Origin of the sequence: Aminobacter sp. MDW-2 (genome assembly GCF_014250155.1) — a bacterium.
GTDB classification, from domain to species: domain Bacteria; phylum Pseudomonadota; class Alphaproteobacteria; order Rhizobiales; family Rhizobiaceae; genus Aminobacter; species Aminobacter ciceronei.
The window spans coordinates 4866719-4923000 of record NZ_CP060197.1 but is presented as its reverse complement, the minus strand read 5'-3'; the positions used below and the strand labels follow the sequence as shown (position 1 = coordinate 4923000).

The window sequence follows — 56282 nt, the reverse complement described above, 5'->3', positions numbered from 1 at the left end:
TCCTGGCTGCCGTGAGCCACGAACTGCGGACGCCGCTGAATGCCATCATCGGTTTTTCCGACATGTTGCTGCACGAGATGTTCGGTGGCTTCAAGGAGCCGCGCCAAAAGGAATATGTCGGCATCGTCCGCGATTCCGGCCAGCACCTGCTCGACGTGGTGAATTCGATCCTCGACGTCACCAAGATCGAATCTGGCTGCTATGCGATCACGCCTGAGCCGTTCAGGTTCCGCGATGCTGTCGACATGTGCGCTTCGATGCTGGCGCTGCAGGCGCAGGCCAAGTCGCTTGACCTTGTGGTAGAGGTGGCCGCCGGCACCGGCGAGGTCAAGGCTGACCGGCGCGCCGTGCAGCAGATGCTGATCAACCTCGTCTCCAATGCGGTCAAGTTCACGCCCGATGGCGGCAGGGTCGAGATCGGCGCCAAGCGTCTCGGTTCGCGCCTGCACTTCTGGGTTTCCGACACGGGCATCGGCATTGCGCAGGACGACCTGTCGCGGCTGGGCACGCCGTTCACGCAGATCCAGAACGACTATACCCGCCGCTTCGAAGGCACCGGCCTCGGACTGTCGCTGGTCAAGGGACTGGTTGCCCTGCACGACGGCACGATGTCGATCGAGAGCGCGCCGGACGAAGGAACGACCGTTACCATCAGCCTGCCCATCGAGGGCCCCGCCTACCGGCCCGAGCCTGCGCGGGGCGAGTTGATGAAGCTTCCTGCCGGCAGGAACAAGGAGATGCGCAGTGGCCCGCTCCGCAAAGCAAGCTAAACGGCAGGTCATTGAGGAACGTAGCCCGCTGCAGGACGGCGTCCTGGCGCTCGGCGGGCTGATTGCCCGCAACCCGGTCCTGGTGGGCGGATCGACGGCGTTCATGGTGGCGCTGTTTTATGTCTCGGCGAATGCGCTCTGGTATCAGCCCTATGCGCACAAGGGCGCCTTCTTCTCGACCCGCGAAGCGGTCGAGTTTCCCGACATGAACCAGAACGCGCCCGAGACGACGATCAAGATCGAACGTCCCGAGGAGGCTGCGGAGGCCGTGCGCCCGCAGGGCGATCCGCGCATCGAACGGGTGCAGGGTATTCTCAAGGACCTTGCGTTCTACGACGGCAACGTCGACGGGTTGAACGGTCCGGCAACGCGCGGCGCCATCCAGGCCTACCAGAAGAAGGTCGGCATGGCGGCATCAGGCGAAATCGACGCGCAGCTGCTCGAGCAACTGGGCGCGGCCGACACCACCGCAGGCATAGCCCCGCGACCGACACCACGTGAACAGGTGATGCCTGCAGCGGCACAAAGGGCAACACAGGCTGCGACGCCGGCACGTGCCGAGCCTGCCGCAGATACCAGCGCGCGGATCATGAAGATCCAGGCCGGGCTGAAGGCTTTCGGCAATGACGGCATCGAGATCGACGGCGTCCCCGGGGCACGGACGAAGTCCGCAATCCGTGAATTCCAGGCTCTGTTCGGGCTACCGGAAACGGGCGAGCCCGACCCTGGCGTCTATGCCAAGATGCGCGAGATTGGCCTGACCAACTGAAGCAGGGCAGCATTGGCTCGGATTGGCCTGTGCGCGCCGAGCCGCTATAGAGGCTTCGTCGAAACTGCGATCGGGCCGGTCCTATGCGTCTCACCACTGACTTCTGGGTGTCGGCCCTTTTGCGTCGCGTCTTCGGCGAAGGCGGGTTTGGCGCGATCCTCAACCGTGGCGCGCTGGAAGCCGGTGCCGTCTTCATCCTCACCCGCGATCGTTTCGGCCGCTCGAACCTCTACGGCCCGGCACCGCAGACCAGCTACGACATGGCCCGACCCGGCGAACGCCAGTTCAGCCTGCTTGAAAGCGATGATGACGGCACGGCGATCGAAAAGCGGCTCGAACGCGAGCGGCGTTTCGACCCCGACATTTGGGTGGTCGAGATCGAGCCCGGCAAGACCGGGATCGTCGACCTCGTTGCGATTACGACGCCTTGAGCCGGTCGCCCATGGGCGTAGAGGACTTGACCCTCGTCTGCAGGCGCTCGGCATTGCTGCGGATGCGGGCACCGACCGACGCGGCCTTCCAGTCGCGAACACGGTCGAGTGCCACGTCGCGATGCAGGGCGCGATAGCGCTCCAGGAACAGCCTGACCGATTCCGCATGGGCGAACTGGCCGGGCAGGATGGCGGCGGCGAGCAGGAATGCCTGCTCTTCGGCGAGGTCGAGCGCCTTGAGCGCGTCGATGAGCTGGGAATAGCCAGACTTCTCGGTGATCGAGCGAGCGGCGAGAAGGTCGATTTCCAGCGCGTCGGCAAGCGCTGTCTGGAAGAAGCTGTCGTTGCCCGTCAGCGCCGTCGTCTTGAGCCTGTCGTAGGCCGGCGCGCGCTCTTCATCCGGCATTGCCTGGCGGGGCGTGGCCGGCGTCATCATCGCGCGCAGCTTGCGGCGGACATTCTCGGCAAGCTCACCGGGGACGGGGCCATTGGACATGACGGGTGCAGCGATCGCTTCGGCGGCTTGCAACGCGTTGGCGGCCGTCTCCTGCTGCCTGCCCACTTCGGGATACACCAGGCGTGGGCGCTCGAGCACCCGGATCAGGTCGGCAATGGTCTTGTGCAGGTTCGGGCGGCGGGCGATCGCGCGCGCATGCGGCAGGCCGTGACGGCCGATCAGCGCGATCAGCGTGACGTCGGACAGAACAGGTGACCGCACGAGCAGCGGTGCTGCGATGTCGACGGGTTCGTCGCAGAGTTTGCGGACCAGGCCGAACGGCGCGTATTCGCTTTCCGAAAGGGCTGCGGCGACAAACCGGCGGGCTTCCACCGACACCTTGTCGAACAGCGGCAGGGTCAGGTCTTCCAGTTGGGCGATCTCGCGGCGCGAAGGCCGGGGCAGGGCGCAGAAGGCTGAGACTGCTGCTCGGAACAGCCGCTCTGGCTTACCGGTTTCGCGTCCGATGGCAATCTGCCTGAAGTCCGATGCTGACACGAACGGGTACGCCTGACAAAAACTCGACACTGCCCTGGATCGTCTGACGCCCACGCGCCATGGCTTCCTAAGGTGAACATAAACTTAGCGAGGATTTGTTAGCGCACTGTTAACTCTGGCGTTAAGGAATCCGTTTGTTACCAATTGGTTACGCGGATTTTCCAGCGAAACCGGGCAAAGCGGGCCGCACCAGGCCCGTGTCATCGGCAATGCTGCTGCTTTCACGCGCGTCTAACGGCGATCGGATATCAAGGGGGTGCCAAGGGCGCAGGCGAGAACCAGGAATTGAATCAAATCCTTGGCAGTAACGGTCTGTTAACCTCTCTGCTGGCCTTATCGAAGCGGAGGCGTTGCGTGCTTACTCCGGTCGAACCGAGAGGGAAATCGCGAACCATGGGCAGTGTTGTGTCATTCATGCCGCGTCAGGCGGCCATCCGCCGGTCTCCCCGGACAGCGGAAACTTCGGCATCCATCATCATCTTTCCAGGCGTGCGCTACGAGCGGACCAAGGGCCCGGCTTCGGGTGCCGGTGAGTTGCGCAACGATGCGCCCCGCCGCAACGATCCGGTGCCGCGTCACTGAAGGCAACGGAGCGGAGCATCCGCAAGGCTGGGCATTGCACGCCCGGCTTGCTGCGCACCCTTACTGGATGTCGCAGTTGATGCCGTCGAGGAAGCGCGACACCGTCGGCTTCCAGCTGTCGTCGGGAACGAAGACGCGAACGACGACGATGCCTTCATCGATGGGCGTTTCGACGAAAATCGATTTCTCGAACTCGGTTGGCAGCTCCTTGCGCAGGTCGATCATCTGTGCCGGTGTCAGCACAACGAAATCGAGGGTGCCATCGGTCGCGGTGCGGTCGTTGAAGCTGTAGATGTTCTGCCCGCTGCGGTCGTAGACCGAGACCGACCAGTAGGGGACCTTGCCGGCATTGTCGATGCGGACGACACCTTCGTCGAGATCGAAGCGGCAGGCGGCCTCGAAGAAGGACGGATCGAGCGCCTTCACCACCGGCGTGCCGCCGATCTCCTGGTCGAGACGGACGACCTTGTTGGGGCCGGCGACCATGGCAAGGCGCGACCAGGCATCGCGCTCGGAGAAGCTCGGCACCAGAAGCAGGATGACGATGTGGGCGATGCCGGCGCCGATCAGGCCGATCGCCAGGGCATGAAGCAGCCTACGCATTGCACTGGACCCTGACGATGCGCGGCATCTCGATGCCGGAGAGGCCGGTGCTGCTGGCAATGGGCGTGTCGTAGAAGGTCAGCACCAGGTTCATCGCGCCGACACCTGTGACCGAGAGCCAGTTGCCTGGTTCGGGCCGCGTGCCGACCGCGACGCTGATCGAGTTGTCGGGCTGGCGCAGCACTTCCAGCGAATGCAGCGTGGCATCGCGGCGTATCCCCGATTTGAGCGCGATATGCGCCCTGTCGGTCGCATAGAGCGTCCAGAATCGGGCGACCGGCAGCGACCCTTCGATGCGGTAGTTGCATTCGCTCTTCAGGGTAACGCCTGCGGAGTCGCGGTCGGCGACAAAGCTGAGGCCTTCGGCGCGGCCCAGCGCCAGAACGCCGTCGCGGGCGACACGCGCTTTCGAATAGGGGTCGGCTTCCGGGGTGCCGATGTCGGGAAAGGCGGTCCAGGGGCCGACTGACACGGCGCCGATGCCCTCCTGCGAGTTCAGCACCATGCCGACACTGGCAGCGCCGCCGCCGACAGCGATGGCGATGGCGAGGGCGATCAGGATCGATTGTTTCAGCATGAGCCGCCGCAGGATGGAGTTGGCGGAGGAATATCCTGCCCTTTGACAGGAAGGCAAGCGGGCAGCGGCTGCAACCGGTGGGCGAACATGTGCTGGCTGGATCCTTGCCCCGATGTCACAGTGCCGACAGCGTCTCGGGTTCGGGCGGTGCAACGATCGCGGGCGCCTTGTGGAAGACGTCGGCGATGTCGCGCAGCGCACGGGTGGTCGTGCTGGACAGGACGGGAGGACGGTCGGAGGTATCGACGGCCTGCTGCGGCCCGTTCTTGGCGGCGTCCTCGGCCTTGGCGATGGCCGCCGGATCGACATAGGGATCCTTGATGCCGGGGATCGGCTTGAGGTCGATGTTCTGGTGGGCGTAGGCCATGAAGCGCTGCCAGACCATGGCAGGAAGCGAGCCGCCGGTCATGTTGTTGGTGGTCGAGAAGTCGTCATTGCCCAGCCAGACGGCGGCTGTGTAGTTGCCGGTGTAGCCGATGTACCAGGCGTCGCGATAGGATTGGGTGGTTCCCGTCTTGCCGGCGGAGCGGATGTTGGACAGCGCCGCCTTGCGCGCCGTGCCGACCTCGGGGATCTGCACCATGATCGAGTTCATCGAGGCGACCGCCTGCTCGGACAGCACGCGGTGCGGCGGCGGCGCATCCTTGCTGTAGTCGTAGATGAGCTGGCCGGAATGGGTGACGAGCTGGGTGATGCCGTGGCGGGTGCCGACGATGCCGTTCTGCGCCAACACGCTGTAGCCGGTCGCCTGATCCATGACGGTCAGGCCCGAGGTGCCGAGCACCATCGTCTTGTGCGAGCTGACAGGAGATTCGACGCCCATCGCCTCGGCCATCGCCTTGATCGGCGGGATCGACAGATGGTCCTTGGCAAGGCGTACCGGCACGGTGTTGATCGACTTGATCAGCGCGGTCGACAGCGTCATGCGCCCGGAATAGCCGCGGGTGTAGTTCTTCGGCGACCAGGCACCCCAGCTGATCGGGCCATCCGAAATGACCGATTCCGGCGTGAAGCCGTTTTCCATGGCGGTGGCATAGACATAGGGCTTGAACGACGAGCCGGTCTGGCGCTGCGCCCTGGTGGCGCGGTTGAACTGGCTGGCGCCATAGTCACGCCCACCGACGATGGCGCGCACCGCACCATTGGTCTCGATGACGACGACCGCACCTTCGGTGACGTGATACTCCTTGCCGAACTGGCGAAGGTGAAATTCGACCGACTCTTCCGCCGCCTTCTGGATGTTCATGTCGATGGTGGTGCGGGCGACCAGCGAGTGGATGCCTGATTTCGCCGCGATCTTCTTGACCTCGTCGAAGGCCCAGTCGAGGAAATAGTCGGGGCTCTTGCGGTCGCCGCGGTCGACGATGTCGGCCGGATGCAGCCGTGCCGACAGCACCTGGCCTTCGGTCATGAAGCCTGCCTGCACCAGGTTGCTGAGCACGACATTGGCGCGGGCGCGGGCGGCGGGAAGGTTGATGTGGGGCGCGTATTTGGTCGGCGCCTTGAACAGGCCGGCAAGCATCGCCGCCTCGGCGAGGTTGAGGTCCTTGACCTGCTTGCCGAAGTAGAAGTCGGCCGCAGCTGCAATGCCGAAGGTGCCGCCGCCCATATAGGCGCGGTCGAGATAGAGCTGCAGGATCTCTTTCTTGGACAGGTTCGATTCGAGCCAGATCGACAGGAAGGCTTCCTTGACCTTGCGCTCGACGGTGCGTTCGTTGGTCAGGAACAGGTTCTTGGCCAGCTGCTGGGTCAGGCTCGAACCGCCCTGGACCACCGAATTGGCGCGGACGTTTTCCGACATGGCCCTGACAAGGCCGAGAAAGTCGATGCCGTAATGCTCGAAGAAGCGCCGGTCCTCGGTCGCCAGCACCGCCTTGATGACATGGTCCGGCATCTCGTCGACCGGCACCGAGTCGCGTTGGATGATGCCGCGCTGGCCGATCTCGTTGCCGTAGCGGTCGAGGAAGGTGACGGCGAAGTCGTCCTGGTTGCGCCAGTTGCCGGTGGTTTCCTGGAAGGCCGGCATGGCCAGCGCCAGCATCACCACCGAGCCGCCTGCGGCCATGGTGAAGGATTCGCTCAGGACCTCGATGACGCCGCGGCGCCAGCCTTTGACGCGGAAGCGGCGGAAGAAGATGGTGGCATTTTCCCAGAACTGCTGCGCCCGGAAGCGGAGTTCATAGAGCGACGAGTCGAGCCAGGCGTCGAATGCCAGCAGACCCGCCGAGATGCGGCCTCGTTTCTTGCGCGGTGGGATGGGATTTTCCATTCGAGACGAGCCCGGCACGTGACTGCAGCTTACACCAAAACGCTTTTGCTGGCGAATTCAGGGCGCGCGTCCCTCGGCCCAGCTTCGACTTGTCCCCGATTTTTGTTGCCGCGACAAGAGCAAGTTGAACACAGTCCAGCGATTAGCAGGCAAGCTGCTTTACCCCTGAGATCATGAACATATTGAACCCGAACCCCCGAAATCTGCGATCCGGGCCGCCGCCATGACCATGCCGATCGGGGCAGGCTTTTTGGCGGTGTCGACGATGCGGCGATGACCGATACCCTGATGCGGGTGATCCCTGGGCATCCGGCGCCGGTTGCGATCTTCGCCCGGATGTCGGCAAAGAGCGGATCGGCGAGAATGAGCAGACTTGCATATGCGCGTGTTTGCATGAATTCATTGTTCATTCCACGTTCAGCACTGGCGTATTAGAAATCCTGCCATGAAAACGCTTCGCTCCATATTCCGGCCTGCCATGACTGCGGTCTGCGCGCTTGGCCTGTTTGCCACCTCGGCGGCAGCGGCGCCGATGCCGTCGGCGGAAGGTGGCGAATATCTCGTGGCTGCCGCGGATTGCTACTCGATCGGCCAGCAAGTGGCCGACGAGCATGGCGGCACCCTGGCGCGGGCGTCCGAATCCAACCAGGGCGGCCAGTCGGTCTGCGTCATCGTGGTGCTGGTTCCGGCCAAGGACGGCCAGCGTCCGCGTCGCGTCGAGGTCGTGGTGCCGGCCAACTAGTCTGGATTTCCCGCAACTCCGGAATCGCCTATATCTCCATCATCTTTTCACTGGTCGCAAAACCGCATGCGCATACTCGTTGTCGAAGATGACAAGGACCTGAACCGCCAGATCTCCGAGGCGCTGACCGATGCCGGCTACGTCGTCGACAAGGCCTTTGACGGCGAGGAGGGGCATTTCCTCGGCGACACCGAACCTTATGACGCCATCGTGCTCGATATCGGCCTGCCGCAGATGGACGGCATCAGCGTCGTCGAGCGCTGGCGCCGCGAGGGCCGCAAGATGCCGGTGCTGATGCTGACGGCGCGCGACCGCTGGAGCGACAAGGTTGCCGGCATCGACGCTGGCGCCGACGATTACGTCACCAAGCCGTTCCATATCGAGGAAGTGTTGGCGCGGGTGAGGGCGCTGATCCGCCGCGCCGCCGGCCATGCCTCGTCCGAACTGTCCTGCGGGCCGCTCCGGCTCGACACCAAGGCCTCCAAGGCCGACGTCAACGGCGTGCCGCTCAAGCTGACCTCGCATGAGTTCCGGCTGCTTGCCTATCTGATGCACCATATGGGCGAAGTCGTCTCGCGCACCGAGCTTGTCGAGCATCTCTACGACCAGGATTTCGACAGGGATTCCAACACGATCGAGGTGTTTGTCGGGCGTCTTCGCAAGAAGATGGGCATCGACATGATCGAAACCGTCCGCGGTATGGGCTACCGCATGCGCGAGCCGGAGGCGTAAGGCGGAACAGCTGGCCAAACGACTGGGGCGCTGGAAGCGTTACGCACTCGGGCTCGGACCGCGTTCCCTCGCGTTTCGCGTCATCGCGTTCTCGACCGTCTGGGCGATCCTCGCCTTTGCCCTGATCTTCACCGTCATCAGCTCGCTCTACCGCCAGACCAGCGAGCGTGGTTTCGACAGCCTGTTGTCGGCGCATCTGTTCAATCTCATTGGCTCTGTCGGCGTTTCGGACAGCGGCACGCTGACCGGCGGCCCCGATCTCGGCGATCTCAGGTTCTCCGAGCCTGAATCGGGCTGGTACTGGTCTGTCGAGCCGGTGTCCAAGGGCCTCGTCGGCCAGCTCAGGTCGTCGTCGATGACCGAGCCGGTCACATCGCCTGACGTCGCCGACGTGCCGTTCAACGCCGAGTTCCAGCGCCATTATCGCGTCGCCGGCATCGTCGGCGAGGAACTCGAGGTCTTCGAGACCGAGTTCGTGCTCGATGCGCAGAACCGCATCGCGCGGTTCCGTGTCATGGGCAACCGCTCCGAGCTCGAAGCCGAGATCAGCGGCTTCGAATGGCGCCTGTTCACCTATCTCTCGCTGTTCGGCCTCGGCATGATCGCGATCAACGCCATCGCCATCCTGCTCGGCCTGCAGCCGCTGGCGCGCGTGCGCAACGCGCTGGCCATGGTGCGAGAAGGCACGGCGCAGCGCCTGACCGGGCGGTTTCCCGCCGAGATCCAGCCGCTCGCCAACGAAACCAATGCGCTGATCGAAAACAACCGCCGCATCGTCGAGCGCTCACGGACCCAGGTCGGCAACCTGGCGCATTCGCTGAAGACACCTCTGGCGGTGATGCTGAACGAGGGCCGCGCCTTGGGCGGGCCCAAGGGGCAGCTTTTCGCCGACCATGCCACCGCCATGCAGAAGCAGATCGACCATTATCTCCAGCGCGCCCGGGTGGCCGCACAGCGCGAAAGCGTGGTCTACCGCACGCCGGTGGCGCCTTTGCTCCAGCGCATGGTGCGGGTGATGGAGAAGCTCTCGCGGGGGACGGCGTTTTCGCTGAACTTGCCGGCGACCGAGGTGGTGTTCGCCGGCGAACGCGAAGATCTCGAGGAGGTCGTCGGCAATCTGCTCGAAAACGCGATGAAATGGGCGCACAGTGCGGTCAGGATTTCAGTCGAAGCGGCCGAGCCGGCGAATGAGGAGCCGCCACGGTTTTCGATCCTCATCGAGGACGACGGTCCGGGCATTCCGGAGGACAAGGCGCGCGAGGCGTTGCAGCGGGGCAAGCGTCTCGACGAGACCAAGCCGGGTACCGGCCTCGGGCTGGCGATCGTCGCCGATCTGGTCAAGGAATATGGCGGCACGCTTCGGCTCGAGCGCTCGACGATGGGCGGATTGAAGGCCGTCGTCGAGTTGCGCGGCGTCCAGTAGGGAATAGCAGGAGAAATGGCTGGCCGAATCGGCCCCATTTCGGCCAAAGATGCAATCTAACGCGGCGCCAAGCCCTTGTAAGCGGACGCAAATTCGGGACCGGTGATGAGCATGAGATTTCGGGTGGCACTGGTTACAGCATTGCTTGCCGGCTCAGGCTGCACGACCACCAGCTTGAGCAGCGGTGGCGGCGTGGTGCCGGCGCTTGGCGGCGGTGACGATGGCTCGAGCGGCAAGGTTGCCACGCGCATCATCAATGCCATGGATGGCGGCCTCATCGGCGGCACGATCGGCAATGGCCTGAACGGCGACGACCGGCGCAAGGCGCTGGAAGCCGAATACCGCGCGCTGGAATATGGCCAGGGTGGACAGGCGGTCGCCTGGAAGGGCGGCGATCGTTCCGGCGAAGTCGTGGCCGCGCAGCCCTATCGCGTCGGCTCTCAGGACTGCCGCCAGTATTCGCAGACCGTGTTCACCACCGGCACGCCGTTGATCGCGCGCGGCACGGCCTGCCGCAATGCTGATGGAAGCTGGACGCCGCTGACCTAAGTCTTCACGTGTTGTTGCTTTGGCAGGGGCGTTCGAACCGTCAATAAGCCGCAGCACGGAGATGTTGGCAGCTTGGAGGCTGCTGGCTATTTAGGTGACATGCTGTTCTGGATCATAGCCGCTGTTCTGACGCTTGGTGCAAGCCTTGCGGTCTTGTTGCCGCTGACGCGGCAGACCAGGGCCAGGGACGATGCCAGCCATGACCTCGAAGTCTATCGCGACCAGCTTGGCGAGGTCGACAGGGATGCGGCGCGCGGGCTGATTGCCGCCGCGGATGCCGAACAGGCCCGCGCCGAGATCGCGCGCCGGATCATCAGGCTGGATGCCGAAAATGCGCGCGAGCCAAAGAAGGCATCGCAGCTTGGGCCTCGTCTCGTCGGCATGATCGCCGTGCTGGCCGTGCCGCTGCTGAGCTGGGGCGTCTACACCGCGATCGGCTCGCCCACCGTTCCTTCCCAGCCATTGAGTGCGCGCCTGTCGCAGAAACCGGCGGACAGCTCGGTCGACGAGCTGATTGCCCGCGCCGAGGCGCATCTGGTGGCCAATCCGTCCGACGGCCGCGGCTGGGACGTGCTCGCCCCTGTCTATCTCAGGATCGGGCGCGCCAACGACGCCGTCACCGCCTATCGCAACGCCATCCGCATCCTCGGCTCGACCACTGCGCGCCAGGCCGGCCTCGGCGAGGCGATTGCCGCCTCCGCGGGCGGCATCGTCACGTCGGACGCGCGTATCGCCTTCGAGGCCGCGCTCAAGCTCGAGCCCACCGATGCCAAGGCCCGCTATTTCCTGGCGCTGGCGCTCGCCCAGGAGGGCAAGATTTCAGACGCCGCCGCTGCCTGGCGGCTGCTGGCCGCAAGCCTGCCTGCCGACTCGCCGTGGCGTGCGGCAACCGAGCAGGCGATAGCCCAGGCGGAGGTGCGTACCGCACCGGTCAAGGAGGCCGCCGGCGCGCCTGCACCGAGCCAGGACGACATCGACGCCGCCGCATCCATGTCGTCGGGCGATCGCACGGCGATGATCGAGGGCATGGTGGCGACGCTGGACGAAAAGCTGCGCCAGAACCCGCGCGATCCGGAAGGCTGGGTCCGGCTGGTGCGTTCATACCAGGTGCTCGGCAAGACCGATCTGGCGCAGGATGCGCTCGGCCGCGCCTATGCGGCGCTGGGCCGCGACAGCGAGGACGGCCGCAAGCTGACCGAACTTGCAGGCTCGCTTGGCCTTGATGTCACGGAGTAGACGATGACGCGCAAGCAAAAACGGCTTTCGGTGATCGCGGGCGCGCTGGCCTTCCTGGGCGCCGCCACCGCGCTGACCTTCTACGCGCTTGGCCAGAAGGCGTCCTATTTCTACATGCCCGCCGACCTGCAGACGGCGACCCTGCAGCCCGGCCAGCGCATTCGCCTCGGCGGCCTTGTCGAGAACGGCAGCATCCTGCGCGGGCAGGGCACCCAGGTCGAGTTCGGCGTCACCGATTCCGAAAAGACGGTGAAGGTGCGCTACACAGGCATCCTGCCCGACCTCTTCCGCGAGGGGCAGGGCGTGATCACCGAAGGCAGCTTTGGCCCCGACGGCGAGTTCATCGCCGACAGCGTGCTGGCCAAGCACGACGAGAACTACATGCCCAAGGAAGTCGCCGACAGCCTGAAGGCAAAGGGTGTATGGCAGGAAACGACGCAATGAATGGCGGGCAGCGCTGATGGTCGAGACGGGTCACTTCGCGCTTATCCTGGCGTTCGCCCTGTCGCTGGTGCAGTCGCTGGTCCCGCTCTATGGGGCCTATAAGGGCGACACCAGGCTGATGGCGGTCGGTGGTCCGGTGACCGTCACCGGTTTTGCCCTGATCGCCCTGTCTTTCGCCGCCTTGACCATGGCCTATGTCCAGTCCGACTTCTCGGTTGCCAATGTCTGGGAGAATTCGCACTCGCTGCAGCCGCTGATCTACAAGTTCACCGGCACCTGGGGTAACCACGAAGGCTCGATGCTGTTGTGGGTGCTGATCCTCAGCTTCTTCGGCGCCCTGGTCGCGGCCTTCGGCAGCAACCTTCCGGCCACGCTGCGCGCCAATGTGCTCGCCGTCCAGGGCTGGATCGGCATGGCCTTCCTGCTGTTCATCCTGATCACCTCCAACCCGTTCGCCCGCCTCGTGCCGGCGCCGATCGAGGGCAAGGACCTCAACCCGATCCTACAGGACATCGGCCTCGCCGTTCATCCGCCGCTGCTTTATCTCGGTTATGTCGGCTTTTCCGTCTGCTTCTCCTTTGCGGTCGCAGCCCTGATCGAAGGCCGCATCGACGCGGCCTGGGCCCGCTGGGTGCGGCCGTGGACGCTTGCCGCCTGGGTGTTTTTGACCGGCGGCATCGCCATGGGATCCTACTGGGCCTATTACGAGCTCGGCTGGGGCGGCTTCTGGTTCTGGGATCCGGTCGAAAACGCGTCCTTCATGCCCTGGCTGGCCGGCACCGCGCTGCTGCACTCGGCCATCGTCATGGAAAAGCGCTCGGCGCTGAAGATCTGGACGCTGCTGCTCGCCATCCTGACGTTTTCGCTGTCCTTGCTCGGTACCTTCCTGGTGCGTTCGGGCGTGCTGACCTCGGTCCACTCCTTCGCCAGCGACCCGAGCCGCGGCGTGTTCATCCTGTGCATCCTGACGCTGTTCATCGGCGGTTCGCTGGCGCTGTTCGCCTTCAGGGCGTCGCAGCTTGCGGCCGGCGGCATCTTCCATCCGATCTCGCGCGAAGGCGCGCTGGTGCTGAACAATCTGTTCCTGACCACGGCGACTGCGACCGTGCTGATCGGCACGCTCTATCCGCTGGTCGTCGAAGCCTTGTTCGGCGACAAGATTTCCGTCGGCGAGCCGTTCTTCAACCTCACCTTCGGCCCGCTGATGATCCCGCTGCTGGTCGTCGTGCCATTTGGTCCGTTGCTGGCCTGGAAACGCGGCGATGTCTTTGCCGTGGCGCAGCGGCTGATGTTTGCCTTTGGTGCTGCCTTGCTGGCGGTGCTGGTGACCTACCTGTTCATCGACGGCGCCTCCGTCTTCGCCGCCCTCGGCGCCGGTCTCTCGGCCTGGCTGGTGCTCGGCGCGCTCACCGACCTCGCCTTGAAGGCCGGCATCGGCAATGTCGCGCCCAGGATGGCGCTGCGCCGTTTCGTCGGCCTGCCGCGCTCGGTGTTCGGCACGGCGATCGCCCATCTCGGCCTTGGCCTGACGCTGCTCGGCATCGTCGGCGTGCTCTCCTTCGAAAAGGAAGCGATCCTTGTCATGAAGCCGGGGCAGGTGGTTGAGATCTCCGACTACCGCCTGCGCTTCGACGGGCTGACGCCGGTGCGTGGCCCCAACTTCACCGAGGATCAGGGCCATTACTCCCTGCTCGGCACCAATGGCCAGCCGAGCGATGTCATCATGTCGTCCAAGCGCTTCTATCCGGTGCGGCAGATGCCGACGACGGAGGCCGGCATCAAGACGATGTGGCTCAGCCAGCTCTACATCTCGCTCGGCGATGAAGCGGGAGACGGCTCGGTGGTCGTGCGTGTCTGGTGGAAGCCGCTGGTGACGCTGATCTGGGGCGGATCGCTTGTCATGATGCTGGGCGGCTTCGTCTCGCTGCTCGACCGCCGCCTGCGGGTGGGCGCGCCGGCGCGGCGCAAGTCCGCCGCCAAACCAGCTGCGGTGACGCCATGAAGACCCGGCTGGCGGCGCTTGCCGGATTTGTCGCCGCACTGCTGTTTGCGGGAACCGCGCTTGCGGTGAAGCCCAGCGAAATGCTCGCCGATCCGAAGCTCGAGGCGCGCGCGCGGCTGCTTTCGGAAGAGCTGCGCTGCATGGTCTGCCAGAACCAGTCCATCGACGAATCCGATGCCGAACTGGCCGGCGACCTGCGCGTGCTGCTGCGTGAGCGGTTGCTGGCCGGCGACAGCGACGAGCAGGTGATGGCCTATATCGTTTCGCGTTATGGCGAGTTCGTGCTGCTCAAGCCGCAGTTCAATCTGCGCAATGCCTTGTTGTGGGGCACGCCGGTGCTGTTGCTGCTCGGCGGCGGCGCCTTCGTCGTCCTGCAGGCCCGCTCGCGGCGCAGGCAGGAGCCGGCCGGCCTGACAAAGGACGAGCAGGCAGCACTCGACGCGATCCTGAACAAGGACGCCTGAGCCACGTCAACATTACCAAAGTTTCATGCTTCGGAAATGATCGCGTAATGTGAGCTCCTCTATCTCTTGAACCAACGGATGCGCACCCCGGCATCCTGTTCAAGAGGATCAGAGACAATGAGCACCACCCCCCTTTCGCGTTCTCGCAAGCGTCTCATGGCTGCCGCCGCATCCGTCGCCCTGGCGGGCGCGATCGGCCTCGGCGCCGTCACCAGCGGAACCGCGCCCGTCTATGCCGAGGCCGTGCGCGTCGAAGCGCCCCAGGCGCCCGGTTTTGCCGACGTCGTCCAGCAGGTCTCGCCGGCCGTGGTCAGCGTGCAGGTCAAGGCCCGGATCGATCCGGCTTCCGACCGTGGCATGTCGCCTTTCTCCGACCAGCAGGGTTTTGACAATCTCCCCGACAACCACCCGCTGAAGCGTTTCTTCCGTCAGTTCGGCCAGGATGGTTATGGCGACCAGAACCGTCCGCGCTTCAACCGTCGCGACGGCAGCCAGAAGCCGCGGCCGGTGGCGCAGGGTTCGGGCTTCTTCATCTCCGAGGACGGCTATCTCGTCACCAACAACCATGTCGTCTCGGACGGCACCGCCTATACCGTCGTCGCCAATGACGGCAAGGAATATGACGCCAAGCTGATCGGCACCGATCCGCGCACCGACCTCGCCGTGCTCAAGGTCGATGCCAGCACCAAGTTCACCTATGTCGCCTTTGCCGACGACGCCAAGGTTCGTGTCGGCGACTGGGTCGTCGCCGTCGGCAATCCGTTCGGTCTCGGCGGCACCGTCACTGCCGGCATCGTTTCGGCCCGTGGCCGCGACATCGGTGCCGGCCCCTATGACGACTTCCTGCAGATCGACGCTGCGGTGAATCGCGGCAATTCGGGCGGTCCCGCCTTCAACCTGAACGGCGAAGTCGTCGGCATCAACACCGCCATCTTCTCGCCCTCGGGCGGCAATGTCGGCATCGCCTTCGCCATTCCCGCCTCGACCGCCAAGCAGGTGGTGCAGGATCTGATGAAGAACGGCAGCGTGCAGCGCGGCTGGCTCGGCGTGGAAATCCAGCCGGTCACCGCCGATGTCGCGGAGTCCCTCGGTCTCAACGACGAGAAGGGCGCGCTCGTTGCAAGCGCCCAGGACGCCGGCCCGGCCAAGAAGGCGGGCATTGCTGCCGGTGACATCATCACCGGGGTCAACGGCCAGGACGTCGCCTCGCCGAAGGAACTGTCGCGCCTCATCGCCGGCATCACGCCAGGAAAGTCGGTCGACATCACTGTCTGGCGCAACGGCAAGGCCGAGACGCTGAAGGTCGACCTCGGCGAAATCCCGGGCGGCGACAAGAAGGCCTCCGCCGACCAGCCGGCATCGCCATCCGAGCCGAGCACGCTGGCCGATCTCGGCATGACCGTGACCCGCTCGGAGGATGGCAAAGGCCTTGTCATCACCGACGTCGATCCCTCCAGCGACGCCGCCGATCGCGGCATCCAGGCCGGCGACGTCATCACCGCGGTGAACGCTGTCGAGGTCCAGTCGGCGGCCGACGTCACCAAGGCGCTCGACCAGGCGGAGAAGGCGGGCCGCAAGGCGGTGCTGTTCCAGATCAGCCGCGAGGACTCCAACCGCTTCGTCGCCCTGCCGCTGAACCAGGGCTGATCGGTCGCTCCCGTCGCGTGGTTTCATCACCCCCGACCGCATGACGGGAGATGACGGCCGGATAGTCTGTCAGTCTTCTATTCCGGCCCGGCGGCAGCGGACTCCCATCAGCCCGCTGCCGCTTTCACGTTGAGAGGAAACGACATGTCGCCTCTGACATCCCGCAAAATCGCGTATAACGACGGCATGAAGATTCTTGTCATCGAAGATGACCGTGAGGCCGCCGACTACATGCAGAAGGCCTTCGCGGAAGCCGGCCACACCGCCCATGTCGCGGGCGATGGCGATTCAGGTTTCGCCCTTGCCGATGCTGCCGAATACGATGTGCTTGTCGTCGATCGCATGTTGCCGCGGCGCGATGGTCTTTCGGTGATTGCCGGCCTGCGTTCGCGCGGCAACACGACACCTGTGCTGATCTTGTCGGCGCTCGGCGAGGTCGACGACCGGGTCACCGGCCTGCGCGCCGGCGGCGACGACTATCTCACCAAGCCATATGCGTTTTCGGAGCTTTTGGCCCGTGTCGAAGTACTCAACCGGCGCGCGCCGACGCGTGAATCCGAGACGCTCTACCGGGTCGGCGATCTCGAGATCGACCGGCTGTCGCATACGGTGCGGCGCGCTGCGCAGGAGATCGTGCTGCAGCCGCGCGAATATCGCCTGCTCGAATATCTGATGCGCCATGCCGGCCAGGTGGTGACGCGCACGATGCTGCTCGAAAACGTCTGGGACTATCATTTCGACCCCCAGACCAACGTCATCGACGTCCACATTTCGCGCCTGCGCGGCAAGATCGAAAAGGGCTTCGAGAAGCCGATCCTGCACACTATCCGCGGCGCCGGCTACATGCTCAAGGCGGGCTGATGGCATTCAGGCTGCCGGCCATCATGAAGACGACCGCAGCGCGCCTTTCGGCGCTCTACCTCCTGCTTTTCGCCCTCTGCGCGGTGCTGCTTGTCTTCTACATGACGTCGCTGTCTGCACGCATGCTGATGGTCCAGACCCAGGAAACCATCAACGAAGAGGTCCAGGGCCTTGCCCGCGGCTACCAGCGCGGCGGCATCCCGGTGCTGGTACGCGTGGTCGAGCAGCGTTCGCGCCAGCCCGGCGCCAACCTCTATCTGCTTGCCGACCCCAATGGCCAGATCCTGTCGGGCAACGTCCAGAGCATCCAGCCGGGCGTGCTGCAGCGCGAAGGCTGGACCGAACTGCCCTTTTCCTATGAGCGCTACGGCGAAGCTGCCGGCAGGCGCCAGTCTGCCGAGACGGAAACACCGACCGAGGTCGGCCACAACGCCATCGCGGTGGTGCTGCGCCTGCCCAACCAGATGATCCTGATGGTCGGCCGCGACCTCGGCGAACCCGAACGATTCCGCGACGTGATCCAGCGCTCGCTGATGCTGGCGCTGGCCATGATGGGTTTCGGCGCGCTGCTGATCTGGTATTTCGTCGGCCGCCGCGCCCTCAAGCACATCGACGGCGTCTCGGAGGCCAGCCGCCGCATCATGGCCGGCGACCTCAGCGGCCGCCTGCCGGTGACAGGCGCCGGCGACGAATTCGACCGGCTCTCGGAAAACCTCAATGCCATGCTGGCCCGCATCGCCCATCTCAATGATGGGCTGAAGCAGGTCTCCGACAACATCGCCCATGATTTGAAGACCCCGCTGACGCGCCTGCGCAACCGCGCCGAGGCGGCGCTGTCGGGCAAGAAGACCGGCGCCGATTATCGCGAGGCGCTCGAAGGCACCATTGCCGAGTCCGACCAGCTTATCCGCACCTTCAACGCCATCCTGATGATCTCGCGCCTCGAGGCCGGCTACTCCGCCGAATCCACCGACAAGGTCGATCTCGCCGCCGTGGTTCACGACGTCGTCGAACTGTACGAGCCGGTCGCCGAGGAACTGGGCGTTGGCTTAGAGTCGTCCGTCGCCGGTCCGGTCGTCGTCAACGGCAATCGCGAGCTGATCGCTCAGGCGCTGTCCAACATCATCGACAACGCCATCAAATACTCGGCTGGCGCGGTCGAAAAGCCGCATGTCGGCGTCACCCTGCAGCGCGACGGCGACGAAGTCAGGCTGCAGGTGTCGGACAACGGCCTCGGCATTCCAGACGAAGGCGATCGGGCGCGCGCCATCGAACGCTTCGTGCGGCTGGAAAAGAGCCGCTCGCAGCCGGGCTCGGGCCTCGGGCTCAGCCTCGCCAAGGCGGTGATGAAGTTTCACAATGGGCGGCTTGATCTTCTGCCCGGCAATCCCGGATTATCGGTCCTGATGGGCTTTCCCGGATCGAAGGACGCATAGATGAAGATCGAGGCCGCCAAGAAGACAGCGATCGAGTGGCGCCTGGAGCCGGTAAGCACCGTCGCCCCGCTCGATCCGGCACGCGCGCAAGGCGAGCTGGCGGAGTTTGCCGGCACGGCCAAGGAGGAGGGGCTCGACCGTCTGGCCACGTTCCTCAAGGCGAAAGGCCCGGCCCAGTCCTTTCTCGCTGCCGTCTTCGATCTTTCCGAATTCATGCGCGACAGCGCCCGACGCCAGCCGGAGATGCTGGACAGGCTGTTCGACCAGACTATCGAACAGCGGCTTTCAGACATCGGCATCGCGATTGCCGCTATCCCGTTCGAGGACCGCATCGCCGAAAACGCCCTGATGATGCGCTTGCGCCGGCTCAAGGGCGAGGCGCATTTCCTGATTGCGCTTGCCGACCTGTCGGGCGAGGCGAGTGCAGCGGATAGCGTGCGCCGGCTGAGCGACCTGGCCGACCTGTGCACCGGTGCGGCGGTCAATTTCCTGCTCCGCGACGCCCATGGCCAGGGCAAGCTCAAGCTGCCCGATCCCGAAAACCCGACTGTCGGCTCCGGCTGGATCCTGCTCGGCATGGGCAAGCTCGGCGCCCATGAGCTGAATTTCTCTTCCGACATCGACCTTGTGGTGTTCTTCGACCCCGAGGCGCCGGCGATTGCCGACCCGTATGAAGCAACGGAGCTGTTCGCGCGGCTCACCCGGCGGCTTGTCCGCATCCTGCAGGACCGCACCGAGCACGGTTATGTCTTCCGCACCGATTTGCGCCTGCGTCCCGATCCCGGCTCGACGCCGCTCGCCATTCCGGTCCTGGCCGCGCTGCATTACTACGAGAGCCGTGGCCAGAACTGGGAACGCGCCGCGATGATCAAGGCGCGTCCGGTGGCGGGCGACATCGCAGCCGGCGAGGCCTTCCTCAAGGAGCTCCAGCCTTATGTCTGGCGCAAATACATGGATTACGCGGCGATCGCCGACGTCCATTCGATCAAGCGCCAGATCCACGCCCACAAGGGCCATGGCGAGGTCGCGGTCAAGGGCCACAACGTCAAGCTCGGCCGCGGCGGCATCCGCGAGATCGAGTTCTTCGTCCAGACCCAGCAGCTGATCGCCGGCGGCCGCTTCCCTGAATTGCGCGGCAAGGCGACGGTGCCGATGCTGACGCAGCTTGCCTTGCGCGGCTGGATTACGCCCGAGGCGCGCGACGCGCTCGAACGGCAATACTGGTTCCTGCGCAGCGTCGAGCACGCCATCCAGATGGTCGCCGACGAGCAGACCCACATGCTGCCGGAGGACGACGAAGGCCTCCAGCGCATCGCCCATATGCTCGGCTTTGCCGATGCGGATGCCTTCTCCAAGGCGTTTCGCGCTTCGCTGCAGGAGGTCGAGCGCCATTATGCAGCGCTGTTCGAGGCGGCACCCGAACTCTCTTCCGGCGTCGGCAATCTGGTCTTCACCGGCGACGTCGACGATCCCGACACGTTGCACACGTTGCGCCAGCTGGGTTTCCAGCGCCCCTCCGACATCTGCCGCGTCATCCGCAGCTGGCACTTCGGCCGCTACCGCGCCACCCAGTCAGCCGAGGCGCGCGAACGCCTGACCGAACTGACGCCGGCACTGCTCGAAGCCTTCGGCAAGACCCGCCGCGCCGACGAGGCGCTGATGCGTTTCGACGAGTTCCTCGCCGGCCTGCCGGCGGGCATCCAGCTGTTTTCACTGCTCCAGTCCAATCCGGCCCTGCTCAAACTGCTAGCCACAATCATGGGCGCAGCCCCCCGGCTGGCCGGCATCATCACCCGCCGGCCGCATGTCTTCGATGGCCTGCTCGACCCGGCATTGCTGTCCGAACTGCCCGACCGCGCCTATCTTGCCGCGCGTCTGGCGGCCTTCCTCGAAAGCACCCGGCTCTATGAGGAGGTGCTCGATCGCCTGCGCATCTTCGCCGCCGAGCAGAAATTCCTGATCGGCGTGCGCCTGCTCGCCGGCGCGATCGACTCCGCCCGTGCCGGCAAGGCTTTTTCCGATCTCGCCGACCTGACGGTCGGAGCGGCGCTCGAGGCCGTCGAGGCCGAATTCGCCCGCCGCCACGGCAAGGTTGCCGGCGGCAGGGTGGCGATCCTCGGCATGGGCAAGCTCGGCAGCCGCGAACTGACCGCCGGCTCCGACGTCGACCTGATCCTGCTTTACGACCACAGCGAGACCGCGGAGGAGTCCGACGGCGACAAGCCGATGGCGCCGTCGCATTATTTCTCGCGTATGACCCAGCGCCTGATCGCTGCGGTGTCCGCGCCGACGGCCGAAGGCGTGCTTTATGAGCTCGACCTCCGGCTGCGCCCCTCTGGCAACAAGGGGCCGGTGGCCACCCATATCGACTCATTCCGCAAATATCAGCGCGGCGAAGCCTGGACCTGGGAGCATATGGCGCTGACCCGCGCCCGCCCGATCGCCGGCGACGCCTCGCTCTGCACCGAGGTCGAAGCCGAGGTCGCGGCCATCATCGCCTTGCCGCGTGATGCCGCCAAGGTGACGACCGAGGCCCGCGAGATGCGTGAGATGATCGAGGCCGAAAAGCCGCCGCACGATCTCTGGGACATCAAGCTTGTGCCCGGCGGGCTGATCGACCTGGAATTCATCGCTCAGGTCGCGGTCCTGACCGGCCGGATCGAGGGCCAAGGCCACGCCACCGGAACGGCCGAGACGCTGCACCGGCTTGCGCCTGGCTTTGCCGATGCGCAGGTACGGCAGGATCTCATCGATGCCTACGGGCTCTATCAGGCGATCACACAGATGACGAGGCTGTGCCTCACCGGTGCGTTCGAGCGGAACGACGTTCCGCCGGGGTTGTCGGACCTGCTGCTTGCGGCAACCGACCTTCCCGATTTCAGCGTGCTGGAGGCACATCTCAAGGAGACGTCGCAAAAGGTCAGGGGCCACTTTGACCTTTTGCTCCGTGCGAAGGGCAAATGAGGCGATGGGACGCCGCATGAGCTTTTCGATCAGCATCGGGGGTGTCGATGCAACAGGAGAAACCCCATGAACACGTCAACCAGGATCGCGATCGCCTTTCTCGCCCTCGCGGGCACGGCCGGAACCTCAGCCTTTGCCGCCAGCGGGCCAGGGCCGCGCGGCCAGAACATGAAGCCTGAGATGCGCTTCGAAAAGGCCGATGCCGACAAGAGCGGCGACGTCACCTTCGAGGAGTTCGCGGCCGCCATGAACAACCGGCTGCTGGACGCCGATGAAAATGCAGACGGCAAGATCACCGTTGCCGAGGTGGCGGACCAGATCCAGCGCATGCGCGCCGAGCGCATGGCCCAGCGCCTGATCAAGCGCTTCGATGCCAATGGCGACGGCGAATTGACCAAGGCCGAGATCGAGGGGCGCCAGAAGAAGATGTTCGCGCTGCTCGACCGCAATGACGACGGCAAGATCGTCAAGGACGAGATGCCGGTTCGCGGCATGCATGGCCGCGGCGGCAAGCGCTGACGCCACATTGGGACCTAAGCTGAGCAACCTCCCGGAGATTGCCTCTCCGGGAGGTTTTGTTTTGTCCGGACACAACCCAGCGCAAACTTGGGGCTCGATCAACGGCCGGAGAGCATGGCCTCCCTAAGAAGCTCGTTGAGTTTGCCGTGAGGCTCAGGCGGCTTTGGCCAGGCGCTCGACCTTCTTCACCGGGATGCGCACCGACACGATGGTGCCGACGCCCTCGGTCGAGCGGATCTTCAGCGCGCCGCCATGCAGTTCGGCCAGCGAACGCGAAATGGCGAGGCCGAGGCCCGAGCCGGCATGGTTCTTCGAGAACTGGTTCTGCACCTGCTCGAACGGCCGGCCGAGCTTGCCCAATGCGTCCTTGGGAATACCGCAGCCATTGTCTTCGATCGACAGCGTCAGCGCCCCCGAGGCGTTGCGCGCCCGCACCGAAATGCGTCCGCCTTCGCCGGTGAACTTCACCGCGTTGGACAACAGGTTGATGACGATCTGCTTGACCGCGCGCCGGTCGGCGAACAGCGTCATGGAATCGGCGATCTGCGTCTCCACGGTGATCGACTTCTGTGCCGCCTGCAGCGACACCACCCGGACCGTTTCGCGGATCAGCGGGCAGAGATCGATCTCCTCGCGGTCCATCGAGAATTGGCCGGCCTCGATCTTCGACATGTCGAGGATGTCGTTGATCACGCCCAGAAGGTACTTGCCGCTGGAGTTGATGTCGCGAGCATATTCCTCGTAGCGCGGCGAGCCCATCGGGCCGAACAGACGGCCTTCCATCAGCTCGGAGAAGCCGATCACCGCATTGAGCGGCGTGCGCAGCTCGTGCGACATGTTGGCGAGGAATTCCGACTTGGCCCGGTTGGCCGCCTCGGCGCGCTCGGTTTCCTTCATGTATTTGCGGTTGAGTTCGACCAGTTCGTGCGAGCGCTCTTCCTCGGAGCGCCGGGCCAGGCTGAGATCGTGGATCGTCGCCATCAGCCGGCGCTCGCTCTCCATCAGCTTGTCCTGGTGCTGCTTGATCTGGGTGATGTCGGAGCCGACCGACACCATGCCCCCGTCGCGCGTGGTCAGCTCGTTGACCTGCAGCCAGCGGCCGTCGGCCAGCTGGCGCTCATAGGTGGCGCCGCCGCGCGGCCCGTTGGCATTGGCCAGCCGTCGCTCGGAAGCGAAGGCGACCATGCGTTCCTCGATCTCTTCGCGCGCCGTGCCCGGCAGCACGTCGCGGTCGCCGAGCCCGTTGTCGTGCTGGTATTTCGAATTGCACATCACCAGCCGCCCGTTGGCGTCCCACAGCACGAAGGATTCGGTGATGTTTTCGATCGCTGCCCTGAGCCGCTGGTCGGCCGCTTCCGAGCGCAAGGCAAGGTGGCGCTGCTCGGTGATATCAACGGCAATGCCGGTCATCTGGATTTCGGGCGCTTCCGGGTCGACGACCTGGGCGCGGGCGCGCATCCACACCCAGCGGCCGTCGGCATGGCGCATGCGGAACACCCGGTCGATATGGTCGACCTCGCGCATGATCACCTGGTTGGCCAGTTCGAACAGGTCGCCGTCCTCAGGATGGATGATGCGGGCGACTTCGCCGAAGGACAGCATCGCCTCGCAGGCCTCGTAGCCGAGCAGTTCATACATCGAGCGCGACCAGTACATCTTGCCGCGCACCATGTCCCAGTCCCACAGTCCGCACTTGCCGCGCACCAGCGCCAGGTCGATGCGCTCATGCGCCTCGAGATAGATGCCGTCGGCGGCCTGGGCGCGCGCCGCCTGGCTGAAATAGGCGAACAGGATGACGATCAGCATGCCGGCGGTCATCACGAACAGCGCGACATTGAGCGACACGGTCTTGCGCCAGTCGGCAAACACCGCGTCCTGCGGCACCATGGCGGCGGCCGCGGCGCGCTTGTCGTCGGCGATGCTGACCGCTGCCAGCCAGTCCCGTCCGCCGATGCGCACCTCCATCACGCCGGCCCGGTCGCCGAACATGAACAGCGGCTGCCCGCCCGAGACGAGGCCGTCGAGCGCCTGGCCCTGCCAGCCTGTCGACTGCGGGCTGACGGCGACGATGCGGAAATTCTGGTCGGTCAGCGCAACCACATGGCTGCGGCTCAGCGTGCCTTGCTGGCTGGTGCGTTCGAGCAGGTCCTGGCTTGCGGCGGCAAGCGGTCGCTCGGTCGTGGCGCCGACCATCAGCGCGTTGACCAGTTCGCCGGCCGAGAGCGCCAGGATCGCCTTGGCGTTGCGCTCGACGTCGTCGCGCTGCGCCATCAGCGACAGGAAGCGTGTGCCGGCGATCACGATCAGGAAGACGACGATCAGCGTCGGGATCGAGCGGCGCAGCAGCGGCTCGGCGGCCAGCAGACGGCGGTATGCGGGTTCGGCGATGAGGCGTGCATTGCCCGACAGACCAGCGCTGCGCGCCTGCCTGCGACGGCCAATAGCAGTCTGATCGGGCGCGCCCCACGCGTCCGCCTTTGCCATAAATGGCTCCCCAAATCCCGTTTCCTGGCAGCTCGATGCGGAATACGCCGAACATCCGAATCGTCCCTAAGGAATCAAAGCTGATTCGCCTTGTCCAGTGGTCGGCGCGAAAAAGATTAAAGTTCGACTAAAAGCCTGATGAATTGGCTGCGGCGTAGCGCGCATGTCAAAGCGGCAGCCCGGGGCTCCGGAAGCCGCCTAAAAACGAGGGATGTCGTGGCGAACCGGCCTGATCAGGCCAGCGTGCGCTCGATGATGTCGCGCAAGTCGGCTGACAGGCCTTCCTTGGCCTGTATCGTCAGCAAGGCGTCGCGGGCCTTGGCCTGGCGCTTCGGCTCGAGCGAACGCCACGAGCGGAGTGCCGTTGCCAGCCGTGCTGCGACCTGCGGGTTGCGCTTTTCCACCATCAGCACCATCTCCGTGAACAAGGCGTAGCCGGCGCCGTCGGCGCGGTGAAAGCCGGTCTGGTTGGCGCTGGCAAAACCGCCAATCAGCGAGCGCACCCGGTTGGGGTTGGCGATCGAGAAGGCCGGGTGCTCGGTCAGCGCCCGCACCGCATCCACGGCGCCGTCGCCCGGCGCCGTCGCCTGGATCATGAACCACTTGTCCATGACCAGCGGGTCGCCGCGGTAGCGCTTGTCGAATTCGGCAAGTGCTGCCTTGGCTTCCTCGCTGCCGGCATGGCGGTGCGCCAATACGGTCAAGGCGGCGGCGCGGTCGGTCATGTTGGTCGCCGAAGCAAAATGCGCTGCCGCGCGCCTGGCGCCCTCGGGCAGGATCGCGAGATAGTCGAGCAGCGTGTTGCGCAGCGCCCGGCGTCCGGCGCTCGCCGCATCCGGCGAGAACGGAGCTGATATCAACAGGTCGTCGTAAAGCTCGGAAAAGACTCCTGCATTGGCTTCGGCGATGCTGCGCGCCAGCGCTTCGCGCCCGGCGTAGATGGCGTCGGGGTCGATGTTCTTGCCGATCTCGCGGGCAATGTCGGCTTCCCCAGGCAAAGCCAGCGCCAAAGCGCGGAAGGCATGCTCGAGCGTGTCGTCGCCCGAGATGCGTCCGGCCAGTCCCGTCAGCTCGGTGGCGAACTTCGGCTGCTTGCCGCCGAGAATGTTCCTGAACGCCGCGATGATCGCGTCGGTCAGAAGCGTGTTGAACGCCTGCCAGCGCGAGAACGCGTCGCTGTCATGGGAGGCAAGAAAGATCTGGTCTTCCGGCCGCTGCTCGATGCTCAGGGTAATGGGTGCCGAGAAGCCGCGATTGAGCGACAGCACCGGCCGCTCGGCGACACCTGTAAAGGTCACCACATGCTTGCGTTTGCGCACATGGATGACGCCGTCCTCGACGGTCGCGCCCTCGGCGCCGGCGTAGGCCATGTCCTTGCCGTCGCTGCCGACCAGGCCGAAAGCGAGCGGGATGTGCATCAGCCGCTTGCGGCTTTCCGACGGTGTCGGCGGCACCGATTGCTCGACCTCGATGGTGAACTCGGCGGTGGCGGGGCTGTGCTTGGTCGTCACGCTCAGATTGGGCGTGCCGGCCTGGTGGTACCAGAGCGCGAACTGCGACAGGTCGCGGCCCGACACGTCCTCGAACACCTGGATGAAATCCTCGATGGTCGCGGCATCGCCGTCATGACGCTCGAGATAGAGGTCCATGCCACGGCGGAAGGTCTCGGCGCCCAGGATGGTGCGGATCATGCGCACCACTTCCGAGCCCTTTTCGTAGACGGTCGGCGTGTAGAAGTTGTTGATCTCGCGATAGCGCCTGGGGCGGACCGGATGGGCCAGCGGGCCCTGGTCCTCAGGGAACTGGTGGGCGCGCAACGTGCGCACTTCGGCGATGCGCTTGACCGGCCGCGAACGCTGGTCGGCGGAGAATTCATGGTCGCGGAAAACCGTCAGGCCTTCCTTGAGGCAGAGCTGGAACCAGTCGCGGCAAGTGATTCTGTTGCCTGTCCAATTGTGGAAATATTCATGCGCGATGATCGCCTCGATATTGGCGAAATCGGTATCCGTCGCGGTCTCTTCGTCGGCCAGCACATATTTGTCGTTGAAGATGTTGAGGCCCTTGTTCTCCATAGCGCCCATGTTGAAATCGGACACGGCGACGATGTTGAAGACGTCGAGGTCGTATTCGCAGCCGAACACCTCCTCGTCCCATGTCATCGAGCGGCGCAGCGCGTCCATGGCGTAGCCGGCCTGGTTCTCCTTGCCGTGCTCGACATAGATGCCGAGTTCCACCTGCTTGCCCGAGGCGGTGACGAAGCGGTCCTTGATGCAGCCGAGATCGCCGGCGACCAGTGCAAAGAGATAGGACGGCTTGGGGAAGGGGTCGTGCCAGACGGCATAATGCCAGCCGTCTTCGAGGTCGCCATGTTCGACCGGATTGCCGTTGGAGAGCAGCAACGGCGCCTCGCTGCGTTGCCCCTCGATCCGCACCGTATAGACCGACAGGATGTCGGGCCGGTCGAGGAAATAGGTGATGCGGCGGAAGCCCTCGGCCTCGCACTGGGTGCAATAGACGTTGCTGGAGCGGTAGAGGCCCATCAGCGCCTCGTTGCGCGACGGCGCCAGCTCGGTCTCGATCAAAAGCGTGAAGCGGCCGGATGCGGGCGGATTGTAGATGACCAGCCGGTCGGGCGTCGCGTCGAAATCGGCAGCGTCGACGGCTTCGCCATCGATCTCGATGCGGCGCATCGTCAGGCCGTCGCCGTCGAGCTCGAGCTGCACCGGCTTGTCGATGCCGGCGCGCCGCTCGATCGTCAGCCGCGCCACCACCCTGGTGCTGTCCTCGCCGAGCCGGAAGTCGAGTTCGGTTCTCGGGATCAGGTAGTCGCTGGGCCGGTAGTCTTCGAGACGAAACACCTGTCCAGTATCAGTGCGCATGTGATGGCCTTCCTGTCGACTTCCGGATGCTCGCCGCAGGCTGGCAGAATAAATATGCGGCCGCTGCTCTTTACACGAAACGCCCCCTCGGCAAAACTGTTGGAGACCGCACATTCGCTGCGCTCCCCACCAATCCTCACGAGGCAGATATGACAGTCGTCACGCCGAAATTCGGAATGGGCGCGTCCGTATTGCGCGTCGAGGACGGCGCCTTCATCACCGGCAAGGGCCGTTACACCGACGATATCGCGGCCGCTGCGCAGTTGCATGGCTATGTCCTGCGCTCGCCCGTCGCCAAGGCCGGCTTCACCATCGGCTCGCTAGAGGACGCGCGCGCCGCGCCCGGAGTCCATCTGGTGCTGACAGGCGCCGATGTCGCCCATCTCGGCGATCTCAAGTCGACAGTCATGCAGAAGCAGCCCGACGGCACCCGTGCGCCGACGCGCGACATTCCGATCCTGTGCCGCGACCGGGTCCATTATGTCGGCGACGCGGTGGCCTTCATCGTTGCCGACAGCCGCGTGCTTGCCCAGGACGCCGCCGAACTGATCGAGGTCGACTATGACGGCGAGGACGCCGCGGCCAACACGGCGACTGCCCTCGACGCCGAGGCGCCGCTGGTCTGGCCCGAGCTCGGCAGCAACCGCGCCTTCACCTACCATCTCGGCGACAGGGCGAAGACCGACAGTGCCTTTGCCAAGGCCGATCATGTCACCAGCATCGAATTCATCAACAACCGCCTGATCTGCAACTACATGGAGCCGCGCTCGGCGATCGGCGAGTGGCGCAGCGACGAAGACCGCTTCGTGCTCACCACCGGCTCGCAGGGCGTGCATTCGATGCGCAACATGCTGACCGGCCAGGTCTTCGGCATAGACAGCGACAAGCTCCGTGTCGTCACCCCAGATGTCGGCGGCGGCTTTGGCACCAAGGCCTTCGTCTACCGCGAGCATGCGCTGGTGCTGGAGGCGGCCAGGCGGCTCGGCCGGCCGGTCAAATGGGCGAGCGACCGCACCGAACACTTCCTCACCGACGCGCAAGGCCGCGACAATGTCGTCGCGGCCGAGATGGCGATGGACAAGGATGGCCGCTTCCTCGGTCTGCGCGTCAGGCTGCTCTCCAATGTCGGCGCCTATGTCTCGCAATATGGCCCTGTCATCGCCTATATCGGCGCCAGCATGTCGACCGGCGTCTACGACATTCAGGCGCTCGATGTGACGATCGAAGGTGTCTACACCAACACCTGTCCCGTCGATGCCTATCGCGGCGCCGGACGCCCGGAAGCCGCACTGCTGGTCGAGAAGCTGGCTGATGCCTGCGCCCGCGACCTCGGCCTCACCGTCGATGAAATCCGCCGCCGCAACTTCATCCGCCCCGAGCAGTTTCCCTACCGCACCCAGACCGGCCGGCTCTACGACGTCGGCGAATTCGAGGCGCATATGGAGCTGTCGATGCAACGCGCCGGCTGGACTGATTTCCCCGCACGTCTTGCCGAAGCCCTGTCGCGTGGGAAAATCCGCGGCCTCGGCATGGCGACCTACATCGAGGCCTGCGCCTTCGCCGGCTCCGAGCCGGCACGGGTCGAACTCAATGCCGACGGCACCGTTTCGGTGTTCATCGGCACCCAGTCCAACGGCCAGGGCCATGCCACGGCCTACGCCCAGTTCGTCTCGGAAAAGCTCAATCTCGACATCGCCAGCATCAGCGTTCACCAGGGCGACACCGACCAGCTTGCCAAGGGCGGCGGCACCGGCGGGTCGCGCTCCATCCCGCTCGGCGGCGTCTCTGCCTCTCGTGCCGGTGCTGCCCTTGCCGAGAAGCTGAAGAAGATCGCCGCCGACGAGCTGGAGGCTGCCGCCGCCGACATCGAACTCGGCAATGGCGAGGCGCGCATCGTCGGCACCGACCGCGCGATGGCTTTCGCCGAACTCCATGCGGCGGCGAAAAATCCCGATGATCTCAAGGCGATGGGCGAGTTCGTTCAGGACGAGGCGACCTATCCCAATGGCACGCATATCTGCGAGGTCGAGATCGATCCGGAAACCGGCGCCACCGAGGTGATCGCCTACACGATCGTCGACGACTTCGGCGTCACCGTGAATCCGATCCTGCTTGCCGGCCAGGTCCATGGCGGCGTCGTTCAGGGCATCGGCCAGGCGTTGCAGGAGGAGGCCGTCTACAGCGAGGACGGCCAGCTTTTGACGGCCAGCTTCATGGACTACACCATGCCGCGCGCCGACAGCGTGCCGTCTTTCCATTTCGAGACGCGCAACGTGCCCTCGACCACCAATGCCATGGGCATGAAGGGCGCGGGCGAGGCCGGCACCATCGGCGCCACGCCAGCAGCGCTCAACGCGGTGACCGACGCGCTCTACCGTGCCTTTGGCATCACCCACATTGAAATGCCCGCAACGCCGTTGCGCATCTGGGCGGCGATAGAGGCGGCACGGCAGCAGTGAAGCAAAACGTGATTCAGGCGGCATCGTCGCCGCTTACAGGTATCGCTCTCAAGGTCATTTCGGTGGCGATTTTCGTCGGCATGTCGACGGCCATCAAGCTGGCCGGCCAGGTTCCTGCCGGCCAGATCGTCTTCTACCGGTCCTTCTTCGCCATCTTTCCGATCCTTGTCTTTCTCGCCTTTCGCGGCGAGCTGCGCACGGCGGTCGTCACCAAGCGCCCGGGCGGCCACATCATGCGCGGCCTCGCCGGCGTCACCGCCATGGGCTTCGGCTTCTTCGCGCTGACCCAGCTGCCGCTGCCCGAAGCGATCACGCTGAACTACGCCCAGCCGTTGCTCGTCGTCGTCTTCAGCGCGCTGATCCTCGGCGAAAATGTCCGCGCCTATCGCTGGACTGCGGTCGCCGTCGGTCTCGTCGGCGTCTTGATCGTGTCGTGGCCCAACCTGACTTTGTTCACCTCTCCCGAGGGCGTCAGCGACAAGGCGGCGATGGGTGCCGTCTCCGCCATCATCGGCGCCGGCCTGTCGGCCATTGCCATGCTTTTGGTGCGCAACCTCGTCCACACCGAACGCACGGCAACCATCGTGCTGTGGTTCTCGCTGACCGCCAGCGTCATGGCGCTGTTCAGCATCCCCTTCGGCTGGCAGTCGCTGAGCTGGCAGCAGACCGCTTTGCTCGTGTCAGGCGGTTTCTGCGGTGGCATCGCCCAGCTGTTCATGACCGAGGCCTACCGCCACGCCGAGGCCTCGACGGTTGCGCCATTCGAATACACCTCGCTGCTGCTCGGCATCGCCGTCGGCTATCTCGTCTTCGGCGACCTGCCGACAATCCATACGCTGGTCGGCGGCATCATCGTCATCGCCGCCGGCATCTTCATCATCTGGCGCGAACAGCGCCTTGGCCTGGAACGCCAGGCCGACAAAAAGGCCTCGTCGCCGCAATAGGCTGATATGGCCCACGCATCCGGAGCCTGCCCGCTCCTCGGACTGATCTGAGGCGACCGATTTTCGTCGAAGGGCGAGCCATGACTTTGAACGCATTTTCCGACCCGATCGACGTCGTCATGCCCTGGGTCGACGGCAGCGATCCTGGCCACCAGGACAGTCTCCGGCGCCACTGGCCGAAACAGCCCTGGCTGCGGCCGGCATCCTATCGCTTCCGCGACAATGGCGAGCTGCGTCATGCGCTGCGCTCGATCCATTTCCACCTGCCGTGGATCCGCACCATCCATCTCGTCACCAACGGCCAGGTGCCGTCATGGCTCGACCTTGACTATCCCGGCATCAACCTCGTCACGCATGCGGATTTTTTCGCCGACCCATCCAGCCTGCCGGTGTTCAGCTCCACCGCCATCGAAGCCAATCTGCACAGGATCGGCAAAGCAGGCGTCGCCAATCGCTTCCTGCTGTTCAACGACGACTTCTTCGTCGGCCGGATGGTACCGAGGGAAGAATTCGTCACATCAGATGGTCGGGCGCGGCTTCACGTCATGTCGGCAAGGCTGCCGCGGTTTCGGTTGGCGGCGGATCGCTACAACAGGATGCTCGCCTTCAACAATCTGCTGCTGTGCCTGGCGTTCCGCCGCAGGCGCTGGTCCTACCCGGCGCATGTTCCGCTGTTGCTGGAACTCGACAAGCTGGCCTGGCTGAACGCCAAATTCGGCTTCTGGCTGCACCGCACGGCCCGGCATCGGTTTCGCCACACCACGGACGCATCGGCGAAGGTGCTCTACATCAATGCCATTGCCCAGCGTGATCGCGGCCACGCCGATGGCATCGTGCAGGTGAAACTGGCGCAGGAGCATGTCATTGCCGTCACGGACGACGAGACGTTCAGCCGGTCGCTGGCACGGCTTGTTCAGGCACCTCCAGCCTTTTTCTGCCTCAATGACGAGATCGACGACGAGGCGCGTGCAGCTGTCAGGGCCGTGGAGATGCGTAGGGCGCTGGAGACGATCTTTCCCGAGCCTGCGCCGTTCGAACTGGATCGCCGAGGGGTCTCAGGCAGACAGGTCAGGGCGGCTATCGGGCACTGAGAAGCGCTGCCGTTTCCTCGTCGGCGGGGAAGAAGGATTCGATCGCGATTTCCGACAGCGTCACGTCGAGCGGCGTGCCGAAGACCGTTGTCGTGCTGATGAAGGACAGTACCGCATCGCCGACGCGTATCCGCAGCGGATGGACGATCGCGTTGGCGTTGCCCTGGATCGGCCGGCCCTGGCGCTGTCCGTCGGGATAGCCGAGCAGCTCCTGTTCCAGCGCTTTCAACACCGGGTCGCCTGATGTGTCGTTCTGGTGCTTCAGCCGCGCGATCAGATGCGCGCGCCACTCATGCAGGTTGACGATGCGCGGCGCCACGCCCCTGGGGTGCAGGCTGAGCCGGAGAACGTTGACCGGCGGCTCGAGCAGCGACGCATCTTCGACGCCTTCCAGCAACTGGCCGAGCGCCGCATTGCCCTCGATCAGGTTCCAGTGCCGGTCGATGGCAATCGCCGGGTAGGGTTCATGGCCCTTGAGCACCATGCGCACCGCGTCCATCGCCGGGGCGAGGGACGGGTCGTCGAGCGGCTTCTCGCTGAAGCTCGGCGCGTATCCGGCCGCCAGCAGCAGCTGGTTGCGCTGGCGCAGCGGGATCTCCAGTTGCTCGGATATGTGCTGCACCATCTCGCGCGACGGCACCGAGCGCCCGCTCTCGATGAAGCTCAGATGCCGTTGCGAGATCTCCGCCTCCATGGCGAGATCGAGCTGGCTCATGCGGCGTCTGGTGCGCCATTCGCGGATCAGGCCGCCGATCGTGTCTGCTTTTGTGTCCATGGCCAAAGCCTATACCGCGAACTTCTTCGTTCCTATTACCTCTAGCGTAATCGCATTGGTTCAGCGGCGGTGAGATGTTCGGTTTCAGGAAGGCGGTCGCAGACAGCCTCCACAACCGAACAGGAGCCAGCCATGTCCATCACCGTCACCCCCTTCCTCCGCAACGTCCTCCATGCCGATGCGCTGATCAGCGGCGCGGCGGGCCTGCTCATGATGCTCGGCGCCCCGCTTTTGTCGACGCTGCTCGACCTGCCCACTGAGCTGCTGTTCTGGGCAGGTGTCGTGCTGGTGCCCTTCGTTGCCATGCTGGTGGTCATCGCCCGCAGCACGTTGGTGTCGAGGCTTGTCATGATCGACATCATCGCCATCAACGTGCTGTGGGTGGTCGCAAGCTTCGGCCTGCTGGTCAGCGGCGTGGTTGCGCCGAACGCGCTCGGCATCGCCTTCGTGGTTGCCCAGGCGCTGGCGGTCGCGGTCTTTGCCGAACTGCAGGTCATCGCCATCCGCCGCGCCACGTCAGCGGTCGCCGCTGCCTGACAATGGACGAAGCTACAGGCTGCCGAGTTCCCGCAGCTTCGCCTTGACTTCGAGGAAATCCCGCCACGCGAGTTTCTTGTGGGCGGGATTTCTCAAGAGATAGGCCGGGTGCAGCGTCGGCATGACGGGGATAACGGTGCCGTCAGCCGTGACATGGGTTTTCCAGCTGCCGCGTAGCCGCAAGATGCCGTCCTGCGAGCCGACCAGCAGCTTGGCCGACGGGCCGCCCAAAGTCACCAGCACCTTGGGCCTGGCAAGGGCGATCTGGCGCTCGACGAAGGGCCGGCAGATTTCCGTCTCATGCGGCGTCGGCGTGCGGTTGCCCGGCGGGCGCCACGGAATCACATTGGCGATGTAGGCCGACGTCCTGTCGAGCCCGATCGCCGCAAGGATAAGGTCGAGCAACTGGCCCGAGCGGCCGACGAAGGGCAGGCCTTCGAGGTCCTCGTCGCGGCCGGGCGCTTCGCCGACCAGCATCAGATCGGCTTCAGGGTTGCCGTCGGCAAAGACCATGCTCTTGGCCGTGGCCTTGAGATTGCAGCCCTCGAAGGCTTGCATGATCTGCTTGAGCTCGTCGAGCGTTGCTGCCTTGGTGGCGAGTTCGCGTGCCGCGGCAGCCTGCGCCTCGTCAGGCACGGCGGCAACCCCCACCGGTCGCGGCTGAGGCGGTGCTGCGGCAGCGGCGGAGCCGGCGCGGAGTGCCTCGGCCACCCTGGCCGCCTGCTGCTGAGATGCCGCCTGACGTTGCTGGGCGTTTTCGGCAAAGCGGTCGATCGGGTCGTCGACAAGCGCATCGTCGACGCCTGCCGCCGCATAGAAGGCGAGCAGATCGCGCAGATCCGGAAGTCCATTTCCCGAAAGTGAGGCCATTGGCACAGTTACGGCGTTACGCCGGCGCTTTGCAAGTTCACGAGGACGGAATGCGCGGGTCCTGCACCAGATAAAAGCGCCAGCGCGGCGTGTAGTCGGTGACCAGGAAGCTGAAGCCGGCATTAGCCAGCGGGTCGACCTTGCCGTCGAAGTAGCGCAGCCGGTCATAAGGTTCGAAGTCGCGGCTGTACTGGGCGAAGCTGTCGGAGGAGACGTTGACGTTGTCGGTGCGGCGCTGGTCGAAGGACAGCCCGTCGCCGAACACGCTGGCCTGGCCCTGCTGCTCCTGCAGCTCGAACTCGAATTCCACCCAGGCCTGGCCGCTGTTGTTCAGCGCCTCGATGCGCATGAACATGATGCCGTTGGCGTAAAAGCCCGTGCTGTCGAAAGGCCGGATCGGCCGCGTCGTGCGGATCGTCAGCGTCACCGGCGTCGACGATTCCAGCTCCTCCCTGATGACGAAGGGGTCTTCCCTTGTGCCGGTTCCCGAAACGCCGGTGATCTGGAAGCCGCCGAGTTCATCGGAAAAGGAATAGGCCCCGGCATTCCAGACCTTTTGATCGGCCTCGGTCTCCTGCGCGCGACCTATGCTGACAAGACATGTCGCAATAAGAAGGGCGGCCCCAGCCAGGATGTGGCGTTTGGGGTGCAAGCGCTCCAGTCCGGTCCTGCAAGGCACGTGTTGGCGCATATGGAACAATGGACGATGAGGCTGTTGAACAACACCTGTTTTGTGACAGTACGGGCCATGACGCGAAGCCGAAAGGTGAAATCTTTTGACCTTTACGTTAACGTAAGATAATTCATGACACGGAAACGCGTCGTTAGGCCAAACAGCCGATGTGCGGATTGGTCCGTTTGACGTTTGCCGACGATGCGCTATGCAGCGCTTAGCTACAGATTGCCCCTGGGACAGGGCTAGCCAACGCGGAGGGATTGATGAGCGATATCGAACGCGAGAGCATGGAATTCGACGTTGTCATCGTCGGCGCCGGGCCGGCGGGTCTGGCGGCGGCGATCCGGCTCAAGCAGGTCAATCCGGAGCTCTCCGTCGTCGTACTCGAAAAGGGCGGCGAGGTCGGCGCCCACATCTTGTCCGGTGCCGTCGTCGATCCGATCGGCATCGACCGGCTGCTGCCCGACTGGCGCGACGACACGGACCATCCGTTCAAGACGCCCGTCACCGACGACCACTTCCTCGTCCTCGGGCCGGCAGGTTCGGTCAAGCTGCCCAACATCCTGATGCCGCCGCTGATGAACAATCACGGCAACTACATCGTCTCGCTCGGCAATGTCTGCCGCTGGCTGGCGACGAAGGCTGAAGCACTCGGCGTCGAGATTTATCCCGGCTTCGCCGCAGCCGGCCTCATCTACAACGACGAAGGTGCCGTCACCGGTGTCTACACCGGCGACATGGGCGTCGAGCGCGACGGTTCGCATGGTCCGTCCTTCGCTCCCGGCATGGCGCTGATGGGCAAGTATGTCCTGATCGGCGAGGGCGCCCGCGGTTCGCTCGCCAAGCAGCTGATCGCCAGGTACGACCTAGGCGCCGGCAAGGAGCCGCAAAAATTCGGCATCGGCCTCAAGGAACTGTGGCAGGTCGCCCCCGAGCACCACAAGCCGGGCCTCGTCCAGCACTCCTTCGGCTGGCCGCTCGGCTTCAAGACAGGCGGCGGCTCGTTTCTCTACCATCTCGAGGACAACATGGTTGCGGTCGGCTTCGTCGTCCACCTCAACTACAAGAACCCCTATCTCGCGCCCTTCGAGGAGTTCCAGCGCTTCAAGACGCATCCGGCGATCCGCCACACCTTCGACGGCGCCAAGCGCCTGTCATATGGCGCGCGCGCCATCACCGAGGGCGGCTACCAGTCGGTGCCGAAGCTGTCGTTCCCCGGCGGCGTGCTGATGGGCTGCTCGGCCGGCCTGGTCAACGTCCCGCGCATCAAGGGTTCGCACAACGCCGTGCTGTCGGGCATGCTTGCCGCCGAACATGTGGCGGAGGCCATCGGTGCCGGCCGCGCCAATGACGAGCTCGCCTCCTATGAGGCTGCCTGGCGCTCGACCGACATCGGCAAGGATCTGAAGAAGGTCCGCAACGTCAAGCCGCTGTGGTCGAAGTTCGGCACGGCGATCGGCGTCAGCCTGGGCGGTCTCGACATGTGGCTCAACACCTTGTTCGGCGTCTCGCCCTTCGGCACGCTGAAGCACGGCAAGTCGGACGCCCAGTCGCTCGAGCCGGCGTCGAAGCACAAGAAGATCGATTACCCCAAGCCCGACGGCATCCTGACCTTCGACCGCCTGTCGTCGGTGTTCCTGTCCAACACCAACCACGAGGAAGACCAGCCGGTCCACCTCCAGGTCAAGGACATGGAGCTGCAGAAGCGTTCGGAATATGGCGTCTTCGCCGGCCCGTCGAGCCGCTACTGCCCGGCCGGCGTCTATGAATGGGTCGACAAGGACGGCAATTCGATTGCCGGCGATCCCGGCCATGCCGATGCGAAGTTCGTCATCAACGCGCAGAACTGCGTCCACTGCAAGACCTGCGACATCAAGGATCCCAACCAGAACATCAACTGGGTGCCGCCGCAGGGCGGCGAGGGGCCGGTCTATCCCAACATGTGATCGCGGCGGCCCGGCCTCCGGCGAACACACGAAGGGCCCGGAAATCTGCCGATTTCCGGGCCCTTCGTTTTAACCGTGGGGTGTCGGGGCGCTTTCGGTCGAGACCGTCTCCGTTTCGCTGTCTTCCGGATGGGTCGCCGTGTCACGGAACGAGAACTCGACCAGCAGCGGACGATGGTCTGAGCCGGCATCCTCGCCCATCGTCACCGCGTGGACCAGTACGTCGCCCTTGGCCATGACATGGTCGATGGTCAGCCCGGCGAACCTGAGATAGTCGGGCAGCATGAAGGTCAGCCAGGTCCGGCCGGCGGCCGGCATCAGCGTCAGCCCGCCGAGCCTGGCGACGCGAGCGACCGAGGCGCTCCACGGCGTGGCGTTGAAGTCGCCGCCGAGAATGGCGTTCTCGCCAAGCGCTGCGAGATTGCCGCTCAATTCGCCGATCTGCTGCGATTGCTCGAACGGCCAGGGCCAGCCGAGATGGATCGACACCACGTCGCTTGCCCGGCCGCCGAAGTCGATCCTGGCCGTTGCCAGCGCGCCGCCGCCAAAACACTGCTGCTGACTGCCTTCGGCAAAAGGCCGCCGGGACAGGATCGCAGAGCCGAAGACGCCGTTCGGATAGGGGCACATCATGCGGTAGGGGTAGCGCGCAAACAGCGGCCTAAGCTTGCCTTCCCACATCGCCGACACCTCCTGGAAGGTGATGACGTCGGGCTGCCAGCGACCGACAAGCGACAGCACCTTCTCAGGCTGGGTGTTCTTGAAGCGCAGGTTCATCTGCAGCATCTTGTAGACCGGCCGGCCATCGGCGCGCGGCTGGAACGCCGCATGCACCGGCCCGAGCCCGGGCAAAGGCAGCGAGTTCGAGGTGGTGGACAGGGCCGCGGCGCCAAATGCCAGAGCGGCAACGGCCTGCCAGCGCAGCGAGGTCACGAGCAGCGGCGTTGCTGCCAGCATCATCGCCACCGCCAGATGCACCCTGAAATGCGCAAAGGAGTCGAGTGCCGGATGCCAGACGCCGAAGAAGCCGGCGACCAGCGGCACCGACAGGATCATCATCGCCAGGAAGCAGGCGATCCTGCCCAATCTGTAGAACGTCGTCATTCTGATTTCATGTAGCAACAAATGCGGCCCATTGATGATCGATTATGGGCCGCTTGCGCTTCGCTGGAAAGCTCCGTCGGCGCAAGACGGGCAAGGCGGCAGCGCTGGCGACCGGCGGTTGAAATGCCGGGCGACTCGTGAGACCGATGGCCGGGAAGTCGGCATCGATGAGCTCGTGATGCGCAACTGATCGGCCTTGTGGAGACTGGAATGAATTCGACCGCCCATCGCTGGCTGCGCGCATGTGCGGCGCTGTTCGTCATGGCTCCCTTTGCCGCGCGCGCCGAGGGGCAGGTGGTCGAGCAGGTCAAGACCTACGCAATCTCGGGAAGCACGGCCCCCGAGCTCTACGCCTCGATCGGCGAGCGCGGCCCGAAGGCCGGCATCGGCCGTGCCATCGCTCACACCAATTTCAAGCTCACCTGGCAGCGCAACTACGTGCCGCAGGGCGACAGCTGCACGCTGGTCTCGGCCAAGCCAAAACTGATCATCACCTATACCTTGCCCAAGCCATCAGGTCGTTTGCCCGATGGGCTCAAGCAGCACTGGGATGCCTTCCTCGAAGGCGTCCGCCGCCACGAGATGGTCCATGGCCAGATGATCAAGGATATGGTGGCGACAATCGAGCGGACCACCATCGGCCTCTCCGTACCGGGCGACCCCGGCTGCAAGAAGATCAGGCAGGAGATCATCAAGCCGCTGTCGGAGGCGTCGCTGGCGCAGCGCAAGCAAAGCAGCGACTTCGACCGTGTCGAACTCAACGATGGCGGCAATGTCCACCGCCTGATCCTGTCCTTCGTCAACGGGCAGTAGTCTTGCCCGCTTCGGGCGGAAAGCTGCATGGCGCAAGGCGATTCTTAACCACAGCTTTTGGTTGTGCTGGAGGTTGACCTCGCTTTGTCAGCCAAATGGCACCGTTGCGGTGAGGCGAGGTGCAACCATGACCGGCAGGTACGCCAACAACATCCAGGCAGCGAACCTTTACGAGGGCGGCGACGAGATCTATCCCTCGCTGCACCTCGACGCCTTCCGCAAGGCGATGCGCGAGAGGACGAGCCGCCAACGGGCGCGCCGCGCTTTGGCGGCGGCTTTGTCAGGCGCCCCCCGTCTTCGGCCGCAAGCATTGGCCTGCGGCCGCTCGCGCAATTCCAGGAAAAGTGTACAGCGGTTTTCCGCCATTGCGAAAACCTGCGAGATAGAGAGGTTCTGCTTTTCGAAGAAAAGCGGAAGCTCTCTAGGTCGACGTGCAGATTACTGGAACGCCGTCTCGGCGAAGCTGCGCAGCTTGCGTGAATGCAGCCGCTCATTCGGCATCTCGGCGAGCTTCTCCATGGCGCGGATGCCGATGGTCAGATGCTGCGCCACCTGCCGCTTGTAGAACTCCGTCGCCATGCCCGGCAGCTTGAGCTCGCCATGCAGCGGCTTGTCGGACACGCACAGCAACGTGCCGTAAGGCACGCGGAAGCGGAAGCCGTTGGCGGCGATGGTCGCCGATTCCATGTCGAGCGCGATCGCGCGTGACTGCGACAGCCGCTGCACCGGTCCGCGCTGGTCGCGCAGTTCCCAGTTGCGGTTGTCGATGGTGGCGACAGTGCCTGTCCGCATGATGCGCTTTAGGTCGTAGCCCGACAGGCCGGTTACCTCGGCAACCGCTTCCTGCAGCGCCACCTGCACCTCGGCCAGCGGCGGGATCGGGATCCACACCGGCAGATCGTCGTCAAGCACGTGGTCTTCGCGGACATAGGCATGCGCCAGCACATAATCGCCCAGCGCCTGGGTGTTGCGCAGCCCGGCGCAGTGACCGAGCATCAGCCAGGCATGCGGCCTGAGCACCGCGATGTGGTCGGTGATGGTCTTGGCGTTGGAAGGTCCGACGCCGATATTGACCATGGTGATGCCGGCATGGCCCGGCTTCTTGAGGTGATAGGCCGGCATCTGCGGCAAGCGTGCGGCCGGCGTGCCTTCCGACGGTGCGGAGTCTCCCGCCTTGGTCACCACGCCGCCCGGCTCGACGAATTCCGTATAGTCGCCGCCGCCCTTGGCCATGAGGTCACGGGCCAGCACGACGAACTCGTCGATGTAGAACTGGTAGTTGGTGAACAGCACGAAGTTCTGGAAGTGATGCGGTGTGGTTGCCGTGTAATGCGCCAGCCGGTGCAGCGAATAGTCGATGCGCTGCGCGGTGAACACGGCCAGCGGCCTCGATTCGCCCGGCATGATCTCGAAGGTGCCGTTGGCGATGTGGTCGTCGGTGCCGTCTAGGTCAGGTACGTCGAACAGGTCGCGGATCGGCCGCTGGATGCGGTCGGCGGCGGCACCGTCGACATGGGTGCCCTCGAGGAAGGCGAAATGCAGCGGGATCGGCGTCGTCGATTCCGAAACCGTCACCGGGCCCCCATGGTTGCGCATGATCAGCTTGAGCTGCTCGGTGAGGTAGCTCTTGAACAGGTCCGGGCGGGTGATCGTCGTCGAGAAATGCCCCGGCGTCGGCATGTGGCCATAGGCCTGGCGGGAGTCGACCTGCGAGTAGGAGGTCGTGGTGACGCCTACTTCGGGATAACAGGCGCGGAACCTGACATTGGTGTCGGCACCGGCTGCCAGCGAGGCAAAGGCATCACGCAGGAAGGCGGTATTGCGCTCGTAAAGCGCCTGCAAGGCAGCAACCGCCTTGTCGGCATCAGTAAAGCTCTGCCGTGGAAACGGCAGCGGCGAAGAGATCGATTCGATAGGTTGAGGATAGATTCGCTTTTCCATGACCTATTATAGAGATCAATTATGACGGCTGCGAGGGGGCTCGCGGCGGCGCCGTCAAATCTCTCAGGCGCGCTGCAGGCTGACCAGGAGGACGAAGCCGACGCCGCTCTTGCGGGCGGCAGGTGCCTCGATGGTCGAGCCGTAATCGGCGCGAAGCTGCGGAACGGCCAGCACCGGAGCGGCAAGGACCATCAGGATCATGGCGGCGCGCGGCAGGAGCCGGAGCGTCTTCTTGATCTGGGTTGCGGTGCGGGTCATTGGCGTAGCTTCTTTTCGATCTTGTGTTGCGTCGTTACTTCGTCACGATTTCCCAGGAGCGGGCAGGGCGGCTGGTCTCTGCCACCAGCGTTGCGAACATGATCCCGAACAGGGCGCTGAGCAGGCAGACGATGGTGAACCGGCGGGCGAGCATTGGTGTCTTCTCCTTCGATGGATCGGACTATGCCAAGCTGCGACTGAACGGGTTCTGAGACCTCCGTTCATCTTCGGTTCAAATTTATTGACGAGCCTTGATGGGTCCGCAGGGTTGTGTTTCGCCCCGCTGCGCATATCTCCTGAGCAACGCTCACCAACGGAGACTGCGGAATGACCAGCCAGACATTGCCGATCGAACTCTATTACTGGCCGACGCCCAATGGCTGGAAGATTTCGATCATGCTGGAGGAACTGGGCGTTCCTTACACCGTCAAATACATCAACATCGGCAAGGGTGAGCAGTTCGAGCCGTCATTCCTCAAGATCGCGCCCAACAACCGCATGCCGGCGATCATCGACCCGGAAGGGCCGACCGCTGACGGCAAATGGGGCGGCGCGCCGATCTCGATCTTCGAATCCGGGGCGATCCTGCAATATCTCGGCCGCAAGTTCGGCAAGCTCTATCCCTCGGACGAGCGCGGCCGCGCCGAAGTCGATCAGTGGCTGTTCTGGCAGGTTGGCGGCCTCGGCCCGATGGCCGGCCAGGCCCATCACTTCCGGCAATATGCGCCGGAGAAGATCGCCTATGGCATCGATCGCTACACCAATGAGGTCAACCGGCTCTATGGCGTGATGAACAAGCGCCTCGCCGATCGCGAATTCCTTGCCGGCGACTATTCGATCGCCGACATCGCCTCGCTCGGCTGGGTCAAGCCTTACAAGAATCAGGGCCAGGAGCTCGAGGACTTCCCGCATCTCAAGCGCTGGTTCGACACGTTGCTGGCTCGTCCGGCAGTGAGCCGTGGCCTCGCCGTCGGTGAAGACCACCGCCGCAACCTCGCCGACGACAAGGAAGCCCAGAAGGTGTTGTTCGGCCAGCGTGCCAGGGCCTGAACGCGCAGACAGCGAAAAAACGAATGGGGGAGGCAGCGCCCGCCGGCACTGCCTCCCCCTGATACTGACGACTATTTCCTGGTCGCCTTACAGCTTCTTCCAGTTCTGCGTCTTGCAGATCAGGCCGCCGAGCACACAGCCGCTCATCTTGAGCGTCGAGCCGGCGACCGAGGCCTTGCCGGTATAGGTCTTGTCATTGGCCGGGTCGGTGATCTTGCCGGCATAGGTGCCGCCATTGGCATTGAAGGTGCCGATCTTCTTGCCGGCGTGCTTGCCGTCCTTCAGCGTGATGCAGAAGCCGCCGCCGCAGGGCGTGATCGCGGCAGTCGATCCGGCTTCCGTCTTCCAGTTGCCTTCGATCGGATCGGCATAGGCCGCACCCGCCATCATCAGGGTGGCCGCGATGGCCAGGCTCATCTTGCGAAGCATTGAAGTCCTCCCGGTTGAATTGTCGCCCACAGGCACTCTCCCTGCCTGACGTTTACGCAAACGTAAGCGTAATGCAGCCGTCGGCAAAACGAAAGTGGTGCCGCTGGGTAAGTTTTGAGCCTTTTTGAGACCGCCGAAAAGCGCCATCCGGGTGCCGAAGTTCATCCCTGGCTATCGATCAATGTGCCGCGTGGTTATCAAAGACTTATCCGGCGACTGGAGAATTTTCATCGCATTTTCTGCAAATTCCAGCTGCCGCAAGGACTCCTATCCTTAATGAATTCCGAGCTTTACCCTTTGTTTTCAGTTTGTTTTCTTCGAGTTAAGCAAGCCATTTAACGGCGGATTCAAGGCTCCCCGGCATTCTCGGAAGCATCGAAAGGGCAGCTCCGGAACACCACCGGGCCGGCTCTCAGGAGACAGGCAGGGGATAAGAAAATGGCACGTTTCGAAATCTTTGACGCTGGCTTCGGCGCGATGGGAACCACCGCTCAGGCCGACATTCTTCTCGAACTCGGCATGATGTATGCGACCGGCCGCGACTGCGAGGTCGACGTGGTTGCCGCCCACAAATGGTTCAACATCGCCGCGATCAAGGGTTCGGCCCGGGCGGCCGCCCTGCGCTCGGAGCTCTCCGGCACGATGTCCAAGCTCGACATCGTCAAGGCGCTGCGCGAAGCGCGCGAATGGATGACGATGCACTGATCAAGCTTCTTCGGGGGAAGAGCCGGGGCGCCGGGATGGCAGCCCCCAATTCCAAGAGCGCACTGCTTGAAGGACGAGCAAGATGTGCCAGGGACATGACCTCCAGCATGTCTCATCACCAGCTGGACCGAGTTAGACAGGGCAGGCGAATGTCCGACGGGCCGAAGATGCTCGCGGCGCTCTCCACGAAAAAGGCCGTGACCGATCACATAAGATCGGCGCGGCCTTTTTGTTTTGGCCCCATGGCGTGGCAGCATCGTTCGGCCACCGCATTGCCCGCCGCCCCGTTTGCAGGCACAACATCCTGACGCCGATGCGCCAAGACAAGTCCCGGTTGCGATGACAGCTTTCGGCGATTGCACGCATGACGCGATCCGGGGAAACCGGAGCGTCCCAGGGAGGGTAACAATGCATTTGAAACGTACATTTGGCGCGGCACTGGTCGGCCTGTCGCTCAGCGCCGGCGCTGCCTACGCGCAGGATATCGGCATTGCCGTAGCCGGCCCGATGACCGGCCAGCTCGCCAATATCGGCGACCAGTTCAAGCAAGGTGCGGAAGCCGCCGTCAAGGCGATCAACGAAAAGGGGGGCGTTCTCGGGCGCCAGCTCAAGCTGTCGATCGAAGACGACGTCTGCGATCCCAAGCAGGCGGTTTCGGTCGCCAACCGCATCGTTGCCAACGGCATCAAGTTCATCGACGGCCACGCCTGCTCGGGCTCGAGCATCCCGGCCTCCGCCGTCTATGCCGAGAGCGGCGCGCTGATGATGTCGCCGGCATCCTCGAACCCGGTCTTGACCGACGACGCCGCCAAAAAGGGCTGGCCGACGATCATGCGTCTCTACACGCGTGACGACGCCCAGGGCGCCTTCATCGGCCCGTGGATCGCAGAGACGTACAAGGGCAAGAACGTCGTCGTGCTGCACGACAAGAGCGCCTACGGCCAGGGTGTCGCCGACGCCGTCAAGGCGACGATGAATGCCGGTGGCCTGACCGAAGTTCTCTACGAAGGCATCAATGCCGGCGAGAAGGATTATTCGGCGCTGGTCACCAAGCTCAAGGAGCTCAAGGCCGACGTCGTCTATTTCGGCGGCTACCACCCAGAGGCCGGCCTCATCCTGCGCCAGTCGGCCGAGCAGAACTTCAAGTATCAGCTGATCATGCCCGACTCGATCGCTTCGCCCGAGTTCTGGCAGATCGCCGGCCCGGCCGGCGAGGGCACGCTGTTCGTGTTCCCCTCCGACCCGCAGGCCAAGCCCGAGGCCAAGGAAGCTGTCGAGAAGATCAAGGCCGGCGGTTTCGTGCCGGAAGGCTTTACCCTGTTCTCCTACGCCACCATCCAGGCTTTCGCGCAGGGCATCGAGCGTGCCGGCACGGATGATCCGATGAAGGTCGCCGAGGCGCTCAAGGACGGCAAGCCGATCAGCACCGTCGTCGGCGATGTCGTCTTCGACGAGAAGGGCGATCTCAAGAACGCCAGCTATGACATCAACCAGTGGCACGACGGCAAATACGCGCCGATCAAGCAGTAAGCCGTCTGGACGCATTCAATGGCCGGGCACGTCCCGGCCATGTGGCAGTAAGCCACAGAGATGCATTCAATGGCCGGGCACGTCCCGGCCATTGTCGTTTTCACGCGCTTGGCGCAAAATGAGATTTTCGCACTTGGACGCCGAAATCAGGCCGTTCTGGCCGGCGCAAGCCGTGTGCGTCGCATTCAGGAGGAACCGACCATGAGCCTTCGCATCAATGACACTGCCCCGGATTTCAAGGCCGACACGACGGAAGGCGCGATCAGCTTCCACGACTGGATCGGTGACGGCTATGCCGTGCTGTTTTCGCACCCCAAGGATTTTACGCCCGTCTGCACCACCGAACTCGGCTACATGGCTGGGCTGAAGGCCGACTTTGCCAAGCGCAATGCCAAGATCATCGGCATTTCGGTCGATCCGGTCGAGAACCACCACAAATGGAAGGCCGACATCGAGACGCTCTCCGGCAACAAGGTCGACTATCCGATGATCGGTGACCCGACGCTTGCCATTGCCAAGCTTTTCGACATGCTGCCGGCGACGGCCGGCGACAGCTCGGAAGGCCGCACCCCGGCAGACAATGCCACGGTGCGTTCGGTGTTTGTCATCGGCCCCGACAAGAAGGTCAAGCTGACCCTGACCTATCCGATGTCGACCGGCCGCAACTTCGACGAGATCCTGCGCGCGCTGGATTCGATCCAGCTGACCGCCAAATACCAGGTGGCAACGCCGGTGCAGTGGAAGCAGGGCGACGATGTCATCGTCACCGCAGCCGTCTCCGACGAGGACGCGATCAAGCGCTTCGGCTCGTTCGAGCGCGTCCTGCCCTATCTCAGGAAGACCAAGCAGCCGACCGCCGGCTGATCCGGCATAGCTGTCGCACGCAGGGCCGCGCCGTCTGGCGCGGCTTTTGCGTTTCAGCTCATGCCGACATAACGGCCGGGGCGATGGTTGATGGCGATGATCAGGTTGAGCACCGCGGCACCCAGCACCGAGAGTGCGACCTTGTCGAGCTCAAGGTAAAACAGCGACACGACAAGGATGACGAGGTCGACCGCGAGCTGGAAATAGCCGGCGCGGATGCCATGATTGTCCTGCAGGTACAAGGCCAGGATGTTGAAGCCGCCGAGCCCGGCGCGATGGCGGAACAGCACCAGTAGGCCCATGCCCATCAGGCCGCCGCCCGCTATCGCTGCATAGAGCGGGTTGAGGTGGCCGATGCCGATCCAGTCGGGCACTAGCCGCGACAGCAGCGAAATCAGCGCCACGGCGGCAAAGGTGCGCAGCGCGAACGGCCAGCCCATGCGCTTCACGGCGAGATAATAGAACGGCAGGTTGATGACGAAGAAGATGGCGCCGAAGCCGTAGCCGGTGGCGTATTGGACAAGCAGCGCCAGTCCGGCCGAACTGCCGGTGATCAGCCCGGCATTGGTGTAGAGCACCAGCCCGAGCGCCACCATCATGGTACCGGTGAGCAGTGCCAGCACGTCCTCGTACTGGCGATGCGGGAGGGCATCACTGTTGCTGATATTGGTCACTGCGCGTGCCTGTCCATGTTTGCTGCATCGCAGCAATACGGCACCAGCCCGGAATCCGATACAGATTTTCGGGCTGGTCTGGCATGCGCAAACAGCAAGGCTCGCGTAAGAGCCGGGAAAACTGTGCGGCGGTTTTCCCGGGAATTGCGCAAAAACAAGAATATGGAGCGCTTCCGCGATTCGAAGAAAAGCGGAGACTGACTACTCCTCGAAGCGCACCAGCACCGTTCCGTCGGTCACCTGCGCGCCCTCGGCGGCGATCTCGCTGATCACCCCGTCATGGGTGGCGGTGATGGTGTGCTCCATCTTCATCGCCTCCAGCACCAGCAGCGGCTGGCCCTTTGCCACCTTGTCGCCCTTTGTCGCGCGAACGAGCTTGACCAGGCCCGGCATCGGCGCGCGCATGCTCGACGTGCCTTCGCCGATTTCGGCAGCGCGTGCGAACGGATCGCTGATGGCGAAGTCGAAGGAGCGGCCAGCTTCGAACACCGTGACATGGCCGGGCCACGCCGCGACCGTCGCACCCGCATCGCCCGCGCCCGCGCTTAGCACGAAGGCCTCGCCGCTCTCCGGCCTGACCTGGAAACGCCCGTCCGGCCGCGCCGTGATGTGGGCGACAATGCCCGTGCCGCCGAACGACAAAGTCGCCCGCCGCGCCAGCGGGTTGAAATGGGCATAGCCGGTGAGGCTGGACCACGGATCGTCAGAGGCAGCAGATGCCATGGCTCCGGTGGCAGCCAGTGCGGCAAGCGCCACGGCCCGGCTGCTCGGCGGCGCGGTCACCGTCAGCTCGTCCTGCTTGCGCCCGATCAGACCGGTGTCGACATCTCCTGAGGCGAAGTCGGGGTCACGGGCAAGGGCAGCCAGGAACGCCGCATTTGTCGTCGAGCCCGCCACTTCGGTGCGGGTGACTGCGTCGGCGAGTGCTGCGAGCGCGGTTGTGCGATCAGGCCCGTGCGTCACCACCTTGGCGATCATCGGATCGTAGAAGGGCGAGATCGCATCGCCCTGGCGCACGCCGGTCTCGATGCGGAGTTCGGTGCCCGCCGCGGCTTCCCCGGGGAAGCTGAGATGATGCAGCGTGCCGATCGCCGGCAGGAAACCCTTGGCGGGATCCTCGGCATAGAGCCGTGCCTCGAAGGCATGGCCTGATAGCGTGATGTCCTCCTGCGCCAGCGGTATCGGCTCGCCCGAGGCGACCCGAAGCTGCCATTCGACAAGGTCGACGCCCGATATCATCTCGGACACCGGGTGCTCGACCTGCAGCCGCGTGTTCATTTCCATGAACCAGAAGCGATCCGGCTTCAGCCCGTCCGAGGCATCGACGATGAACTCGATGGTGCCGGCGCCGGAATACTGGATCGCCTTGGCGGCCTTGACGGCGGCATCGGTCATCGCCGCGCGCAATTCGGCGGTCATGCCGGGGGCAGGGGCTTCCTCGATCACCTTCTGGTGGCGGCGTTGCGCCGAGCAGTCGCGTTCGAACAGATGCACGGCATTTCCGAAATTGTCGCCGAACACCTGCACTTCGATGTGGCGCGGCTTGTCGACATATTTCTCGACCAGCACGCGGTCGTCGCCGAAGGCGGCCTTGGCCTCGCGCCGCGCACCCGACAGCGCATCGGCGAAATCGTCGGGGTGGTCGACACGGCGCATGCCCTTGCCGCCGCCGCCGGCACGCGCCTTGATCAGTACGGGATAGCCGATCTCACGCGCCTTGCTGGCGAGGATGACGATCTCCTGCGCCTCGCCGTGATAGCCCGGAACGACCGGCACGCCGGCCTTTTCCATCAGCCGCTTGGCCGCGTCCTTGAGCCCCATGGCGCGGATCGAATCTGCCGAAGGCCCGATGAAGACGAGGCCTGCCTGCGTCACCTGGTCGACGAAACCGGGGTTTTCGGACAGGAAGCCGTAACCGGGATGGATCGCCTCGGCGCCGGTCGCCTTGGCCGCCGCGATGATGACGTCGCCGCGCAGGTAGCTTTCGGCGACAGGCGAGCCGCCGATATGCACGGCCTCGTCGGCCATGGCGACATGCAGAGCGCGCGCATCGGCGTCGGAATAGACGGCAACCGTCTTGACGCCCATCCTGCGGGCGGTGCGGATGACGCGGCAGGCGATCTCGCCGCGATTGGCGATGAGGATTTTCGAAAACATTCCTTGATCCCCCATCACATCCTGAACACGCCGAACTTGGTGTCTGGCACAGGCGCGTTGAGCGCGGCCGACAGGCTGAGCGCCAGCACCTCGCGCGTTTTGGCCGGGTCGATGATGCCGTCGTCCCACAGCCTGGCTGAGGAATAGAGCGGGTGTCCCTCGCGCTCGTATTTCTCGAGGATCGGCGCGCGGAACTCGGCCTCTTCTTCCTTGCTCCAGTTGCCGCCCTTGCGCTCGATGCCTTCGCGCTTGACCATGGCAAGCACTGTCGCTGCCTGCTCGCCGCCCATCACCGAGATGCGCGCGTTCGGCCACATCCACAGGAAACGTGGCGAGTAGGCGCGGCCGCACATGCCGTAATTGCCGGCGCCGAACGAACCGCCGATGATGATGGTGACCTTCGGCACCTGGGCGGTCGCCACCGCCGTCACCAGCTTGGCGCCGTCCTTGGCAATGCCGCCGGCCTCGTATTTGGCGCCGACCATGAAGCCGGTGATGTTCTGCAGAAAGACAAGCGGGATCTTGCGCTGGCAGCACAGCTCGATGAAATGTGCGCCCTTCAGCGCGCTCTCCGAAAACAGCACGCCATTGTTGGCGATGATGCCGACCGGCATGCCGTGGACATGGGCAAAGCCCGTCACCAGTGTGGTGCCGTAGTTCTGCTTGAACTCGTCGAATTCGGAGCCGTCGACGACGCGCGCGATCACCTCGCGCACGTCATAGGGCTGGCGCAGGTCGGCCGGGATGACGCCATAGACCTCTTCCGGCGCATGAACGGGCGGAATCGATGTCTTCAGGACCAGCCCGATGTCCTTCTTCCGATTCAGGTTTTTGACGATGCGCCGGACGATCGCCAAAGCGTGTTCGTCGTCGACGGCATAGTGGTCGGCGACACCCGACACCCGCGTGTGCAGGTCGGCGCCGCCCAGTTCTTCTGCGCTGACATCTTCGCCCGTCGCCGCCTTGACCAGCGGCGGGCCGGCGAGAAAGATGGTCGCCTGGTTGCGCACCATGACGGTCTCGTCGGACATCGCCGGCACATAGGCGCCGCCCGCCGTGCACGAGCCCATGACGCAGGCGATCTGCGGAATGCCCGCCGCCGACATGTTGGCCTGGTTGAAGAAGATGCGGCCGAAATGATCGCGGTCGGGAAACACCTCGTCCTGGTTGGGCAGGTTGGCGCCGCCGGAATCGACGAGATAGATGCAGGGCAGATTGTTCTGCAGCGCGATCTCCTGCGCCCTCAGATGCTTCTTCACCGTCATCGGATAATAGGTGCCGCCCTTCACCGTGGCGTCGTTGACCACCACCATCACCTCGGTGCCCTCGACGCGGCCGATGCCGGCGATCACGCCGGCCGAGGCGATGTCGCCGCCATAGAGGCCGAATGCGGCGAACTGGCCGACCTCGAGGAAGGGCGAGCCGGCGTCGAGCAGTTGCGCCAACCTTTCACGCGGCAACAGCTTGCCGCGCGACACATGCCGCTTGCGCGCATCCTCCGAACCGCCGCGCTCCACCGTCGCAGCTTTCTCGCTGATGTCGGCCACCAGCGTTCGCAGGCGCGCCGCATTGGCCTTGAAGCTTTCGGAGGAGGGGGAGAGCTGGGAATGAAGCGTCGGCATTTTTCCTCTTGGAGTGATACCCATGCGATGCAGCGCGCAAGAGCGCGAAGCAGTCATGGTGGGTGGCGAATCTAACGCACTAGCCTCGTAATTTCGGCGAAGTCCAGACGTCGGTTTGTTGCTGTCGAGCCATCTCCGCTCTCGATCGCCTCTCAGCGAATGACCTCTATCTTGCAGCCGACATCCAGGTCGGCCCATTTCCTGTCGGCGGTGACGGCCGTTCGTTCCGTCAGTATCGCCAGCGCCAGGCAGGCGCGGTCACCCAGCGACAAGCCCTTGTGGCGCGTCGATGCGCGCAGGTGCCCGGCGACCAGCGCCAGGTGTTGGTCGAACGACACCACATCGAGACTCAAGTTCTCGTACTGCTGGCGTACGTCAACTTCGTCGTAGCCCTTGTCGGTCAGCTTCGAGATGACCTCCGTGACATTGACGGCGCAGATCACGCTCTTGTCGACGAGCGCATGGACCCGGTCGGCTCCGGGCTCCTGCAACATCGCCGCCAGCACGGCCGAGGCGTCGAGCACGATCACTCTTCACCCCACATCGCGCGGCGTTCGGCCAGGAACTCGTCGACAACGCTTTCTCCCGGCTTCTTGTACTTGGCCATCTCTTGCTGCACACGGGTGAGGGCCATCTGGTGCGAGATCAGCCTCAGCTCTCCGTTCTCGACATGGGCGACGAGATCGTCGCCGGGCTTGATGCCCATTTCCTCACGCATGGCGGCGGGGATGACGACGCGGCCGCCGTCGCCCACGCGCAAGCGCTCGAACTTCGGCGGCTTGCGCAGCAACTCGGCCCGGATCCTGGAGTTGTATGGCTTCTGCGGCTCCTCGGCGAAGCCTTTGGGCGTCTCTGGCTCAGTCATGGCGCAAACCCCGATCTGTGGCAGAAAGAGAGATTGTGCCATGAATGACCATTTGCGGCAAACAGGCTGCCAGGCAGTTGCGGAAACCTCTGATTGTTTTGGCTTGATATCGATCCGGATTGCGTGTAATTGCCCGCTCCCGATTGGACGAGCCGCTGGCTCGTCCGCATGCTCCGCAACCCGTCCTCTTGGAGACGACCGATGAGACGCATCGACATGCGCCTGACATTCCGTCTCCCTTCGGCAAAAGGCTGAGGCCGCCGAAGGGCGGCACTTTCACAGCTTGAATTCACCGAAGTTGCAGGGGAGCGCGCCGCCGTCGAGGCCGCGCGGTTGTCATCATGTATGTGCGTTTCGTTACGCCGCTCATCCACCCGAACAGCCGGGTGGAGGCCGGCTTCTTCCGCGCGTCCTGGTATCTCTACAGGAATGGCTGCCCGGACTGGATCCTGGCCGAATTGCGTGAGCAGTTCGACTGGTTCAACGAGCATTTGCCGATACCCGGCAGGATCGGTCGCCACTTCAAGCGGCGTAACTCGATCTGGGGCATCTGCTGGTTCGACCCGCACGCCGCCGAGGCGATCAGCCGTGCGCGCTACTGCGCCTGGCTGATCGGAGAGGGCGGTCTGCCCGTGCGCACGATCAAGACGGCCGGTCAGCGCGAGGTCATCTGGCGCGACGCCCATCAGATCGTGTCGAAGCCGACGGCCGATCTGCCAAGGGCTTTCCAGTGACCGGGCGGGAGGCTTCATCAGCCTTCCGCCATGATCTCGCGGCCGATCAGCCAGCGCCTGATCTCGCTGGTGCCGGCGCCGATCTCGTAGAGCTTGGCGTCGCGCAGCAGCCGGCCGGTGGGATAGTCGTTGATGTAGCCGTTGCCGCCGAGCAGCTGCAGCGCATCGAGCGCCATCAAGGTTGCCTTCTCCGCCGCAAACAGCACGCAGCCGGCGGCGTCCTTGCGGGTCGTCTGGCCGCGGTCGCAGGCAGCGGCCACGGCATAGACATAGGCGCGCGCGGCATTCATCGTCGAATACATGTCGGCAAGCTTGCCCTGCACGAGCTGGAACTCGCCGATCGGCTGGCCGAACTGCTTGCGGTCGTGCACGTAAGGCACGGCGACATCCAGACACGCCGCCATGATGCCGATCGGCCCGCCGGCCAGCACCACGCGCTCATAGTCGAGGCCTGACATCAGCACTTCGACGCCTCGGCCTTCCTCGTGCAGCACGTTCTCGAACGGCACCTCGACATTTTCGAACACCAGCTCGCCGGTGTTGGAGCCGCGCATGCCGAGCTTGTCGAGCTTCTGCGCCACCGAAAAGCCCTTCATCGTCTTCTCGATGATGAAGGCGGTGATGCCGCGCGATTTGCGCTCGGGATCGGTCTTGGCATAGACCACCAGCGTGTCGGCGTCGGGCCCGTTGGTGATCCACATCTTGGAGCCGTTGAGCACATAGACGTCGTTGCGCTTCTCGGCCCTGAGGCGCAGCGACACGACGTCGGAGCCGGAGCCGCTTTCAGACATGGCGAGCGCGCCGACATTCTCGCCCGAGCACAATTTGGGCAGATATTTCGCCTTCTGCTCCGGCGTGCCCCAGCGCTTGATCTGGTTGACGCAGAGGTTCGAATGCGCGCCATAGGACAGGCCGACCGAGGCCGAGGCGCGGGAGAGTTCCTCGACCGCCACGACATGGGCGACATAGCCCATTTCCGAGCCGCCATATTCGCCCTCGGCAGTGATGCCGAGCAGGCCGAGCGCACCCAGCTCCTGCCACAGATGGGCGGGAAATTCATTGCTGCGGTCGATGTCGGCGGCGATGGGGGCAATGCGCTCCTGGGCGAAGCGCCGGACCATCTCGCGCAGGCTGTCTATGTCCTCACCGAGCCCGAAGTTCAGCGTCTTGTCGTACATGGCGGTCCTCCGCATTGGTCCTGGCGCCGGTCAGGCGCATCGTCATGGCAAGATAGGTCGCGGTGACTTCGTCGACCGACAGTCTCTCATCGGGACGAAACCAGACGATGACGCCCGTGATCATCTGGATGATCGCCATCGCCGTCAGGCCGGTGTCGTCGACCTCAAGCAGGCCGGCATCCGCCCCGTCGCGCAGGATGGTCCTGAGCTCCTTCTCGTAAGCCGTGCGGAGCTTGAGGATGCTGGTCAGATTCTCGCGCGAAAGGCTGCGCAGCTCCATGTTGGAGACATGGGTGGCGTGCCGGCGCTCGACATGGAAACGGATGTGGTTGGCGACGAAGCTGGTCAGCCGCGCCAGCGGATCGTCATTGTCGGGACGCGCCGCCTCCCAGGCGCCGAGCAGCGCCTCCATATGCTCACGCATCAGCGTGTGGAGCAGGTCTTCCTTGGTCGGGAAATAGCGGTAGAGCGCGGCCGCCTGGACGCCGACCTCGGCCGCCAGCTGGCGCATCGTCACCGCCTCATAGCCGTGGCGCGCGATCAGCTGCACCGCTGCCTCGCGGATCGCCGCTTCCGTCCTGCCGCCGTCCGAACCCGCAGTTCGCGCCATCCAGCCATTCCTCCCGAATGGCTGGATTAATAAAACGAACGTTTAATTAATTCAAGGGGTACGAAACGCCGTCTGTGGATGACGGCCGGCGTCAGTCGCTGCGGAAGGCGCGGCTGGCCTGGTCGGTCAAAGGCTTGAACAGATAGGACAGCACCGTGCGGTCGGTGGTCTTGAGGAACACCTCGGCCGGCATGCCTGGCTTGAGTTCCGGCGAGCCCGCCTGTTCCAGGCTCTTGGCCGACAGGGCGATACGCACGGCATAATAGGACAGCCCGGCCTTCTGGTCCTCGATCATGTCGGGTGACACCCGGTCGACGGTGCCGTCCACTTCAGGTGTGGTCTGCTGGTTGAAGGCCGACAGCCTGAGCGTCGCCGGTTGGCCGATGCGCACCTGGTCGATATCCTGTGGCGCAACGCGCGCCTCGACCACCAGCGCATCCGCCGTCGGCACGATCTGCATGATCGCTTCGCCCGGCGTGACCACGCCGCCGACGGTGTGGATCGCCAGCTGGTGGACCCGGCCGGCCTGCGGCGCGCGGATGTCGATCTGCTTCAGCGACTGCTCGGCGGCGACCTGCCGTTCCCTGAGTTCGCCGGCCTTGGCGTCGATCTCGCGCAGCTCGCCGGCCACCTGGCTGCGCATGTCCTGGTCGATCTGGATGATGGCGAGCTCGGTCTCGCTGATCCGTCCGCGCGTCTGCGCCGCCGCCGCCGTCAGCTGGCCGTCCTCGCCGTCAAGCTGCGCCTGGGCCCGCTGCCGGTCGGCCAGCCGCGAGATCGGCACCAGCTTCTTCTTCCACAGCTCTTCCATGCCCGCGAGCTCGACCTTGATCAGGGCGATCTCCTGCTTCTTGCTTTTCTGCTGGGCCTCGACGCCGGAAATCTCCTCGCGGAACTGGGCGATGCGTTCGCGCAATTGCGACACCTGCCCGTCGCGGGCCTGCCGCCTCAGCGCAAAAAGCTTGTTCTCGCCCTCGATCAGTTGCGCGATCGCCGGATCGGCGGCGCGGGCCGTGAGTTCGGCCGGATAGGCGACCGCCTCGGTTCCGTCGCGCTCGGCGATCAGCCGGGCGCGTCGCGCCATCAGCTCGTCCAGGCCGTTGTCGACGATGGCGAGATTGGCCTTGGCGACGGTGTCGTCGAGCCGCACCAGCACCTCGCCGGCCGACACCATGCTGCCATTGTGCACGTTGAGCGCGCCGACGACGCCGCCCTGCGGATGCTGGACCGCCTTGACGTTGGAATCGACGACAAGGTGACCCGCCGCCACCACCGCGCCCGACAGGCTGCTTGTTGCCGCCCACAGGCCGAGGCCGCCGACAAGCGCCAGCGCGGCGAAGCCGCCCAGGCGGACGTTGCGCCTGATGTCCTTGCGGAGCCGCTGCTGTTGCGGAGTGGCGCCGGCAACCGGCATCGCGCCCTTGTCGAGCAGGGCGAGCATTTGCGTCTTTGCCGAGGTCGCAAGATCTCTCGCTGCCTTCAGCCGGTCTGCCGAAAAATGGTTGGTCACCAGTGTCATGGTCAGCCCGCCGTTCCCACCGCATGCAGCGGCACCGGCACCGGTTGCAGTGCCTGCCTTGCAATCTCGCTCTTCAGGCCGAAGGCCTGCTGCTTGCCGCCGCCGAGGACCAGCAGATGGTCGAGTGCCGCCAGCGCGCTCGGCCGGTGCGCCACCACGATGACGATGCCGCCGCGCGCCTTGATGCGCTCGATGGCCTGCGTCAGCGCCTGGTCGCCCGATGCGTCGAGATTGGAATTGGGTTCGTCGAGCACTACCAGGAACGGATCGCGGTAGAGCGCGCGGGCCAGCGCCACGCGCTGGCGCTGGCCGGCGGACAGGGCAGCACCGCTCTCGCCGATCTCGGTCTGGTAGCCCTCGGGCAGACGCAGGATCATGTCGTGCACACCCGCAGCCTTCGCCGCCGCGATGATCGTCTCGGAAGGAGCGCTATCCTCGAAACGCGAAATGTTCTGGCCGACGGTTCCGGCAAACAGTTCGACATCCTGCGGCAGGTAGCCGACATGGCGGCCGAGCGCCAGCGCCGGCCACTGCTCCAGCGCCGCACCATCGAGCCGCACCTTGCCACGCATCAGCGGCCAGACGCCGACCAGCGCGCGCGCCAGCGAGGATTTTCCGGAGCCGCTGGGGCCGATGACGCCCATGCCGGCTCCCGCCCGAAGCGAGAATTCGACGTCCTGCAGCACAAATCGCCGATCGCCGGGCGCGACCACGCTGATGCCCTCGACAGTGAGTTCGTCTGTCGGCGCCGGCAGCTCCATGCCGCCTTCCGACGCCGGCATTGCTGCGAACAATGCGTCGAGCCGGTGCCAGCTCTGGCGTGCGTTGAGAAAGCCTTTCCAATGCGCGATGGCGAGTTCGATCGGCGCCAATGCGCGCGACGTCAGGATCGAGCTGGCAATGATGATGCCGGGCGTCGCCTGCTGGTAGATGACGAGATAGGCGCCGAGCGCCAGCACCATCGACTGCAGCATCATGCGCAGGATGCGCGACACGGCACCAAAGCCGCTGGTCAGGTCGCTGGCGCGTTCCTGCGCCTCGCGGAAGTCGCCATTCGCCTTAGCCCAGCGCTGCGCCAGCCGGTCGCCCATGCCCATCGCGGCCAGCACCTCGGCATTGCGGGCGCCGGCCTGGGCGATCGCGCTGCGCCGTGTGCTGAAGCCCGACATCGCCTTGGTCGGCCCGCGCACCAGGCGGTCGGTCAGGACGGTGAGCGCGACAAGCAGCACAGCACCGGCAAGTGCGGCAACGCCGATCCAGGGATGGAATAGAAAACAGATGCCGACATAGATCGGGATCCACGGCAGGTCGAACAAGGCTGCCGGTCCCGCGCCGGAGAGAAAACCGCTGACCTGATCGAGGTCGCGCAGCGCCTGCAGGCCTTCGCCGCGGTCGCGCGTGCGCAGCGGCAGCCTGACGATGCAGTTGAACACGCGGCCGCTGATGATTTCGTCGATGCCGGCGCCGATCCGCGTCAGCACCCGTGCCCTGACGGCTTCGAGCACGCCCTGGAAGGCATAGAGCACGGCCACCAGGATGATCAGCGCGACAAGC

Annotated in this window: 51 protein-coding genes (2 of these 51 running past the window's edge); 28 read left to right on the top strand and 23 right to left on the bottom strand. The window is 64.6% G+C overall.

What is annotated here, in order from left to right; translation table 11 throughout:
* The 3 genes from H5P29_RS24365 to H5P29_RS24355 form a co-directional block, all read left to right on the top strand.
* A protein-coding gene (locus tag H5P29_RS24365; RefSeq protein WP_246340961.1) for a PAS domain-containing sensor histidine kinase crosses the window boundary here: on the top strand, positions 1-770 show its 3' portion. 1006 nt of this gene lie to the left of the window's left edge; the window shows 770 of its 1776 coding nt (coding positions 1007-1776); its start codon lies off the left edge, out of view; its stop codon occupies positions 768-770.
* Entirely contained in the window at positions 745-1539 is a 795-nt protein-coding gene (locus H5P29_RS24360; protein WP_067964347.1) for a peptidoglycan-binding protein, read from the top strand. The genes H5P29_RS24365 and H5P29_RS24360 overlap by 26 nt, the downstream gene beginning before the upstream one ends.
* A gap of 83 nt (positions 1540-1622) precedes the next feature.
* Positions 1623-1970, top strand: coding sequence for a DUF1491 family protein (locus H5P29_RS24355; RefSeq protein ID WP_067964346.1), 348 nt, complete (start codon positions 1623-1625; stop codon positions 1968-1970).
* Here H5P29_RS24355 and H5P29_RS24350 read toward each other — a convergent pair.
* Positions 1957-2964: a DUF2336 domain-containing protein gene (locus H5P29_RS24350; RefSeq protein WP_185910186.1), complete on the bottom strand. Its 1008-nt coding sequence runs from the start codon at positions 2962-2964 to the stop codon at positions 1957-1959. The two genes, H5P29_RS24355 and H5P29_RS24350, sit on opposite strands and share 14 nt — an antisense overlap.
* Before the next feature lie 393 nt (positions 2965-3357).
* Between H5P29_RS24350 and H5P29_RS24345 the strand changes: the two genes are divergently transcribed.
* Positions 3358-3546, top strand: a complete 189-nt coding sequence (locus tag H5P29_RS24345; RefSeq protein WP_067964341.1) for a hypothetical protein — start codon at positions 3358-3360, stop codon at positions 3544-3546.
* A gap of 60 nt (positions 3547-3606) precedes the next feature.
* Here H5P29_RS24345 and H5P29_RS24340 read toward each other — a convergent pair whose 3' ends face one another.
* From H5P29_RS24340 to H5P29_RS24325, 4 genes are all read right to left on the bottom strand, one after another.
* The gene (locus H5P29_RS24340) at positions 3607-4149 is read right to left on the bottom strand and encodes a DUF1254 domain-containing protein (RefSeq protein WP_067964339.1); all 543 of its coding nucleotides are present in this window, start codon (positions 4147-4149) and stop codon (positions 3607-3609) included.
* Positions 4142-4726 (bottom strand): DUF1214 domain-containing protein, encoded by a 585-nt coding sequence (locus H5P29_RS24335; protein WP_154384987.1) that lies wholly within the window; start codon positions 4724-4726, stop codon positions 4142-4144. Before H5P29_RS24335 ends, H5P29_RS24340 begins: the two co-directional genes overlap by 8 nt.
* A 115-nt stretch (positions 4727-4841) precedes the next feature.
* A complete protein-coding gene (locus tag H5P29_RS24330) occupies positions 4842-6995 on the bottom strand; it encodes a transglycosylase domain-containing protein (RefSeq protein ID WP_154384988.1) in 2154 nt (717 codons plus the stop codon).
* A 29-nt stretch (positions 6996-7024) separates the two neighbouring features.
* The gene (locus tag H5P29_RS24325) at positions 7025-7405 is read right to left on the bottom strand and encodes a hypothetical protein (protein ID WP_154384989.1); all 381 of its coding nucleotides are present in this window, start codon (positions 7403-7405) and stop codon (positions 7025-7027) included.
* A 35-nt stretch (positions 7406-7440) separates the two neighbouring features.
* On the opposite strand from H5P29_RS24325, the gene H5P29_RS24320 reads away from it, so the two are divergent.
* From H5P29_RS24320 to H5P29_RS24260, 13 genes are all read left to right on the top strand, one after another.
* Entirely contained in the window at positions 7441-7737 is a 297-nt protein-coding gene (locus H5P29_RS24320; protein ID WP_067964334.1) for a hypothetical protein, read from the top strand.
* Between the two features lie 66 nt (positions 7738-7803).
* Positions 7804-8469, top strand: a complete 666-nt coding sequence (locus H5P29_RS24315; RefSeq protein WP_067964332.1) for a response regulator transcription factor — start codon at positions 7804-7806, stop codon at positions 8467-8469.
* Between the two features lie 22 nt (positions 8470-8491).
* A complete protein-coding gene (locus H5P29_RS24310; RefSeq protein ID WP_067964329.1) occupies positions 8492-9892 on the top strand; it encodes an ATP-binding protein in 1401 nt (466 codons plus the stop codon).
* 105 nt (positions 9893-9997) lie between these two features.
* On the top strand, positions 9998-10441 hold the full coding sequence (locus H5P29_RS24305) for a hypothetical protein (RefSeq protein WP_331461845.1): 444 nt from the start codon (positions 9998-10000) through the stop codon (positions 10439-10441).
* Between the two features lie 99 nt (positions 10442-10540).
* Positions 10541-11677, top strand: a complete 1137-nt coding sequence (ccmI, locus tag H5P29_RS24300; protein ID WP_154384991.1) for a c-type cytochrome biogenesis protein CcmI — start codon at positions 10541-10543, stop codon at positions 11675-11677.
* 3 nt (positions 11678-11680) lie between these two features.
* Positions 11681-12121, top strand: a complete 441-nt coding sequence (gene ccmE, locus H5P29_RS24295; RefSeq protein ID WP_067964325.1) for a cytochrome c maturation protein CcmE — start codon at positions 11681-11683, stop codon at positions 12119-12121.
* 16 nt (positions 12122-12137) lie between these two features.
* Positions 12138-14123 (top strand): heme lyase CcmF/NrfE family subunit, encoded by a 1986-nt coding sequence (locus tag H5P29_RS24290; protein ID WP_154384992.1) that lies wholly within the window; start codon positions 12138-12140, stop codon positions 14121-14123.
* Positions 14120-14587, top strand: a complete 468-nt coding sequence (locus tag H5P29_RS24285; RefSeq protein WP_067964321.1) for a cytochrome c-type biogenesis protein — start codon at positions 14120-14122, stop codon at positions 14585-14587. The genes H5P29_RS24290 and H5P29_RS24285 overlap by 4 nt, the downstream gene beginning before the upstream one ends.
* 117 nt (positions 14588-14704) lie before the next feature.
* Entirely contained in the window at positions 14705-16234 is a 1530-nt protein-coding gene (locus H5P29_RS24280; protein WP_154384993.1) for a DegQ family serine endoprotease, read from the top strand.
* A 186-nt stretch (positions 16235-16420) separates the two neighbouring features.
* Positions 16421-17095: a response regulator transcription factor gene (locus H5P29_RS24275; RefSeq protein WP_067964316.1), complete on the top strand. Its 675-nt coding sequence runs from the start codon at positions 16421-16423 to the stop codon at positions 17093-17095.
* A complete protein-coding gene (locus tag H5P29_RS24270) occupies positions 17095-18531 on the top strand; it encodes an ATP-binding protein (RefSeq protein ID WP_154384994.1) in 1437 nt (478 codons plus the stop codon). Before H5P29_RS24275 ends, H5P29_RS24270 begins: the two co-directional genes overlap by 1 nt.
* Complete coding sequence (locus H5P29_RS24265) at positions 18532-21495, top strand: bifunctional [glutamine synthetase] adenylyltransferase/[glutamine synthetase]-adenylyl-L-tyrosine phosphorylase (RefSeq protein WP_154384995.1); 2964 nt, start codon at positions 18532-18534, stop codon at positions 21493-21495. It abuts the gene before it with no gap.
* Between the two features lie 66 nt (positions 21496-21561).
* Entirely contained in the window at positions 21562-22014 is a 453-nt protein-coding gene (locus tag H5P29_RS24260; RefSeq protein ID WP_154384996.1) for an EF-hand domain-containing protein, read from the top strand.
* 153 nt (positions 22015-22167) lie between these two features.
* Here the strand turns inward: H5P29_RS24260 and H5P29_RS24255 are convergent, their stop codons facing one another.
* Complete coding sequence (locus H5P29_RS24255; protein ID WP_154384997.1) at positions 22168-24498, bottom strand: PAS domain-containing sensor histidine kinase; 2331 nt, start codon at positions 24496-24498, stop codon at positions 22168-22170.
* Positions 24499-24731: 233 nt separating this feature from the next.
* Entirely contained in the window at positions 24732-27377 is a 2646-nt protein-coding gene (gene pepN, locus H5P29_RS24250; protein ID WP_154384998.1) for an aminopeptidase N, read from the bottom strand.
* Positions 27378-27526: 149 nt separating this feature from the next.
* Between pepN and H5P29_RS24245 the strand changes: the two genes are divergently transcribed.
* The 3 genes from H5P29_RS24245 (at position 27527) to H5P29_RS24235 (ending at position 31871) form a co-directional block, all read left to right on the top strand.
* On the top strand, positions 27527-29836 hold the full coding sequence (locus H5P29_RS24245; protein WP_154384999.1) for a xanthine dehydrogenase family protein molybdopterin-binding subunit: 2310 nt from the start codon (positions 27527-27529) through the stop codon (positions 29834-29836).
* An 8-nt stretch (positions 29837-29844) separates the two neighbouring features.
* Positions 29845-30780, top strand: coding sequence for a DMT family transporter (locus tag H5P29_RS24240; protein WP_246786996.1), 936 nt, complete (start codon positions 29845-29847; stop codon positions 30778-30780).
* A gap of 80 nt (positions 30781-30860) precedes the next feature.
* The gene (locus H5P29_RS24235; RefSeq protein WP_154385001.1) at positions 30861-31871 is read left to right on the top strand and encodes a Stealth CR1 domain-containing protein; all 1011 of its coding nucleotides are present in this window, start codon (positions 30861-30863) and stop codon (positions 31869-31871) included.
* Here the strand turns inward: H5P29_RS24235 and H5P29_RS24230 are convergent.
* Positions 31858-32646 (bottom strand): helix-turn-helix domain-containing protein, encoded by a 789-nt coding sequence (locus H5P29_RS24230; RefSeq protein WP_154385002.1) that lies wholly within the window; start codon positions 32644-32646, stop codon positions 31858-31860. The two genes, H5P29_RS24235 and H5P29_RS24230, sit on opposite strands and share 14 nt — an antisense overlap.
* 132 nt (positions 32647-32778) lie before the next feature.
* On the opposite strand from H5P29_RS24230, the gene H5P29_RS24225 reads away from it, so the two are divergent.
* Positions 32779-33183 (top strand): hypothetical protein, encoded by a 405-nt coding sequence (locus tag H5P29_RS24225; protein WP_154385003.1) that lies wholly within the window; start codon positions 32779-32781, stop codon positions 33181-33183.
* Between the two features lie 12 nt (positions 33184-33195).
* Here the strand turns inward: H5P29_RS24225 and H5P29_RS24220 are convergent, their stop codons facing one another.
* Entirely contained in the window at positions 33196-34053 is an 858-nt protein-coding gene (locus H5P29_RS24220) for a uracil-DNA glycosylase family protein (protein WP_154385004.1), read from the bottom strand.
* Positions 34054-34090: 37 nt separating this feature from the next.
* A complete protein-coding gene (locus tag H5P29_RS24215) occupies positions 34091-34744 on the bottom strand; it encodes a hypothetical protein (protein WP_154385005.1) in 654 nt (217 codons plus the stop codon).
* Between the two features lie 248 nt (positions 34745-34992).
* On the opposite strand from H5P29_RS24215, the gene H5P29_RS24210 reads away from it, so the two are divergent.
* Positions 34993-36675: an electron transfer flavoprotein-ubiquinone oxidoreductase gene (locus tag H5P29_RS24210; protein WP_154385006.1), complete on the top strand. Its 1683-nt coding sequence runs from the start codon at positions 34993-34995 to the stop codon at positions 36673-36675.
* A gap of 69 nt (positions 36676-36744) precedes the next feature.
* On the opposite strand, the gene H5P29_RS24205 is transcribed toward H5P29_RS24210, so the two are convergent.
* A complete protein-coding gene (locus H5P29_RS24205; RefSeq protein WP_246670755.1) occupies positions 36745-37779 on the bottom strand; it encodes an endonuclease/exonuclease/phosphatase family protein in 1035 nt (344 codons plus the stop codon).
* Between the two features lie 210 nt (positions 37780-37989).
* On the opposite strand from H5P29_RS24205, the gene H5P29_RS24200 reads away from it, so the two are divergent.
* On the top strand, positions 37990-38592 hold the full coding sequence (locus H5P29_RS24200) for a DUF922 domain-containing Zn-dependent protease (protein ID WP_154385007.1): 603 nt from the start codon (positions 37990-37992) through the stop codon (positions 38590-38592).
* Between the two features lie 438 nt (positions 38593-39030).
* Here H5P29_RS24200 and H5P29_RS24195 read toward each other — a convergent pair whose 3' ends face one another.
* Positions 39031-40533, bottom strand: a complete 1503-nt coding sequence (locus H5P29_RS24195; RefSeq protein WP_154385008.1) for an AMP nucleosidase — start codon at positions 40531-40533, stop codon at positions 39031-39033.
* A 63-nt stretch (positions 40534-40596) separates the two neighbouring features.
* On the bottom strand, positions 40597-40791 hold the full coding sequence (locus H5P29_RS24190; protein ID WP_154385009.1) for a hypothetical protein: 195 nt from the start codon (positions 40789-40791) through the stop codon (positions 40597-40599).
* Positions 40792-41118: 327 nt separating this feature from the next.
* On the opposite strand from H5P29_RS24190, the gene H5P29_RS24185 reads away from it, so the two are divergent.
* Complete coding sequence (locus H5P29_RS24185; protein ID WP_067964275.1) at positions 41119-41841, top strand: glutathione S-transferase family protein; 723 nt, start codon at positions 41119-41121, stop codon at positions 41839-41841.
* Between the two features lie 87 nt (positions 41842-41928).
* Here H5P29_RS24185 and H5P29_RS24180 read toward each other — a convergent pair whose 3' ends face one another.
* Positions 41929-42270, bottom strand: coding sequence for a DUF2147 domain-containing protein (locus H5P29_RS24180; protein WP_067964273.1), 342 nt, complete (start codon positions 42268-42270; stop codon positions 41929-41931).
* A 438-nt stretch (positions 42271-42708) separates the two neighbouring features.
* Here H5P29_RS24180 and H5P29_RS24175 point away from each other — a divergent pair, with 438 nt between their 5' ends.
* From H5P29_RS24175 to H5P29_RS24165, 3 genes are all read left to right on the top strand, one after another.
* A complete protein-coding gene (locus tag H5P29_RS24175; protein ID WP_067964272.1) occupies positions 42709-42975 on the top strand; it encodes a sel1 repeat family protein in 267 nt (88 codons plus the stop codon).
* 408 nt (positions 42976-43383) lie between these two features.
* The gene (locus H5P29_RS24170; protein WP_067964270.1) at positions 43384-44505 is read left to right on the top strand and encodes an ABC transporter substrate-binding protein; all 1122 of its coding nucleotides are present in this window, start codon (positions 43384-43386) and stop codon (positions 44503-44505) included.
* Positions 44506-44706: 201 nt separating this feature from the next.
* Complete coding sequence (locus tag H5P29_RS24165; protein WP_067966898.1) at positions 44707-45369, top strand: peroxiredoxin; 663 nt, start codon at positions 44707-44709, stop codon at positions 45367-45369.
* Between the two features lie 53 nt (positions 45370-45422).
* On the opposite strand, the gene H5P29_RS24160 is transcribed toward H5P29_RS24165, so the two are convergent.
* The 5 genes from H5P29_RS24160 to H5P29_RS24140 form a co-directional block, all read right to left on the bottom strand.
* Positions 45423-46043, bottom strand: coding sequence for a YitT family protein (locus H5P29_RS24160; RefSeq protein WP_182575500.1), 621 nt, complete (start codon positions 46041-46043; stop codon positions 45423-45425).
* Between the two features lie 201 nt (positions 46044-46244).
* Positions 46245-48200 (bottom strand): acetyl/propionyl/methylcrotonyl-CoA carboxylase subunit alpha, encoded by a 1956-nt coding sequence (locus H5P29_RS24155; RefSeq protein WP_154385010.1) that lies wholly within the window; start codon positions 48198-48200, stop codon positions 46245-46247.
* Between the two features lie 14 nt (positions 48201-48214).
* Entirely contained in the window at positions 48215-49822 is a 1608-nt protein-coding gene (locus H5P29_RS24150; protein WP_154385011.1) for a carboxyl transferase domain-containing protein, read from the bottom strand.
* Between the two features lie 152 nt (positions 49823-49974).
* Entirely contained in the window at positions 49975-50352 is a 378-nt protein-coding gene (locus H5P29_RS24145) for a type II toxin-antitoxin system VapC family toxin (RefSeq protein WP_246786995.1), read from the bottom strand.
* Positions 50349-50687: an AbrB/MazE/SpoVT family DNA-binding domain-containing protein gene (locus H5P29_RS24140; protein WP_067964264.1), complete on the bottom strand. Its 339-nt coding sequence runs from the start codon at positions 50685-50687 to the stop codon at positions 50349-50351. Before H5P29_RS24140 ends, H5P29_RS24145 begins: the two co-directional genes overlap by 4 nt.
* 341 nt (positions 50688-51028) lie before the next feature.
* On the opposite strand from H5P29_RS24140, the gene H5P29_RS24135 reads away from it, so the two are divergent.
* Positions 51029-51421 (top strand): hypothetical protein, encoded by a 393-nt coding sequence (locus H5P29_RS24135; protein ID WP_067964261.1) that lies wholly within the window; start codon positions 51029-51031, stop codon positions 51419-51421.
* 17 nt (positions 51422-51438) lie between these two features.
* On the opposite strand, the gene H5P29_RS24130 is transcribed toward H5P29_RS24135, so the two are convergent.
* From H5P29_RS24130 to H5P29_RS24115, 4 genes are all read right to left on the bottom strand, one after another.
* Positions 51439-52599, bottom strand: a complete 1161-nt coding sequence (locus tag H5P29_RS24130) for an isovaleryl-CoA dehydrogenase (RefSeq protein WP_067964260.1) — start codon at positions 52597-52599, stop codon at positions 51439-51441.
* Positions 52565-53209, bottom strand: coding sequence for a TetR/AcrR family transcriptional regulator (locus tag H5P29_RS24125; RefSeq protein ID WP_067964258.1), 645 nt, complete (start codon positions 53207-53209; stop codon positions 52565-52567). The genes H5P29_RS24130 and H5P29_RS24125 overlap by 35 nt, the downstream gene beginning before the upstream one ends.
* A 91-nt stretch (positions 53210-53300) precedes the next feature.
* Positions 53301-54728: an HlyD family type I secretion periplasmic adaptor subunit gene (locus tag H5P29_RS24120; protein ID WP_083948642.1), complete on the bottom strand. Its 1428-nt coding sequence runs from the start codon at positions 54726-54728 to the stop codon at positions 53301-53303.
* 2 nt (positions 54729-54730) lie between these two features.
* A protein-coding gene (locus H5P29_RS24115; RefSeq protein ID WP_067964256.1) for a type I secretion system permease/ATPase crosses the window boundary here: on the bottom strand, positions 54731-56282 show its 3' portion. 188 nt of this gene lie beyond the right edge of the window; 1552 of the gene's 1740 nt are visible here — the last part of the coding sequence; the start codon falls outside the window, past its right edge; it ends in the stop codon at positions 54731-54733.

What these genes read in the sequence shown, in the direction of transcription:
- ccmE (WP_067964325.1), top strand. Translation starts at nt 11,681, where the DNA reads ATGACGCGCAAGCAAAAACGGCTTTCGGTGATCGCGGGCGCGCTGGCC.
- H5P29_RS24220 (WP_154385004.1), bottom strand. Translation starts at nt 34,053, where the DNA reads ATGGCCTCACTTTCGGGAAATGGACTTCCGGATCTGCGCGATCTGCTC.
- H5P29_RS24255 (WP_154384997.1), bottom strand. Translation starts at nt 24,498, where the DNA reads ATGGCAAAGGCGGACGCGTGGGGCGCGCCCGATCAGACTGCTATTGGC.
- H5P29_RS24235 (WP_154385001.1), top strand. Translation starts at nt 30,861, where the DNA reads ATGACTTTGAACGCATTTTCCGACCCGATCGACGTCGTCATGCCCTGG.
- H5P29_RS24155 (WP_154385010.1), bottom strand. Translation starts at nt 48,200, where the DNA reads ATGTTTTCGAAAATCCTCATCGCCAATCGCGGCGAGATCGCCTGCCGC.
- H5P29_RS24215 (WP_154385005.1), bottom strand. Translation starts at nt 34,744, where the DNA reads ATGCGCCAACACGTGCCTTGCAGGACCGGACTGGAGCGCTTGCACCCC.
- H5P29_RS24320 (WP_067964334.1), top strand. Translation starts at nt 7,441, where the DNA reads ATGAAAACGCTTCGCTCCATATTCCGGCCTGCCATGACTGCGGTCTGC.
- H5P29_RS24140 (WP_067964264.1), bottom strand. Translation starts at nt 50,687, where the DNA reads ATGACTGAGCCAGAGACGCCCAAAGGCTTCGCCGAGGAGCCGCAGAAG.
- H5P29_RS24130 (WP_067964260.1), bottom strand. Translation starts at nt 52,599, where the DNA reads ATGTACGACAAGACGCTGAACTTCGGGCTCGGTGAGGACATAGACAGC.
- H5P29_RS24260 (WP_154384996.1), top strand. Translation starts at nt 21,562, where the DNA reads ATGAACACGTCAACCAGGATCGCGATCGCCTTTCTCGCCCTCGCGGGC.
- H5P29_RS24190 (WP_154385009.1), bottom strand. Translation starts at nt 40,791, where the DNA reads ATGACCCGCACCGCAACCCAGATCAAGAAGACGCTCCGGCTCCTGCCG.
- H5P29_RS24275 (WP_067964316.1), top strand. Translation starts at nt 16,421, where the DNA reads ATGAAGATTCTTGTCATCGAAGATGACCGTGAGGCCGCCGACTACATG.
- H5P29_RS24270 (WP_154384994.1), top strand. Translation starts at nt 17,095, where the DNA reads ATGGCATTCAGGCTGCCGGCCATCATGAAGACGACCGCAGCGCGCCTT.
- H5P29_RS24335 (WP_154384987.1), bottom strand. Translation starts at nt 4,726, where the DNA reads ATGCTGAAACAATCGATCCTGATCGCCCTCGCCATCGCCATCGCTGTC.
- H5P29_RS24120 (WP_083948642.1), bottom strand. Translation starts at nt 54,728, where the DNA reads ATGACACTGGTGACCAACCATTTTTCGGCAGACCGGCTGAAGGCAGCG.
- H5P29_RS24325 (WP_154384989.1), bottom strand. Translation starts at nt 7,405, where the DNA reads ATGAACAATGAATTCATGCAAACACGCGCATATGCAAGTCTGCTCATT.
- H5P29_RS24180 (WP_067964273.1), bottom strand. Translation starts at nt 42,270, where the DNA reads ATGCTTCGCAAGATGAGCCTGGCCATCGCGGCCACCCTGATGATGGCG.
- H5P29_RS24200 (WP_154385007.1), top strand. Translation starts at nt 37,990, where the DNA reads ATGAATTCGACCGCCCATCGCTGGCTGCGCGCATGTGCGGCGCTGTTC.
- H5P29_RS24150 (WP_154385011.1), bottom strand. Translation starts at nt 49,822, where the DNA reads ATGCCGACGCTTCATTCCCAGCTCTCCCCCTCCTCCGAAAGCTTCAAG.
- ccmI (WP_154384991.1), top strand. Translation starts at nt 10,541, where the DNA reads ATGCTGTTCTGGATCATAGCCGCTGTTCTGACGCTTGGTGCAAGCCTT.
- H5P29_RS24210 (WP_154385006.1), top strand. Translation starts at nt 34,993, where the DNA reads ATGAGCGATATCGAACGCGAGAGCATGGAATTCGACGTTGTCATCGTC.
- H5P29_RS24330 (WP_154384988.1), bottom strand. Translation starts at nt 6,995, where the DNA reads ATGGAAAATCCCATCCCACCGCGCAAGAAACGAGGCCGCATCTCGGCG.
- H5P29_RS24355 (WP_067964346.1), top strand. Translation starts at nt 1,623, where the DNA reads ATGCGTCTCACCACTGACTTCTGGGTGTCGGCCCTTTTGCGTCGCGTC.
- H5P29_RS24175 (WP_067964272.1), top strand. Translation starts at nt 42,709, where the DNA reads ATGGCACGTTTCGAAATCTTTGACGCTGGCTTCGGCGCGATGGGAACC.
- pepN (WP_154384998.1), bottom strand. Translation starts at nt 27,377, where the DNA reads ATGCGCACTGATACTGGACAGGTGTTTCGTCTCGAAGACTACCGGCCC.
- H5P29_RS24265 (WP_154384995.1), top strand. Translation starts at nt 18,532, where the DNA reads ATGAAGATCGAGGCCGCCAAGAAGACAGCGATCGAGTGGCGCCTGGAG.
- H5P29_RS24195 (WP_154385008.1), bottom strand. Translation starts at nt 40,533, where the DNA reads ATGGAAAAGCGAATCTATCCTCAACCTATCGAATCGATCTCTTCGCCG.
- H5P29_RS24185 (WP_067964275.1), top strand. Translation starts at nt 41,119, where the DNA reads ATGACCAGCCAGACATTGCCGATCGAACTCTATTACTGGCCGACGCCC.
- H5P29_RS24305 (WP_331461845.1), top strand. Translation starts at nt 9,998, where the DNA reads ATGAGCATGAGATTTCGGGTGGCACTGGTTACAGCATTGCTTGCCGGC.
- H5P29_RS24340 (WP_067964339.1), bottom strand. Translation starts at nt 4,149, where the DNA reads ATGCGTAGGCTGCTTCATGCCCTGGCGATCGGCCTGATCGGCGCCGGC.
- H5P29_RS24280 (WP_154384993.1), top strand. Translation starts at nt 14,705, where the DNA reads ATGAGCACCACCCCCCTTTCGCGTTCTCGCAAGCGTCTCATGGCTGCC.
- H5P29_RS24345 (WP_067964341.1), top strand. Translation starts at nt 3,358, where the DNA reads ATGGGCAGTGTTGTGTCATTCATGCCGCGTCAGGCGGCCATCCGCCGG.
- H5P29_RS24285 (WP_067964321.1), top strand. Translation starts at nt 14,120, where the DNA reads ATGAAGACCCGGCTGGCGGCGCTTGCCGGATTTGTCGCCGCACTGCTG.
- H5P29_RS24125 (WP_067964258.1), bottom strand. Translation starts at nt 53,209, where the DNA reads ATGGCGCGAACTGCGGGTTCGGACGGCGGCAGGACGGAAGCGGCGATC.
- H5P29_RS24205 (WP_246670755.1), bottom strand. Translation starts at nt 37,779, where the DNA reads ATGACGACGTTCTACAGATTGGGCAGGATCGCCTGCTTCCTGGCGATG.
- H5P29_RS24225 (WP_154385003.1), top strand. Translation starts at nt 32,779, where the DNA reads ATGTCCATCACCGTCACCCCCTTCCTCCGCAACGTCCTCCATGCCGAT.
- H5P29_RS24170 (WP_067964270.1), top strand. Translation starts at nt 43,384, where the DNA reads ATGCATTTGAAACGTACATTTGGCGCGGCACTGGTCGGCCTGTCGCTC.
- H5P29_RS24315 (WP_067964332.1), top strand. Translation starts at nt 7,804, where the DNA reads ATGCGCATACTCGTTGTCGAAGATGACAAGGACCTGAACCGCCAGATC.
- H5P29_RS24230 (WP_154385002.1), bottom strand. Translation starts at nt 32,646, where the DNA reads ATGGACACAAAAGCAGACACGATCGGCGGCCTGATCCGCGAATGGCGC.
- H5P29_RS24135 (WP_067964261.1), top strand. Translation starts at nt 51,029, where the DNA reads ATGTATGTGCGTTTCGTTACGCCGCTCATCCACCCGAACAGCCGGGTG.
- H5P29_RS24165 (WP_067966898.1), top strand. Translation starts at nt 44,707, where the DNA reads ATGAGCCTTCGCATCAATGACACTGCCCCGGATTTCAAGGCCGACACG.
- H5P29_RS24245 (WP_154384999.1), top strand. Translation starts at nt 27,527, where the DNA reads ATGACAGTCGTCACGCCGAAATTCGGAATGGGCGCGTCCGTATTGCGC.
- H5P29_RS24290 (WP_154384992.1), top strand. Translation starts at nt 12,138, where the DNA reads ATGGTCGAGACGGGTCACTTCGCGCTTATCCTGGCGTTCGCCCTGTCG.